The sequence below is a fragment of the Paenibacillus sp. OAS669 genome, from assembly GCF_014873645.1.
GTDB classification, from domain to species: Bacteria; Bacillota; Bacilli; order Paenibacillales; family NBRC-103111; genus Paenibacillus_S; species Paenibacillus_S vulneris.
Genome location: NZ_JADBDR010000022.1, coordinates 1 through 57671 on the forward strand (window position 1 = coordinate 1; position 57671 = coordinate 57671).

A 57671-nucleotide genomic window follows, 5' to 3' on the forward strand; every position below is an offset into this window, starting at 1 on the left:
GTAGCATAATTCGGCTCACATGAACATTTTTTTAAGCGGATATTCCATCCGCTTTGTTTGCTGTACGCTTTTTTCCTTGCTTGCACATAAAAAAACGGCACAGGGCTTTTCCCACGCCGTTTTAGATTCCATTTTTTATTCCCAGTCTTGTCTCTAAACGTAACTTAATGACATTGCCCACTAGCCCTCTCCATTCTTTGACTCTCCAATTGGGAGCGCTCATAACAAAAAATGCTAGAAGAAAAGTTGTTATTCATGAGGATGTGGCGATCGAACTAAAAAAAGCACCAAGTCCTGTCTGACGAGGGGAGACTACCAAAACTGACCTTCAGCAAAAAAAGCAAAAGAACCTTGATTCCTCAAGGTTCTTTCTGTATGACCTGTGCTGGGTTCGAACCAGCGACCCCTACCCTGTCAAGATAGTGCTCTCCCGCTGAGCTAACAAGTCTTATTAAGTTCGTCACCTCATCAGCGACAAGTATTAATATACCAAGATATTGGGTCCATGTCAACGGTTTGCATAAAAAAATATGAAAAGTTTACTTTACGGGTTTGTGAAGAAGATTGCAGCACGCAATTCGATACCTTATGCTATAATACTAGGATATCAACCTAGTGAAAGAAGGTACAGGATGAGGGAGTTTCAACGGTCATTTCAACCTATTCAATTGCAAATGCAGCAGGAGCCTCTCCAAGACGAATCCATCGATTGGGGAAGCAAGGAATGGGGTACTCACCGGTTTCATATTCGCCAGCTGGTGACTCATGCCGTCGATCAGCTGCAGGTGAAGGATAAGGCGGTTGTACTCGGGGCGGGGACTCACGGGGATGTTGATTTACCTGAGCTCGCCAATCAATTTATGCAGGTTTTGGTGCTTGACACGGAGTCCAATGCTCTGGAAGATATTATAGAGTCGAGCAACGGGTTATTATCTGGTAAAATGAAGTCTGTTACCCATGTAGACTATACTTGCTTGGATCAGGTGCAGTTCTACGAGACTTGGGAAGAAATGCTGTTGAACCAAGCTCCCGCCGCTGAGATGGCGGCTTATATAAAAGATTGTTCGTTTCGAGTCCGACATCGCGAGTCCTTCCCGCAATGGAAGAAGAGCTTCGCTCTTGTTGTGTCATCCTCAGTACATACGCAGCTGTTCTATATTCATGCGCTGACCCAGTTTGCGGGGTACGCCGATCAATATGAAGAAGCGGATGTTCGTCTGGTGATCGAGGCATTAGCGTATCTTCGCGACAGTCTCATTACGGATTATAACAAGCTGTTAAGCACGCTGCTGAAGCCGGGCGGCAGGCTGGTGATGTGGTCGGATATGATTCGGCTGGACGAGCATAATGAAGCATTGCTTGAGACCTTGTACCAATTGAAAACAGAGGAAGAGCGGCTTCGCTTTTTGTTCCAGGCCTTCGGTCAGTATGGTATGGAAGCGGCCGTCATCGGCTTGAAGGATCTTCATGATCAATTGCTGCCGGATCACCGTTTGTTTAAGTGTTGGGTTTGGATGTCAGATCAGGATAAGAAATATATTACGGCCGGCTTTTCCGGTACGTTTCGCGGATAATCTCATTACATCAGGGGAAGGCATAATAACAAGGAGCAGGTTCCATGAAAAATGATATAGAAGACATCGTTACGGAAGTTTTAGAAAACTATTTTGAAGACAGCCAGTGGAGGGTTGAGGCGAAGGAAAGCGGCGTCAACAACACGACCCGGTTCGTGTACACTCCAATGGGCGCATTTGTTTTACGAACTTATGAAAACCACGAAGATATGAATAAAATTATCTATGAGAGCACTGTATTGCAGCAGCTTCAAAGGGTAAAGCTATCCTATCGCGTACCGAAGCCAGTTGCTACTATCAAAGGAATGCCCTATGTAGTTACGGTGTCAGGCAAAATAGCCGTCTTATTCGAATATATCGAAGGCGAACGGGCCGATTTAACCGATCCCGGACATGTAGAGGCGATAGGCAGGGCTATGGGGGAATTGACGGATGCACTGTCTCGAATCCAGCTGGATGTTGACGCAGCCTATGAGCCTTATTACGAGCTCTATGAGGTCCACCCGCTGGTGAAGAAGGACAGGCTGGATGCCTGGATGAAAGAGATGAGTGAAGGACCGTATCACAATGAAATCCAGCTGTTAAGCGGAGGGATAGACCGTTTACTCAACAATATTCCGGGGTTATGCCGCTTGCCGGTCCAATTGACGCATTCCGATATCGTTGCGGGCAACGTGCTTATCGATGACGGCGAAATATCCGGCGTACTGGATTTTGAATTTGTCACCCCGGATCTTCGTGCCATGGACGCGGCTGTATTTCTGTGCGAGCTGATCCGCCAGCAGGAAGCGAATGGCTGGAGCTTGGTAGAGGCTTTCATCGCAGGCTACGGCCAAGCGGCCCGCTTGAATGAGGATGAGATTGAAGCTTTGCCGCAGTTGATTTTGCTGCGCAGTATGGTGCTCTGCATCCATTTCCTTGGAAGACATTGGGACGGTATCGATGAGGAGCAGGTTATCGGCCGGTATTTAACCGAGCTGAGTCAAGTATATGCATGGCTGGAGCAAAACAAGGAACAGCTGATGGACCTTTGCCGGGCACAATGGGGGTGATTGGATGAAAAAGCTGTACAGCCAGATGTCGCCGGGAGAGCTTGATGCGGAGCTGGCGGACATTCTGGAAGCACTGGCCAAGGCTGAGTTTCCAAGCCAGAAGGAGCTTATAGAACGCAAATATTACACAGCCAAATCATATTTGCTGGACCCGTCTGATTTTCAGCCTGGAACTTATCGTGTTGAGGGGTTTGAGGAGCCCTTCGAGCTGGAATATATCAACGGAATGATGGGCTGGGGCAAAATGGGAAATGACCCGGAGGCCAGCTTTCCTATCTCGATGCTGACCCGGGCCTAAATCCGGCACATATCTTTGGGACAATTCTCGCATTGACATACGTTTTTCAAATATTCGATATTTTCAATAACCATATAGCCGTTATCCACGGACAGGATGCCTAGCTTCTTAAGGTCGCTGAGCATGCGGTTGACACTTTCGCGGGTTGCGCCGATCATATCGGCCAGCTCGCTGTTTGTCAATTTCTTCGTGATCAAAATTTGGCTACCGCTGCTTTGTCCGTAAGAGTTGCTCAAGCGGATTAGCGTCGAGCATAGCGCCCCGGGCTTTCCGAACATCATCAGGTCACGAAACTTTGTTTGTGTCATCCGATGCATAAGTCCCATCCATTTCATAAATTCAATGGATAGATCTCCATGCTGCCACAGCAGTGTCTCCAGGTCCTTTTGCTGAATAATCCCGATCATGCTGTCTTCCATGACCTCCGCATTAAAGCTATGAACCGATTGATGGAAAGGGTCCAGCTGACCGAATAAATCTCCATCCCCGTACATGTATAGAATAAAGCTTTTCCCCTCATCGCTTGTTTTCGTAATTTTGACCCGTCCCTGAATCATGAAATATAGCTTATCCGCAGGATCGCCTTCCCAGAACAAATACGAACCCGAAGTCACCTTCTGTTCATACATGATGTCCTTCAGCTTCTGCAGGTTTTCCTTTGAAAAACAGTCGGTATTATGAACGCCGTCCACCATAAGAGAACAGTGCAGCATGTATTTTTCCTCCTTGCCCTATCGCACGTTACCCGCATGTTGTATAGGACTTAGTTTATTAAACCAATCCCTCTTGGAGCACGCGGGAGGTGTCTCGCCGATAAGGTTTTTCTTTTGCTTTAACCATATCGGATTCATCTCACAGGCGATGTGACAAAAATCACGCTTTTCCTGAAAAAGCGCCCAATTCTGTGATATTTGTAACATGCAGAGGCGTGCCTGGCTTGATATAGTTATAAATAGCAACAGGCAGGGGATTTCAGCTTTGCAGGAAAGGATGTGAAAGACACATGCTGAGCGGAGTCATACTGGCCGGAGGAGAGAAAGGAGTAGCGAGGTCGCTGCGTCTCGTCGGCGGTGAAGCTTTCATTGAATGCCAGATTCGCGAAATGCAAAAGGTGTGCCAGGAAATCATAGTTGTAACTAACGAACCGAGGAGGCTGCTCCCAGTGGTTCCGCGGTCCATCCGGATTTTGACGGACTATTATCCCGGGTTCGGTGTATTGAGCGGTATGCATGCCGCCTTTGCATTAAGCAAGTACGATGATTTATGGGTCATAGGAAGTCATGCTCCCTATGTGTATTCTTCAAGCTCCATTCTCCGGTTGTCGGAAACAAAGCAGCGGCAGTCCGTTCAAGCGGTCCTGCCGGTCATGGAGGAGAAGCCCGAAGCGCTCGGAGGCGTGTACAGCAGAAGCTGCCTGGACGTCATCACGGAGCTGATCAGGCAGGAGGAGAGCGGGGTTATAGAGCTGCTTCAGCGTATTTCTTGGATAGGGATAAAGCTTACCGATTGGCGTATATGGGATTCTTATGTACCAACCAACCCTAATCCCTGTACGAATTAAGGTTCGGCTGGTGAGTAGAAGTAATAGGGGTCACATTCTGCAAATATCCGGAGGGCAATCGGGGCACTGGACAATAGAACGCAAGTAAGCAAGATCGGTAATGACAAGGTGACCGTCCATATAGGTGATGGCGCCTTGCTCCTGATATGCGCTCAGCATACGGCTGACCCCTTCTCTAGTCGTTCCCATCAGGTTGGCCAGCTCGGTTTTGGTCATCTTTAATTGAATACGAATGCCTGCCTCGCACGGCTCGCCGTAAGAATTGCTCATACGTATCAGTGTGGAAGCCAGTGCGCCGTTCTTGCCATACAGCATCAGATCGCGGAACTTGGACTGCGAGGTTCGATGAAGCAATCCCATCCATTTCATGAATTCTACCGCGAAGCTCCCGCTGCCCGCAACCAGCTCTTCCAGAGCATCGCTCGATATCAACCCGATTTCGCTGTCCTGCATCATTTCTGCACTGCAGCTAAACTGCGCCTCTCCGTTGCCTATCTCCATATAAAAATCCCCGGGTTGAAGCAGCTGTAAAATAAGCTCTTGACCGTCCTTGGTAACCTTGTACACCTTCACCAACCCATGCTTGATGTAAAAGCAAGAGCGTGCCGACTCACCTTCCCAAAACAGGTGATTTCCGGATTTTTTATGTTCAAATGCCAGCCGCTGCTCCAGCTGCTTGAAATTAGCTGCGGATAAATAGTCGGCAATTTGTGTATGAGCATTCATTCTCATGGACATCGTCAGATCAAACCTTTCTGCGTAGGTCGTAGTTCTATTGTATCGGAATTAAATCCAATAACCTACAAAAACTTTATACAATATTCATATTATTTGTGCTAAGATGATGTTAAAGGAATATTGAAAGCGTTGTCATTTGATGTGGGACGGTGTTGCTTTTTATGGGCAAAAAGGTAGCTGCATTCTGGATTTGGCTTGGTTTATGTATGGCATATTCCTGCATCATTTTAGCTCAAGATAAAGAGCCGGCAGTTACCTATATAAGTCCGGAAGGGATTCGCTTTCAAAGCTACAGCACGAAGTGGGATTTGGATAAATTGAAGGGATTGTATGAAATCCTGCTTCATTGTGAGCATGGGGAGGAATTGGCAGAGCTGAAGCAGGTCGCCCTTTATCCGGATCGAAGTGTAGGCAAGAGCGGCTACAGAGTGGGCTATTACAATATAAAAAACAAAAGTATTGCTCTGTACGAAGTCGATGCGCTGCCTATTGAACGGACGCTGATTCATGAGTACGGACATCATTTTACTTATTATTGGCTGCAAAAGAAGGAAGGCATCTATCCTTCCCAGTTGACGGAAGCATCCCAATGGTCACAAATCCGCCGGTTGGATGGTTTTCCTATCCGGTGGGCGGGAACTACTTTACCCTACAGCCATAAATGGGACCCGGAAGAAATTATGGCGGAAGATTATGTATTGCTCTTCGGTATCGACTCCAGACCTCTTCCTGACAGACCTAGCGATGTTGTGAATTGGTTGCGGCACGAGAATGATTACATTCCATCCGTGCTGTCCATCCCGGCTGTGCGAAGTTATTGGCAGACCGCGGCGGGACTTCCGCCAAAGCCGGCATTGAAAATGCCTGTTCTTCAACAGTGGGAGCTGGTAAAGGATGAAACGCCGGACGAAGTCGGCCCCAAAATTCATGTTGCGTTCTCCTCGGCCGCGCCGTCTAATGAGCATAAGCTCATGTATGGCATTCGCATCATGGGCTTCGGTGAGCAGGGAGGGATTCCTGTCAGCATAACAACAGGGCTCGAAGCAGAAGGCAGGGGACAAGTGGAAGCCAGCCTGGATATGCGGCCTTTGACACAGGAGCTCCAAACATTTTATCTCCATATTCAAGTATGGGCCTTGGAGCCGGAGAGCAAACAGATCATGTATACCCCTTATTATATGAATTGGTTCTCATTTGATACGGAGACCGGGATGCTGAAGCCGATGACACTCCCGCTGGATAAACAAGGCCTTCGCACTATGCTGAAGAACGAAGGGATGGAGAGCTGGCCGCTTGTTCTTATGTATTTGAACGGGAAGCCTTATAATGCCGTACGGAAGTACCAAGATAGCGGCGTCGACTATATTCCTCTGAGATTATTTTCGGATGGGGATGACGCTAACCAGCCATTGAACGGCGACGGCAGGCCGCTGGACGTTCAGTTTCAACAGCGGTCGGTTAAGGTTCAAATGAATCAGGACGAAGCCTGGATTGACGGCAAGAGCGTTAAGCTTGGACATTTTATCAAAAAGCTGGGGGCGGAGCCCGTTGTAGCCGTCAGTGAGCTGCCGCAGCTCTTCGGCGTGGTCATTCAATGGGAGGGAGACGGCAGCGGAAGCATTGTTCAAATGGATACACCTTAGGATGTATAGAACGCCCCAAGATACAAAATGCTATGCTTGAGGTGATACGATGAACCGTGCTTTAACTACGGCTCTGCTCTCCGTCGGCGTGGCCCAGCTGGCGAAGGTTCCGCTCGCATACCAGCAGACAGGCAGGCTGGACTGGTCGAATTTGCTCAGAACCGGGGGAATGCCAAGCTCACACTCCGCTGGTGTAGCCGCATTAGCCTCCTATGTCGCCTTAAAACGAGGAGTAACCTCTATCCATTTCGCAACAGCCAGCATGCTCGGCCTTATTGTTATGTTTGATGCAATGGGAATTCGAAGACAAGCGGGAATTATTGCGACGGAAGTGAACGATTTGGGAGATACCGTTGCTCTAATGGCAGAGAAGGACCCGTCCTTAGGGCATGAGAAGCGGGAGAAACAGCTGGAGGAAAGGCTTGGTCATATCCCGCAAGAGGTGCTTGGAGGAGCGCTGATGGGCACCTTTATCGGGGCGGGCAGCTTTTTGCTGGAAAAGCCGACGCGGAAACGCAAATTTTTTATTCCATGGTTTGGTTAAATCAACGAACCCTGTATGGTCATCATGACCGGTACAGGGTTCATTCTTTGCTACATGGAGCTTCTATTCCCGCTAAGGCTCATCTGAGGAGAGGCGTCCGGATGACTCAGCGGCACCGTGATCGTAAATTTGGTCCCCTTGCCGATTTGGCTTTCCACTTCCATCGTGCCTTCGTGGTCCTGCACAATTTTATGGCAGATGGATAACCCCAGGCCCGTACCAGATTCTTTGGTTGTATAGAAGGGAAGGAATATTTGGTCCAGCTCATGCTCGGGAATGCCTTGGCCCGTATCGGATATTTCTATGACGGCATGGTCCTTGTCCTTAGTAAGGCGAATTCGCACAAGTCCTTCGTCAGGCATGGCTTCGAAAGCGTTTTTTATCAGATTCAGCAGCAGCTGCAGCATTTTATCCTGATCCATCAGCATCATAAGCGGCTCGGAGGAGGATTCAAAATCGATATGATGCCCCAGCCGGGATGTTTCCGAGTCCAGCAGGGAGATGACCCTTTGGATGCAATCCTTAATCGAATGGACTTTGAACTGCGTAGCATGCGGCTTGGAAAACTGAAGGAATTCGGCCGTCAGCATACTCATGCGTGTAATTTCATCCATAATTAAATCATACCACGGTTTAATATTATAATTATCCGATTTTGATATTTGCAGGAAACCCTTAATAGTCGTAAGAGGGTTTCGGATTTCATGGGCCATGCCTGAGGCTAGCTCTCCGACGACACGCAGCTTTTCGGAACGAAGCATATGCTCCTCGCGTTTTAACCAGGACTCTCTTTTCATAGTATACAGATTGCGCTCCGCTATAAAAAACAAGTCGTCCTTGGATGCACCGTCATCGGGGTAAAATGCCATACCGTAGTTAATCTCGATCCCCGTAAGCTTGGGGAATTCCGAGGCCATTAATTGCGAGATATTATTCTGCGTATGGCCGGTATCACTATAATCCAGAACGATGGCAAATTCGTCGCCTCCATAGCGGGAGATAACGAGAGCTTCGGGAAACATGATCCTCAACAGCTGAGCCACCTGCTTCAGTATCCGGTTCACTCCATGAAACCCGTTGATCGTATTGAGTGATTTCAAGTCCTTGCAGTCGATCAGCACAAGCGCTACGGACTTATGAATTTGCACCAGATGCTCCAGCTGGCGGTGGCATTCCTCATAGTTGTACAGCCCGGTTAAAGCGTCGTGGGTGCTTAGATGCTTTTTCTCATTGTCCAGCTGCAGCGTTTGGTTCTCAATGACATGCAAGTACCTTTTAAACAAATAGCCTACAATCAGGCAGCTGCACGCGCAAAATAACAAAATAAACAACCGGTAGCTTGTAAATGGCATATACATACAAGCGATAAGCACGTATCCGGCAGTATAGATGATAGTGACGGGAGTTGCGAACTGTGGGTTTTTGATGGAGTGCATCGATTTACAGATTTGAACGATATAGAGCGGCAAGATTAGATCCATTTGGCTTATCCAGTGAAAAAGCATAACCAGACCCATCTGGAGGATAGGAGATCCTTTAAGCTTGTTCTCGGCAAGATGGGCAGCCAGGTAAGCTATGGCAGCTATAATTAGCAGCCAAGGATGATCCGTTATGTCAAATCCAATGGAGGAAGCGCAAATAACGGCAGTGTAGGCAATCAGAATCCAATGATAGCTCATGCTTTCATACTCCTTATCATAATTTAGGAATGAAAGGGTATTAATGGAATTCTCTGTGAAGCGTTCAAATCCTTCCGTGTAAATCGGAATTATCCGGCTGATTAATAAAAACTTTTGATTGCTATCCTATTAACAAAGGGCAAGTGGTTGAGGAAGCCCCCAACGGTTTTAAGGGGTAAACGTTTTCATATGCATGGACAAAGAGCTGTACATTCGGCTAAATGGCGATGTCCTTCGTATAACCCGATATTGATCTGTACGGTGAAGTCGATCATGATAAAAACCTGACCTTCATAGGAGGTCAGGTTTTCTCATGATAGGCAGCAGCCATTAAGAAGCCGGTAAGACATCGCCGATCATAGATTGAACATCCTCTCGATCCGTCAACACTTAATCGAAATCGTATCGTTTATGTTGTTCGATGAAGGACATCTCACCTGTCTTGCCTCTATATTGCTCCATAGTATCGTCGTAATGCATCAAGTATACGCTGCGCTGAATGTGGGAAGGCAGAGTAAGCAGCTCTTCGAGGCACGCATGCACAAGACCGGGAGATGATAGCTGGCAGTCATGCAAAATATACTTGCATCTTTGATTCTCATATAAACTCATTAGAAGGGAAGGATTGAACGTCGTATCGGCGCTGAAAAAGACAGTATCGTTCAAAAGCACGGAATAGCTTGGTTTATCAGGTATATGTTCAGAACGAATGATCTCAATGACTAATCCCGGCGAGAGATGAATCGGAGAGGCTTCGTCCAGAGCGATAACGTCGAAATAATCCTGCAGGCTGGTTAAGCCTTCAGCTGCATTCTCAAGGCCTCCTCTCAGGGAGTGGTCCCATAAGGCTTCAAGAACTTTGACGGGCACGAACAGCTTGATTTTTCGCTTGAATTCATATTTAAACCGAAAAGCGAATTCTTCGAGACCCCCAACGTGATCCGCATGAATATGGGTGATAAGCAGGGCGTCAATCTGGTCTATATCGATATCCATAGCATGCAGCGCTCTAGGTGCTGTCGCTCCGCAATCGATTAATAAGACGAACCCGTTACAGGTTACCAGAGCATTATTATTAAAATATTTTTTTGAAAAAGCACTTCCCGTGCCGATCATCTGAATTTGCAGGCTCACAAACGATCCTCCACTCGTGGTTCCGTAGCACTTAAGTCATTTTTAAATCTACCATGTCTTTGAACCTATTTACAAGAGAAATTTGACAAGCTTATTTTGATTTCATTTGCTCTAGGATATAAGAGTCCAGCTTTTGACTGATGGCTAACACATCGGGATGACCGAAATTGTACTGGTGCTTCACTACAACTTGCGCCAAGTGCCTCTTGAGAGCCTCAATTTCCTCTTCCAGCCGACTTGGGTCTGATGACATGCTACCATCTCCATATGACAGATTAGGATTGCGATAATTGCAATATACCACGTTTAGTATGGAAAACAAAGCAGTGTTCAATTTCCCGGGGAAGCGCAAAAATCGTCAAAAGCTTGCATGGAGTGATTCGAACAGGCTGCAGATAACTGCAGAATTGGCGTATTTTGTATGAAGGCGGGAAGAAAATTGGTTATTATTACTATATCTAGTCTATCGGAAAAACATTTTTTTTGTTTAATAAGGAAATGAGCGCAACTCTTTCCACCGATCGGAGTATAAGCATATAGAACAAAGTACAAGACACGATGGAGGTTGCTGGAATGTTTAAAGTACCGCGGATGCTAACGCTGGTGCTCTCTTTATCACTCTTCGGAGCAACGGGGGCTATGGCCAGTTCAATATGGGGCGACTATGAGGGCTTCAGCAAGATCAAATTGGTAGTGAATGATGTGGAAAAGCAGTTCAAAGATAACGAGACTCCGGCCTTTTTGATTAAAGGCAATGCGGTTTTGCCGGTTCGCGCTTTATCCGACTCGCTGCAATCGCTAGTTCGTTGGGACGACACTACCAAGACCGTATCCGTCTTTAAGCCTAACGTTCATATGTTCGTAGCGGAAAAAGTGAACGACGATTACTCGGTGAAGTCTCCGTTTGGACGGGTGCCGAAGGGGAAAAAGATTGATTTTGCCGTCTTTGCTCAAGTGGACAGCTTGAAGACGCCATTTTACTCTTTCAAAATTTCCATAGAAACACCTAGCGGTAAAGAAGCGGTGCCGGCCCACGAGAAAATCGTCAACGGGCAAAAGGAAAACTTCTGGTACCCGTGGCCGTTCTCGGTTTCTTTCAACGAGGCGGGGGATTACAAGATCAAATTCTCCATCAAGCTGGATGAAGACGGAGAGTACACGGACGTTTCCGAGAAGGTCATCGTATCCGAGTAAAGGAAACCCGAAGGCCAAGCTGTCTTACATTGACCTCAACCTACGAAACGTGTTACCATACGAGGGATGACTAATTTAGATGAAATGAGGTTTTCCCATGAGCGATCACATACACGATGAGAACTGTGATCATGACCACGATCACGAAGACGATATTTTTATCGTAACAGATAAAGACGGCGTTGAGCATGAAATGGTTATGGTATATACGTTTGAGGCAAGCGACCAGCCTTATGCAGTTTTGCTGGACCGCAATGATCCGGAAGCGGACGGGGTTATTTTCCGAATCGAGGAAGAAGATGACGAGGCTTTTCTGGCCAGCATCGAGGACGAGGAAGAGTGGGACCGCGTGGTTCAGATTTACAATCAGATTATTGAAGAACAAGCAAACGAATAATGAGCAAAACCTTCTTGCCGAAGCAAGAAGGTTTTTTAACATTGTAGTGTTTATGAAATTGGGCAGGAAGCCTTGCCATTTTACATGAATCCACTTAAAGCACCGCTCCAGTTCATGAAGGGAGCTTACACGCAGACACGCTAGGACGGGAATTACTTGCGCGGATTGAAGTACATAATACGTCCATTGAACAAATGAAGCTCGGCTTTCCAAAGCTTGGCTAGATATTTACAGAACTCGTTGCCCTTGGATTTGTCCCCATGCGTACAATCGTCTGGAAGAACGACTTGAATATAGTGCCGTTCCTGATCCGTATGCTGGTCTTTGCCTGACCCCATGACGATATATTTGTACAAGGCGTTCTTGCCTTTGAGGTAAAACCATTTGCCCTCGGCTTCGGGCTTAGACTCTATGCTGTACGGGAAACCGGCATCTTCATAATCCCACCCCAGCTGCTTGCCGGTGAGATTCAGCTGCTCTTTGTAATGCAGCAATTGATCTTTCAATTCATCCAAAGTTACGGAAGAAACGGTGGAGCCTTCTACAAACTTTATATAAGCGCTTTGAGCCATAACCGATACACCTGCCTGTAAGATGGACTGGAAAGGGTTTCACAATCATAATAAGACCATCATAGCATTTCAAGGTTGGATTGACAATATGATCAAGCATTGTATCATTATGGAGAAACTATCAACATGTTAGGAGAGGGAGAGGAGTCCGCAGGAATGAAACGATTTGAAGGCTATTTGCTGGTAAGCGATATGGACGGTACTTTATTGGACAGCAGCAAATCAATAAGTGAAGAAAATAGGAGTGCGATCGAACGATTCGTTGCAGAAGGCGGAATTTTTACATTAGCAACAGGAAGAATTGCAGGCTCGGTAAAGCGCTTCGCCGATGTTCTGCCTATTGGTGCGCCGGCCATATTATATAACGGCTCCGTGATTTACGATTTCTCGATGGACAAGGTCGTCTGGCAGCGTACGCTGGACAGAACCGTGATGCCGGTGCTGGAGCAGGTTATGCGGCAGTATCCCGAGATTGGCGTAGAGGTGTACTGCGGCAGCGATCCGTTCTTTCTTCGCGAGAATCGCATGACAGAGCATCATCGGCGAATGGAGAATTTCAGGAGACCGTTGACCGAAGACATGCACCAGCTGACCGATCCTTGGTTGAAGGTACTTCTTGCTTGGGAGCCGGAGCGTCTGGATGAGGTGGAAATCTATGTTCAGCAATTCAGCGACCATTTTACCTGGGTGCGGTCTGACGACAAGTACCTGGAAATATTACCGGCAGAAACGACCAAGGGACATGCCTTGGAAGAGCTTATGAGCATGACGGGAATCGAACGTTCCCGCTGTATTGCGATGGGAGACCATTTAAATGATCTGGAGATGCTTCGCAGAGCAGGGGTCGGCGTTGCCGTAGCCAATGCGCATCCATCGCTTGTGGAAGTAAGCAATCGGTCCTGCAAGCATCATAATGAGCATGCCGTCGCTGATGTGATCGAATGGCTGGAATCTCAAGTGTAAGGATGGGATATAAAGGAAGGGAACACGACGTTCATGGCCGTGTTCCCTTCTGTCTTTATTAGCATTAGAAAATCGCTTGAGTTTCTACTATGACCTTTACATTCTGAATGCTTCTGTCTTCCGGGCCCTTGACCGGAAGGCCTACTTCCACATGCTCGGTAATGTAATCGATCAAATCCTGAGAGATAACCTCACCCGGCAGCAGGATCGGAATTCCCGGTGGGTATACGTAGATAAATTCCGCAATGATCCGGTCAGCGGACTCCTTGAATAGAACGACTTCCGTATCGCCGTAGAACGCATCCCGCGGCGTTAAGGTGAGCTGAGGAATTTTCGGGATTTTGATGACCAGCTCGTTGACTTCCCTTATATTATAATTTTGTTTGGAAAGCTCTCTTAGCGCGGTCAGCAATATATCGACGTTGTCCCGGGTATCTCCGGGAGTGATCAGACACAAGATGTTATATAAATCGCTAAGCTCGACTTCAATATTGTAATGCTCACGAAGCCAGTTCTCCGCATCATAACCGGTGATGCCCAAGTGCCTAACATGGATGTTCACTTTGGTCGGGTCATAGTCATAGGTTGCTTCCGTACCGAGAATTTCCTCCCCAAAGCAGCTAAGCCCCGGAATTTCATTAATCGATTTGCGGGCATATTGCGCCAATTCGATCGCATGGTCGGCAAGGGCCTTACCGTTCAAAGCCAAATGGCGGCGGGCCGCATCGAGCGAAGCCAGAAGGACGTACGAGGTCGAAGTCGTAGTCAGCATGCTGATGATGGTTTTGGCACGGCGCACATTGACCCGGCCTTCCTTGATATTAAGAACGGAGCTTTGCGTCATCGAGCCGCCCAGCTTATGAACGCTGGTTGCAGCCATATCAGCCCCTGCGCTCATAGCAGACATAGGCAGCTTGTCGTTAAAATGAATCAGTACTCCATGAGCCTCGTCTACCAATACGGGGATATTGTAGCTGTGAACGAGATCGACGATCTCCTTCAGGTTGGCACACACGCCATAATATGTTGGGTTGATGACGAGAACGGCTTTGGCATCAGGATGCTTCTCAAGAGCCCGTTTAACGGAGCGGGTAGTAATTCCATGATCGATTCCCAGGTTTTCATCACGGACGGGCGAAATAAAGACTGGCTTGGCTCCTGCGAAAATGATCGCGGACATAATGGACTTATGTACGTTCCGCGGTACAATGATTTTGTCTCCCTGGGAGCAGACGGTTAAGATCATTGTCATGATGGCGCCGCTCGTACCTTGAACGGAAAAGAACGTATAATCGGCACCAAAAGCGTCGGCGGCAAGCTTCTGGGCTTCCTCAATGACACCGGTCGGCTGATGCAGATCATCCAGTGGTGCTATATTGATAAGGTCGATGGACAGGGCGTTGTCTCCGATAAAATGCCGGAACTCCGGGTCCATCCCGACTCCTTTTTTATGGCCTGGAATATGGAATTGAACGGGGTTATGCTCTGCGTGCTGCTTTAACGCAGTAAAAAGAGGAGTACGTTGATGATCCACTGTCATGCCTACCTTTCATAGTAAAATAAATACGGGAAGAGGTCCGGTATGGGACCCCAACTAAGTTATACTAAACCATAATGGGATAGGGATGCAAGAGGATTTTTTGATGTCAGGAGGAGCATCCAAAGTTGGAAGGGATTTCAGGAAGCGGAAGGGCAAAGAACATGCATCCTCCGGCGGTTTTGTCCAAATTGTTAATCTTCGCTGAGAAGATTTCCCTATGGAAAAAAGTTATGATACCATAGCAGTATAACTATATATTGGGGGGCAATGGATAACACTATGAAAAAACAGCTGGCCATCATTATGGTACTGCTGATGACGATATTTATCGGCTTCGGCATCATCATTCCGGTGCTTCCCGATGCGGTGACAAGCTCTGGAGCTAGCAGCTTTCATTTAGGCATGCTGCTGTCAATCTACTCCTTGGCTTCCTTTCTCATGTCGCCCATTTGGGGCAGCATCTCGGACCGGATCGGCAGAAGGCCGCTAATTATGATCGGAACGCTGGGATTCAGCGCGAGCTTTCTTATATTCGGGCTGGCGGACGGCAATTTGCTGCTGATGTATGTGTCCCGCATTCTGGGCGGGCTGTTCTCCGGAGCGGCAACCGCATGCGCTGTAGCTTATGTGGCTGATATTACGACGGAAGAGAACCGTACCAAGGGCATGGGGCTTGTCGGCATGTCCATCGGGCTTGGCTTTATTTTCGGCCCTGCGGTGGGCGGGATCTTAAGCCACTGGGGCTATCAGGTTCCCTTCTTCTCTTCCTCCTTCCTGGCATTGCTGACCTTCCTGTTTGCTTTGGTCATGCTGCCGGAATCCTTAAGCGAAGAGAAGCGGCGCAAGCAGCAAGCAGGAGAGGCCAAGCCTTCGCGCTGGTCGGCCTTTGTCGGCTCGCTCAAATATTTATACGTGCTGTCCTTCTTCGTTTCATTCACTCTGGCCGGGCTTGAAGCGACGCTGCTCTTGTTCGAAAAGGACAAGATAGGAGCTTCTTCGCTTGACCTGGGCATCATGTTCGCGGTGAGCGGCGTTGTCGGTGCATTGATTCAGGGCGGGGTCGTGCGAAGATTCATTAAAAGAGGCGATGAGGCTCGCGTCGTTGGGCTCGGCTTGATCTTGTCCGCTATCGGCTTCGTGCTGATCTTATTCTCGAGCAGCCTGGTGACCGCTTCCATCTACCTGTCGGTATTCGGTGCAGGCAATGCATTGATTCGTCCTTGTGTGACTTCGCTGATCACCCAGAAAACGAAGGTCGGACAGGGGGTTGCTTCCGGACTCAGCTCCTCTATGGACAGCTTGGGCCGCATCACAGGACCTCTGCTAGGAGCTGGAATCTATCAGTACAGCATGAACCTTCCGTTCTACACGGGGGCAATCTTGTCTGTAGCAGCGCTGTATTTGCTTTACCGGTTCATGGTTATTGACAAGGAAACCGCGTCGCTCGGACAAAGAGCTTGAGCTTCATAACGCTAGGAAAGCCGCAGGCGCTTCAAGGGAGCGACTGCGGCTTTCTTTTGCATTATAGGCTTTCTCTAGCATAAAAGGATGGGCTCCATGCAATCCCCTTGAATCGAACCTATGTAGCATGGTTCATGTAAAACTAGGTTTTCAACAATCTGGCCCCACAATGTAGGGTTATTTTGTTAGGCAGCAGGATGGAGCAGCCGGTAAATGACGGCGACCGCTTCGGCGCGAGTCATTTTTTGGTCGGGACGGAACGTTCCGTCCTCGTATCCGTCAAATAGGTGCGCTTCCTGAACCGCACTAATAGCCTCTCCAGCCCAATAATCGGACGGTATATCGCTAAAAGATGGGGAAGAGGCAGCTGCCTTCAGCATTTCGCTCCGTGACAGTATAGCCGAAATTTCAGCGCGCGTTATCGTATTGTTCGGACGAAACGTGTGATCCGGGTAGCCGTTAATAAGCCCATATTCTACGGCCGTAATAATATAAGTCCGGTCTTCCTTACTAGAGCCTATATCCGTAAATTCAGTTTCGGTGCTGTTGGACAAAAACAATTCCTTCGCTTTCACAAAATACCGGATAAACTCGGCACGGCTAATGTACTGATCCGGCTTGAAGGCCAGCTTGTCCGTCTGTTTGTCCAAATAACCGTCGATATACTTTTTGTCGTATAAATCCGTTATCTCTTTTTGAGCCCAGTGGCCTTGTATATCGCTAAAATCCGTAGGAATACCATTTAAAGACAGCACGTACTTGCTTACGGCTTTGTATTCGTCTTCGGTCAAGGAGCCGGGTGCACTTTCTGGCATGTTACGGCTAATAAAATCGTAGGCTTTATCGTACGTGCCCAGCTTCTTCTTAACATGATCGTTCGCTATGGCGGGGAATTTGCCAGAACCTTTGCCATCCGCTGCATGACAAGACAGACAGTGCTGCTGGTAGACCGCCTCGCCGCTTACAGGAACGGCCGCTGAAGGTTCGGGAGCCGCTGCCGCTGCTGCCGTCCTATCTTTAGGTAACGAAGTCTGGAACAGCACACCTCCGGCTAGCAAGGCAGCGCCGAGCAGCAGCAATGTGCTTTTTCTAATGGGTCGATTGCGAAACATAGCAGGCACTCCTTGTGATTATCACTTTTCTCCATTATAAACGAAAAAGATGACGGAAGTGTGAAATTAATCACGTTTTTTGCTGAAATTGCGAAAAAAACGCAGTCCCCGTTATATCCAATGCAGGGGACTGCGTTTGTCGTAACGTTTTTGGTTTGAACGCACGGTTACTTAGCTTCCTTGCTTTTTTCGTGCAGAGAGCCGCGCTTATGCTCCACCATTTTCTCGATCCAAGGAGTCATTTCCTCCTTAATCTTGGAGACCAGCTGCTCCTTGTTCATGCCTTTGGCAGCGGCAATCTCGGCCAGGGACTTGCCTTCCTTCAGCTCAGCTCGCAGCTGATCCTCGGAGATTCCGATAATCGCGGCAAGCTTGTCCGGCGCAGGGAGCATCTTATGCTTCATGCCGTGCTTGCCATGCCAGAATCCTCCTTTATGGTTCACCATAAATTTCAGATGCTTGTCCATATTGGATTTCATCTTCTCGGCCTGCTCGGTTGTCAGCTTGCCGGCTTTAACCGCCTCATCGATTTTACCGCTGCGAACGGCTTTCAGCTTGCTGATCAGATCATTCTCGCTGATCCCTTTTTCCTTTGCGATATCCACAAGCGACTTTTCTTTGAGTGCATCAGAGAGATAGGCCTTATCCATATTTAGAATCGCAGCGGCCTCTTCGAGAATAGGGATGGCTTTGCGCTCGCCCTTCTCCAAATGTTTGCCTTCCTTACCTTTTTCGCCGCGGTCCTGCTTCTGATCCGTGGGCCCTTGCTGTTGAAGGGTGGTCCATTCCGACGGATCGGCAAACGCTTGCTGCTTAGACCCGGAGAGAGCGACTCCGCTCAGCAGTAAAGTGAAAGCCAGGCTTGTGACAATAACCCTGTTCGTATGAACGCTTTTCATCTTCTGTCCGCCTTTCGCAAAAATTTGGATCCCCCAATGGATGGGGTAACCAATTATAGCGTGTGCAAATGAACTTAATGTTACTTTAAGAGAACCTTAGTGCTACATAAATTTTCTAAGACGCTCGTATAACATTACGAAACTAAGAGTTTGCAGTTTCAGCGGCTTTTATACGAAAAGGAATTAGTTGGAAGCGTTTCTGGCTATCCGATACAGCGGCATTAACGTTTGAAAAGTGCTCCGCACGAGTTCAAGAAATTGCGGGCCGTTAGAAAGTACGGGATCGATGGATGACAGGTTTTGACCGATCAGCAGCTCGGCCTTCTTGACGTCACGGAATCTCTCCAGCGCCTTTTGCAGCTCGTTATCGCTCAGTTCGCTGATCGTTACGGCGTCTTTTTTCATGTGGTCGAACGATAGCTTATAGGAATCCGGAATCGCCGAACGAAATTCGTCGAATTCATTCAGGTACGCTTGGGCTATATTTTGTTTTGCAGGGAGCTCATAGATAAGGGCGAGCCATATAAATACGCGATCATCGAAAAGCCCTACCTGGAAATGGGGGTACATCTTATATCCCCGTTTGTTATGACAAATGGCCATCCAGGTGTCTACAGGGGCGTTAACCGTACGCCGGGCGTGCTTGGCGATGTGCAGGAACATTTCGTCCCCGGCGAGCATAGCCGTTTCATCACACAGCGCATCTCCTATTGCCTTGAATTTGGGCTGAATTCTTTGCTGGATCCCTTGCATTCGGCCCTCCAGGCCGGGGATCGCGAATACGTCAAAATCCTCTTGCTGAAAACCTTCGAAAGTCATGTCCATATCCTCCTGAGCGACAAAAAATCCTTATGTATAAAAATACTATATCATACCGTTCGCCTGCCAGGCGAATAAAACCATAATCATAGAAGGTAGCCGAAACAAGAAAAGCCAGCAGAGCGTGAACGGCACACTCCACTGGCTTTGGGGTTGTTATGTCAATTAATCCCGGTTCGGTTTGACGAGAATTTTGCATTGTTTTTTATCATGGCTCAACAGCTCAAAGCCTTTTTCAACAATGTCGTCCAGATCGATGACGCTGGTAATGACAGCCTTGCCATCAATGACTCCGTTAGCTAACAAACGAATGACCTCGGGGAACAGACGGATATAAGCATAAGAGCCGCTAATTTTTGCTTCGGTACGTACGATGGTATTCGGATCGAAGGTGACGGGTTTTTCCCATACACTCACAATTTTGAACTCTCCGTAAGGTCGCACGGCACGGACCCCGGAGTGGAAGGTGGCTTGAACGCCTGCGGCGTCAAAGGCTACATCTACACCGCCTTGAGTTTCATCAAGAATAAACTGGGTGGCGTCGACTTCCATAGGGTTGAGAGTTTCTGTAGCTCCGAGCTCTAACGCTTTTTGTCTGCGTTCCTCGGAAACCTCCACGACATAGATCCGGCTTGCTCCCGCCGCTTTTACGGCTTGCAGCAACAGCAGCCCGATTGGACCTGCTCCAAAGATGGCTGCGCTGTCTCCAAGACGAAGCTGGCTTTGCCGAACGGCGTGAACGGCTACGGCAGTAGGTTCTACAAGAGCACCCAGCTCCAGGCTCATATGCTCGGGAAGCAAGAATATATTTTCTTCCTTTGCTACAACGTATTGGGCAAAACCGCCGGATATAGTATAGCCGTATCCTTGACGGCTAATGCACAGATTCACAAGACCACTTTTACAATTGTCGCATTTGCCGCAAGGAATCAAAGGCTCGACGGCTACTTTGTCGCCAACCTTAATGGTAGTAACATCCGGTGCGACTTCAACCACAGTACCGGAAAATTCATGACCCAGCACGGGCTGCGTTCGCATTGGATAAATTCCGGCCATATATTCATGCATGTCGCTTCCGCATATTCCGGCAAATTCTACTTGGATTTTAGCCGTTCCGGCTTCCAGCACAGGAATTTCTGTATCCTCCACTCGAATATCTTTAGCTCCGTAAATTTTGGCTGCTTTCATTAGGGAACAGCTCCTTTATTAAGAGTAAGTACGAAAAAATGATGAAGAAACATCGTTCGCTTCTATTGTAAATCCGCTTATTGTTTAAGTAAATTTATATATATTTAAGTTTGGTTAAGTATAGCTTAAGTAAAAATCGCAAGAAGCATCACCCGAATGGAGGGGCGGCCTCATTTTCAAAGCAGCTATGGCTGCAGGAGGGTATGTTTCAAGTGATTGATAAATATTTTGGCGGGATTGGACAGTTTCTTTTCCTTGGACAAAACCAGGCTAAGATGTATCGTTCTTTGGAAAGGGTTGTCCAGTTCAACGACGACGAATTCACCCTTTAAGTATTCGGGCTGGTTCCTGAAGGAATAATCTAGCCCGATCGTAACCGCGGTACCGTCTTCTGTCGCCCTCCGAATCGCATCCTTATTATTGGTGGAGAAAAGAATGGTGACATCGCCGTACCGGTTCTGGAACTGGTCCATGTACCACTTCAAATAGTCGTCATTATACAAAACGACAGAATGCTTTCTTAATTGTTCCGGCGAAATGGACCTGTTCAAGGCAAGCGGCGATTTACGGCTTATGCACACGACGACTTTGCCTTCCAGCAGGGGCTCGAGCGTTAAACCGGCGCGGTTCTCCAAGTAAGGCTCGAACGCGATGATTAATCCCATATCGATCTTATTATGCCGAACCTCCTCAATGATCTCCTGTGTCCCTTTCTCGACTATTTCCATTTGTATCTTGGGGTACTGCTTCTTTAAGCTCAGGATCGTATCAAGGTATAGCGATAAAGGACCCGGAATGGTCGCTATGCGCAGCTCGCCGCTCTGAGTGTTGGCATACCCGCAGGCTTCGTCCCGAAGCTCCTGTAATTTGCCGAGCACTTCGGCCGCCTTATGGATGATGGCTTTTCCTTCGGCTGTCGGAGCGGCTCCCGAGCGGGAGCGGGTGAATAAGGTGATGTTAAGCTCGGCCTCCAGATTGGAGATCGACTGGCTGACGGCGGATAAAGTGACATGAAGATTTTGTGCGGCCGCAGTTAACGAGCCCGTCTTGGCTACCTCGACTATGAATTCAAGCTGTTCCAAATGCATAAGATCATCCTTTTGCGTTTTATAAAATGGAATAAATAGATTGTATCCGACTATTTGTAGAGTAGCAAAAATGAACTCCACCGACAAATCGGAGCTCTAGATTGAAACCAAGAACGATTTGTCATGCCTGAAGGAAAAAATAAGAACGTTCATATTCATAATTTGCCAGACATGGTACAATCATATAGAGCGGTTTCAAACAGTTAAGTAAGCGTTTTCTATAGGGAAGCTAAACAAACTTGCCGGAGGTGGATCTTTTGAACACGAGCTTAAAGGGGAAAATCGCACTGGTTACAGGCTCGAATACGGGCATTGGGCGTGCTGTCGCCATTCTGCTTGCGTCTCACGGTGCAAAAGTTGGGATTACTTATTTAAACCATAAGGATCAAGGAGAGGAAACGGTAGCGAGGATTCGCGAAGCGGGAGGGCAAGCCGAGCTGTTCCGTGCCGACGTGACCGATACCCGACAGATTGACGATTTGGTCGGCGCCGTCGAAGTGGCATTTGGAGACACTGTAGAGATTCTCGTCAATAATGCCGGACATCTGGTCGAACGTCGTTCGAATTATGACATGAGCGAAGAGCTGTATGATCAGATCATGGACGTCAATTTCAAGAGCACCGTCTTTATGTGCAAAAGAGTGCTGCCTGGAATGAAGGACAAGCGGGCAGGCCGCATCGTCAATATGTCATCGATAGCGGCGCATAATGGGGGCGGCGCAGGTGCCAGTATTTATGCAGCGAGCAAGGCTGCGGTATCAAGCTATTCCAAGGGGCTGGCCAAAGAGGTAGCCGGGGATGGGATCACAGTTAACGTAGTATCCCCGGGCTTTATCGGGCAAACCGCATTTCACGCTACGTTCACATCGGATGAAGCAAGAAAAGCGACCGTTAATGGAATTCCGTTAAAACGGGAAGGGACCCCGGAGGATGTGGCCGGGGCGGTACTGTATCTGGTCTCCGATCTGGCAGCTTATTTGACGGGAGAGACAATTGAAATCAATGGCGGCATGTTCATGCGCTAAACTGCATGCAATCTACAATCTAGTTGAACCAAGAAGGAGCCATATCTTATGAGCCACCTGTTATACCAACCTATTGCCGGGCCGCTTACGGTCCAATACCAACCGGACAGCGACACGCGGCTGACGGAGAACCCTCCCCGGTTTACCTGGATTCCTGCACAGCTGGAAGAGGACCGTTATACGCTGCAATATTCCCGTTCTCCTGAATTCGAGGAGGGTTGTACGGTAACGGTGAAGCGGATTCCGTATAATTTGTACACTCCGGATGAGCCCCTGGAGCCGGGAACCTATTATTGGCGCTATGCCTTGCTCCTTGACGCTTCATCTAATGAACAAGGAGACGAGCATTCCGAATGGAGCGTCATAAGAAGCTTTACGGTTCCCGAGGGGCTTCCGCTAACGCCTTTGGCCAGGAGAGATATACGCTATCGGCAAGCGGCTGCCGAGCATCCACGTCTATGGCTGCAGGCCTCGGAGCTCCCGGATTTCAGACGCAGGGTCAAGCAGGATGCCGCATTCTGCGGATGGGATGTGTTTATTGAGAAATCCGTTCAGCCCTGGATGGGGAAGGAGCTGATCGCCGAGCCGAAGCCTTATCCCGACAACAAGCGGACGGCAAAGCTTTGGCGTCAAATGTATATGGACTGCCAGGAAGCGCTGTATGCGGTTCGTCATCTGAGCGTTGCAGGACTTGTGCTGGAGGATGAGCTGATTTTGGAACAAGCCAAGCAATGGCTTCTTCATGTGGCCTCCTGGGACCCTCAAGGACCTACAAGCCGAGACTATAACGATGAAGCAGCCTTCCGGGTAGCAGGGGCTCTTGCATGGGGCTATGACTGGCTTTATGACCGTTTAACGGCTGCGGAACGGGAAGAGGTTAGGGGCAAGCTATGGAAAAGAGCGGAGCAGGTTGCATTCCATGTAATGGAGCGGTCCAAGATTCATCATGTTCCATTTGATAGCCACGCGGTACGCTCGCTTTCCTCCGTGCTAGTTCCGTGCAGTATCGTGATGCTCGAGGAGGAAAGCAAAGCCGCGGAATGGCTGGATTATACATTGGAATATTACGCATGCTTGTATACACCTTGGGGCGGTACGGACGGCGGATGGGCGGAAGGGCCGATGTACTGGACGACAGGCATGGCGTTCGTTACAGAAGCGATGAATCTATTGAAGAAATATACGGGCATTGATTTTTACCAAAGACCCTTCTTCCAAAAAACCGGCGATTTTCCGCTTTATTGCTTCAGTCCCGATACAATACGGGCGAGCTTCGGAGACCAATCGACCCTTGGAGATCCGGTCAGCTTGAAAACGGGCTTCAATATCCGGCAGTTCGCAGGAATTACGGGTAACGGATACTATCAATGGTACTATGAGCAGACGAAGGCGATCGATACCGATTCGGAGCTGAAGTTCTACAATTATGGCTGGTGGGACTTCCGCTTTGACGAGATGATGTACCGGTACGATTATCCGGAGATACCTACACAAGCTCCATCGGATATTGAGCCCGTAAAGTGGTTCCGGGATATCGGCTGGGTCGCCTTTCATGCCAGGATGGACAAGCCGGAGGAACATATTATGCTGCTGGCCAAGAGCAGCCCGTACGGTTCCATTAGCCACAGTCATGGAGATCAGAACGGATTTTTGCTCCATGCCTACGGGGAGCCATTAGCCATCGAGAGCGGGTATTATGTCGCATTCGGCAGTACGATGCATATGAATTGGAGGAAACAGACCCGCTCCACGAATAACGTGTTAATTGATGGACTGGGACAGTATGCCGGAACGAATAAGGCACTCAATATCGCTGCCTCCGGAACTGTTGAGGCCGTGGAGCAGCATCCCGGCTATACCTATACCCGGTGCAATGCAACGGCGGCTTACCAAGAAAATGTACCCTATCTGGAACGATATGTCCGCGAGCTGTATTTTGTTAACGAGTCCTATATCGTCGTCGTTGATAGCCTGGATTTATCTCGGCCAGGAAGAGTGGATTGGTTGTTCCATACCCTGTACGAAATGAAGCTTGGCCCTCAATCGTTCCGGGTCCAAGGCCGTAAGGCCAATATGGATGGCAGGTTCGTTTACTGCTCTTCAGGGGAGCTGAACTTATCCCAAACCAATGAATTCGCGGAGGTTGATCCTTCCGAGATCGAGGGACTAGATCTTCAATGGCACTTGACCGCATCGACGGAACCGTCGGCAAGTCATCGCATAGTAACCTTGCTGGTACCCATGCGGAAGGACGACCCGAAGTATGTATCCTATTTTATGGACGATCAGGGTCATGGCGTTGACTTGTATTTTACGGAAGACGGTCGAACGCATCGTATCGAGGTCGCCAAGGTATATTAATCGGTCTTATTTCATTAGAAACATACAAAATCCCCCTTCACGGCAGCAGAAGCATTACATTCCGCCGGGTGAAGGGGGATTTCTTAATATTGAATACAGGCTGGATTATTTACCTGCTTTGACTTCTTCGAGAAGGCTCAAATCTACGAACTTGCTAAGATCGAGTTCTTCCTTCTTCACATCTTTAATGTAGCCGGCATCGATAGAGACTTTTGCCATCTCCTCGATAGCTTCCTTGCTCACGTCGGTCGTCAAATTCAAACGGGAGAGGGCTGCTTTAATGAGTGCAATGTCCATCCCTTTGCCGCTGAGTGCTTTCAAACGGTTGTTGATCAGCTCATAGGATTGATCCGGATTTTTCTTGATAAAATCAATGGCCTCGGCATTGGCTTGAATCGCTTGCTTCGCCATATCGCGGTGCTCCTTCAGGAACTTGTCGCTTGCCACCAGAATCGTCAACGGATAGTTGCCATTGTTAGGCGGGATTTTATCCCAATCCACGATGATTTTCCCGATGCCTTCCTGTTCCATTTGGGTGCCCCAAGGCTCTGGAATCAAGGTAGCGTCAATTTCTTTTTGGCGCATGGCTACCATGGTATCGGCAGGAGCGCGCGCGATAATCTGAACTCCGCTTTTATCTGTTGTAATATTGAGGTTGTTTTGCTTCAACAGCAAGCGCAAAGAAATCTCATTCGTGCTGCCTTTGGTTGGAATTGCGACGGTTTTGCCTACCAAATCTTTGACATTCGTGATACCGGAATCTTTGCCGGCAACCAGTACGGCGCCGCCGTTATTGGAACCGGAAATGACTTTGAAGTTTTTACTTTTGATATATTGGTTCGTCGAAGGGCCAGGGCCTACGAAGCCAAGATCGATTTCGCCTGTAGCTAATGCGGTAGAGAAATCGGAGCCGTTATCGAATGGCGTGACTTCGATTTTTACGTTCTCACCCCAATATTTTTGGAATAGACCTTTTTCCAATGCGACATAGCCTGGGGCGTGGGTAACATTTTTGAAAATGCCGAGTTTGACCGTTGACGCAGGAGCCGATTTACCGCTGCCGTTCGCTGCATCCTTGGAAGTCTCCCCGCTCTTGCCGCAAGCCGACAATACCAGAACGACGACCAGCAAGAGGGCCAGTGATAAGGAAATACTTTTTTTCATGAAATAACTCCCCTTTGAAAGCTTATTTTTGTTTGCCTGATAATCCGTAGCGGACCAGTATCGTATCTTCCAGCTTTTTGAAGCAGAAGTGGTCGGATAACGTGCCAAGAATGGCGATGATAATGACAATACAGAGCATTAATGCCGTGTCCATCAGATTGCGGCCGTCCTGCAGCAGCTGTCCCAAGCCGACGCCTTTGGCGATTAATTCACCGGAGACAAGCGCGCGCCAGGCAAAAGCCCACGCAACGCGAACGCCAGTAATCATATGAGGGAAAGCGGCAGGGACCATCACTTGGTAAAACATTTTGAACCCGTTGCCGGTTCCCATCGTCTGGGCCGCCTTGAGATAAATCCGGGGGATGTTCATAATCCCTGTCCGGCTCGACATGGCCATCGTCCAGGTCGCTCCCAATGTCGTAATAAAAATAACGGAGAAATCGTTCATACCGAACCAGATGATGGCGAACGGGAGCCAGGCGATGCTCGGAACTGTCTGCAAAGCGACAACCAGGAAGCCGATCGTATCGTCCAAGAATCGGTATCTGGCGAACAGGAAGCCAAGCGTAGTACCAATGACAATCGATATAATAAATGCGGTAAGCAGCCGGCGGATACTTTCCAGTGTGGCCTCAAGCAGCTGGCCGTGAACGAAGCCGTCATAGAAAGCTTGGAACGTTTGTGAAACCGAAGGGAATTTCCAGCCCCAGTCAAAGATTCTAAATCCCGCTTCCCATGCTATCAGCAGCAGAACCAGAAAGAGGGTTCTTCTTAATGCTGTACTCATGTCCCATTTCCTCCTTTACCACTTTTTCCAGCTCATCGGCCAGAGCATCCATGATGCTGTTTTCCACGTGATGGAGGAGGGGATCCGACCAATCTCTCGGCCTTGCCGCTTGCACAGCGAATTCCTTTTTGATTGTACCGGGACGCGTTGACATAACCAGAACCCGATCGGAAAGAATGACTGCTTCGCGGATATTGTGCGTAATGAACAGTATCGTTTTGCGCGTCCGCATCCAAATATCTTCCAGCTCTTTATGCAGGATAAGGCGTGTCTGCTCGTCGAGCGCAGCGAATGGCTCATCCATCAATAAAATTTCCGGATCCATAGCCAGAGCTCGTGCTATCGCTGCTCTTTGCTTCATACCGCCGGACAATTCATGTGGATACCGATCGGCAAATCGGCTTAGATGAACGGATTTGATCTGCTCCATCGCGAGCTCTTCCCGTTCCTTCTTGCCAACGCCCTTCTGCTTCAAGCCGAAGGCCACGTTATCCAGTACGGTTAACCAAGGAAACAACGCATGCTCCTGAAAGACGACTACGCGATCCGGTCCAGGTTCCTTACAAGGCTTTCCGTTGACGGTTATCGAGCCCTGCTCGGCCTGCTCCAAGCCCGCTACCAGATTCAAAAGCGTAGATTTGCCGCAGCCCGACGGACCCAGCAGGGAAACAAATTCCCCTTTTTGAATCGTAAGAGATACATTATCAATGGCGGTAAAAGAACCACCCGTTCGCTGATGAAACGTCTTGCTGACACCTGTGATTTCGATCAATGACGCTCACTCCCCTGAAATCCGAAACATAGTTTTTCTTTTGTAAGATCAAACATGAACCGCATGAACAAATATCGAAAAACGGTACTGGTCCAAACGTCCTATAACATTTTCGGCCGCTGTGTACGATAAATAAGTAGGAGTATGCCGATTAACGATACTATTTCGCTTTCTGCGTGCGATTCCGCTTTCTTATACCAACCTATTCTATCGGAATTAATATGTTTGTCAATATAAAGTTTTCATTTGCAGGAAATGGTTGGACTTTCGGCATAGACGAGGCCGCTTGAGGCTGCCTTCTTGTCAAAATTTCAATGGGGAAAGGTTTGAGCTGTGATGAAGCAATGGAAGAGAGTTTTGATTATGGGTGCGGTGCTGGGAGGCACTTTTACCGCGGGTGTGTATGCGGAAGATATTTTACAAAGAGTCGAAGCCTATCTGCGTCCGGATTTCAATATCGTCGTAGACGGTAAACCGGTGAAGCTGGAAGGACCGACGCTGGTATACCAGGATAAAAGCTATTTGCCATTAAAAGAGCTGGGCAATATGCTGGGGGCCAATATTTTGTGGAAGAGCGACAACAAGACGATATACATTAACAGCCGCATTAATTCGGAGCAGCCGACTGAGGATAAAGACGCGACCTATGAGGAGTTTACGCTTCGCTCGCCTGCCTCCCAGTGGGTGACGTATTTAGGGGCGGATTATCCGCTGCTAACCGTGTACTCCGATAAAGGTTCCGGGGTTTATTACCGGCTGTCTGATTTAAAAAGGATGGGGATTGATACGGAAGGCTTGAAGAAGAACCGGGAGAAGCTGACCGGGGTTCTGTATGTAAGCGATGCGGAAGCGAGAAAGCGGTGGCGGCAAGCGCCGTCCGTGTCCCGCCAGAACAAGGAGAATTACATCATTGCTAACGAGGTGAATACGGAGAAGCTCGCCAAGCTCAAGGAATACGTCAAAAGCACGGCCAATTTTACAATCAAAGATTATTACTACTCGACCAAACCGATCATGATAGAGAAGATTGATGGCGAGGATCGTTACGAATATTTGGTGTACCAGACGATGAGCGGCAGAGGCAACGGCTTCAACATCAACCAAAGCCATTATTTCCGGGCTATACTCCGTTTGGACAAGCAAGGGTTTGGGGATAACTTGACGTATAGCGTCAATGTGGAAACCCGTACCGACTTGAATGACGAGCTCGACCGCAAGATCAACCAGGCAAGCCAGCAAAGCGATGAACAGAAATAATAGCCGAGTCCATTCAAGGATCGTCTCCAGGAGGCGGTCCTTTGTTTTTCTTATAGCTGCCGGGTCTTTCTGCAAAGTTGTGTAGCCGCTTCGAAGTTATGACCCCGCTTTGCAGAGGTATCTTATTAAAAAAATGGATTGAAATTCAAGGAAAAAAGTCAATAATCCAAGTTGCTAAATCATATGATTCATAATAAGATAGAATTAAGTAACTGAATTGTCTGAAAATTCTATCAAAATCCGGGCTATCCAGATCAGTCGATAATAAGGGATAGATGGCCATGGGTTATGTACCATTTGGGAGGGGATTGCCGTGAGTAAAAGTCATGAAGTGGAATATTGCAACCTTGAGTTACGATTTGACCGTCGGCTAATCCGTAACTTCATTAAAGCGCTGATACAAGAGGGGTATTCTCTATATTGGAACGAGAGCGATCAACAATTCATCGTCTCGATCCGAACCGGCCGCAAGCTGGTGAAATTGAAGTTTCAGCGCATAGGAGACCGATACAAAATTGTCGGGAATTATTCGTTCAAGGACGAAAAGCTGGCGGAGCTGATGGAGAAAATGATCGGCGATACGCGCGGGCATGCCGTAGTCAAACGATTCAAGGACAGACAAATATTAATCGAAAATATTATGTTTGGTGAAATCATCCGAATGGTCGAAATTTCCGGTGTCGAGCATAAAGTACTTTTTCAAAAGGAGCCGGTGGTTACGGTGGAAGAAATGATGCAAGCTTTCCGATCGAAAAGACCTGATGACCGTATTCCTGTCCTGAGGCTGGAGCTAGATTATGAGCTCGCAACTCTCCATGATGCATTGAAGTCGGGAGATGCCAAAACGGTGAAATTGTGCAAAGAAAGGTTGATGGAACTCAGGCATGAAATGCTGCAGCTTGAAATGTAAACGTTACGATTAGCAGGGTCTGTGTATAGTATGCACAGACCATTTTTGTTGGCTTTTTGGGTCATACGGGGCACGGGAAGGGGAAATGCCGTGTCGTTGCTGCAAAGGGAGCTAAAGAAGCAGCGGCACTACGGGGTGGAGACAGGCGATATTTGCGTAAAAAGAGCAAAACAGATCAATACTTCGCAAAAAATGTTCGTTGTTAACGTGTGCAGCTGTATGATATTATAAAACGGAGGTGGTAGGATTGAGTGTTACGATCAAAGACATTGCTAAGCTGGCGAATGTTTCGCATACTACGGTCTCCAGGGCTTTGAACGACAGTCCGCTGATCAATCAGGAGACAAAGGAGCGGATCCAGCAGCTCGCGGCAACCTTGAATTACACCCCGAACTACAGCGCCAAGAGTCTGGTCCTTGATCGATCATACAACTTGGGATTGTTTTTTTCAACTCTTCATACCGGTACATCTGCCGGCTTCTTGTACGAGGCGGTTAAGGGGGTCAATGATGTCATACAGGATCAATACAATTTGATCGTGCGAGGCATTGATGACTACAAAAGCTATCATAAAATTAACCGCAAAAGCTTTGACGGCATTATCGTCATGAGCCAAAGCTCCTCCGACCAGCCGTTTATCGAATATGTGACGGAACGGGAAATTCCGCTGGTCGTCTTGAATCGCCAGATCGATACTCTACCTGTCATGAATCTGATTCCGGATGACTTGCGCGGAGCGTATCGCGTGGTGGAATATTTGATTCAGAAGGGCCACAGGGATATAGCGATAATTGAAGGGAAAGAAAACTTCAAATCGACGCAGGCCCGCCGCGAAGGCTATCTTGAAGCGATGAATCAGTATAAGGTGACCGTAAGGGAAGAGTATAGGGTACAGGGAAATTACGACGTGGAGAGCGGATACGCCGCTATGTCGCGGCTGTTGACACTGGACCATAAGCCTACGGCCGTTTTTTGCTGCAACGACGAGATGGCGTTAGGAGCCATTAAAGCGATCACTGAGAAGCAATTGTCCGTACCTGGAGATATCTCGGTCGTCGGGTTCGACGATCAGCTGTTTTCCGCATTCGTGACTCCGGCATTGACTACCGTCAGGAGGCCGATTGAGGAGATCAGCCGGGAAGGCGCGGCGAAGCTGCTCACTTTTATAGAAAGCAAGCAGGTGGAGAAAGAAACCATCTTCATTCGAACGGAGCTCATTATTCGTGACTCCGTCAAAACAATCGCAGGAGGCGCTTAGAAGCTATGAGTATTTTGAGACAGGTTCTAGAAGACATTCCTATTCCGCAAATGGTACGTATCCGCCAAAAATTTGATGACACCAAGATTGATAACCTGAAGGAAGTGCTGGAGCAGGAGCTGAAAAAGCCGGGGACCATCGACCAAATCAAGCCGGGCCAGCAGGTAGCGGTAGCCGTGGGCAGCCGCGGTGTGGCGAATATCGCTTTGTTTACGAAAGTAACGATCGATGCGATCAAGCAAGCAGGCGGAGAGCCGTTTATCGTGCCTTGTATGGGCAGCCACGGCGGCGCAACGGCTGAAGGGCAAAAAGAGGTTCTGCATCATCTTGGAGTAACGGAAGAAGCGATGGGAGCACCGATCCGTTCCTCGATGGAAGTGGTTAAAATCGACGAGCTTCCTAACGGCCTGCCTGTTTATGTAGATAAAATTGCTTCAACTGCAGACGCTATCGTAGTCATCAACCGCGTGAAGCCCCACACGGCGTTCCGCGGCCGCATCGAAAGCGGTATTATGAAAATGATCTCCATCGGTCTTGGTAAGCAAAAAGGGGCCGAAGCCTGCCATCAATTAGGCTTTAAGTACATGGCGGAGAACGTTCCGGCTATGGCCAAAATTATGATTGAGAAGCTTCCGATTATTTTTGGCGTAGCATTGGTTGAGAATGCTTATGACCAAACCTGCCGCATCGAGGCGCTTCCGGCTGCACAAATCGAAGAGCGCGAAATGCAGCTGCTGGAAGAGGCGAAGGCGCGCCTGCCAAAAATTTTGTTCGACCAAATCGACGTGCTTGTTATCGATTATATCGGCAAGAACATCAGCGGCGACGGCATGGATCCGAACGTAACCGGCCGTTATCCGACTCCCTACGCGCATGGCGGACCTGACGTTTCCAAGATGATCGTTCTCGATCTGACACCGGAAACCAAAGGGAATGCCAACGGCGTAGGTACAGCCGACTTTACTACGCAGCGTCTGGTCGACAAAATGGATAGAGCGGCTACCTTCGTTAACGGATTGACTTCGACGGTATGTGCTCCAACCAAAATTTCGACCACGCTGGATAACGATTATTACGCAATTAAAGCAGGCGTTAAAACCTGCAACATCCTGGATTATACCAAATGCAGACTCGTACGCATTCAAGATACGCTGCATTTGGGCGAAATCGAAATTTCCGTCAATATGCTTGAAGAAGCCAAGCTGCATCCGGATATTGAAATTTTGACGGAGCCTTATGACTTGCAATTTGACAGCGAAGGGAACTTAGCGAAATGAGTTTGACAATAGCAAAGCCGTACATTATTGCAGCCGATCTCGGGACGACCAGCGCGAAAACGCTGGTGATCGACCGGGACGGCCGCGTTCTGGCATCGAATTCTATTGAATATCCTCTGAATACGCCTAGACCGGACATGGCGGAGCAGAACCCGGATGAAATCTTTCATGCAGTAGTGACAGGGATTCAGGCTGTCATCACCAAGGCTAAGATTTTGCCTAGCCAGGTGCTGTGCGTTTCGTTCAGCTCGGCGATGCACAGCTTAATTGCGGTCGATCGCGATTTGAATCTGCTGACACAATCCATTACTTTTGCGGATAACCGCAGCGTCGGCTACGTCAAGCCTTTGAAGGAAGAATTAAACGGGCACCAGATTTATTTGAATACCGGAACGCCTCTTCATCCGATGTCGCCTTTGCTGAAGCTGATGTGGCTTCGCGACAACCGCCCGGATGTGTTTGAGAATGCGTACAAGTTTATCGGGATTAAGGAGTATGTATTTGCCAAGCTGTTCGGCAAATTCATCGTGGACTATTCCATCGCGAGCGCCACGGGGCTGTTCAATCTTCGCAACCTTGCTTGGGACGAGCTGGCATTGAAAGCCTGCGGCGTACGTGAAGAGCAGCTTTCCGAGCCGGTTTCCACCGTATACCACATTTCCGGTATGAAGGAGCAGTATGCTCAGGCAATGGGCCTGCATGCGGATACGCCATTCGTTGTGGGCGCATCGGACGGAGTGCTGGCGAACCTTGGAGTCGGCGCGTTCGAAGAAGGCATTTATGCCGTGACCATCGGAACCTCCGGCGCGGTTCGCGGGGTTGTCCGCGAGCCTGTAACCGACCCTAAAGGAAGACTGTTCTGCTATGCTCTGAAAGAGGACTTCTGGGTGGTCGGCGGAGCCATCAATAACGGCGGCATCATGTTCCGTTGGGTCAGAGACCAGCTGGCGACGGCCGAAGCGGAAGAAGGCCGCCGCAGAGGCCTGGATCCGTATGACTATTTGACTTCGCTTGCCGAAGAGGTATCCGCGGGCTCCGACGGACTTATCTTCCTCCCGCTTCTAACCGGGGAGCGCGCACCTTATTGGAATGCTAATGCACGTGGCGTCTTCTTTGGCTTATCGCTTTACCATCAGAAGAAGCACATGATTCGTTCTGTTCTTGAAGGGGTTGTCTATCGGATCAACTCCGTATTAAGCGCATTGGAAGAGCTGTCCGGGCCGACCAAGGAAATCCGCGCATCCGGCGGCTTCGCACGATCCAGCTTCTGGCTGCAGTGCATGGCGGATGTTACTGGCAGCTCGGTAGCCGTACCGAACTCGATCGAGAGCTCCGGATTGGGCGCTGCACAGCTCGGTATGCTGGCGATGGGAGAGATTAAAGACTTCTCCTCCGTACACAATTGGATGCAGGTTCACCATCGCCACCAGCCGGATTCCGGTAACCATCAGCTGTACCAACAGTTGACAAATATTTATAATCGTGTGTACCATCAGTTGAAGGATGAATTCGATGCGATTGCTGCGTACCAGCAGCAGCATGCAAAGTAGTTCCGCCCCGACAGACGGTTCATGCAATACCTATACATGAGGAGGATCATCATGAATTTGTTCGATTTGACTGGTAAAACAGCGGTAATTATTGGAGGTAACAGCACTTTGGGTGGCGCAATGGCCGTAGCATTGGGCGGTCACGGCGCGAATGTGGCTGTCGTAGGACGCAACGCGGAGAAATCCGAAGCTGTTGTCAAAAAAATTGAAGAAGTAGGCGGCAAAGCCAAAAGCTTCTCGGCAGACGCTACCAAAGTCGAAGATCTTCAAAAGGTTCTTGAGGACGTTCTGGCTTGGACAGGCCGCTGCGACATCTTGATGAACTGTCCTGGCATGAACAGCGCGACTCCGTTCTTCGAATTGAAAATGGAAGAATGGGACGCTATTATGGAAGTAAACCTCAAAAGCGTTGTGTTAGCTTGCCAGGTGTTTGGGAAACATATGGTGGACAAAGGCGAAGGCGGCAGCATTATCAACATTTCGTCCGTATCCTCCGAGCCACCGTTGTCCCGCGTATTTACTTACTCGGCGTCCAAAGCGGCTGTGAACAACGTTACGAAGTTTTTGGCGCGTGAATTTGCACCGGCTCGCGTTCGTGTGAATGCAATTATTCCCGGCTTCTTCCCGGCTGAACAAAATCGTAAAATCCTTTCTCCTGAGCGTACGGAATCGATTTTGCGCCATACTCCAATGAACCGTTTCGGTGAAGCGGAAGAGCTTCAAGGCGCAGCTGTATACCTTGCTTCCGACAAGGCTTCCAGCTTTGTGACCGGCTCGCTGCTTCGTGTAGACGGCGGCTATGGAGCAATGACGATTTAATAGATAAAAAAATTGAAAAAGGTTAGTTCCACGAGAACTGGTCTCCAAGCGGCATCCATTGTCAGCCTTGCTTCCATCGGGCGGCAATGATGCTGCTCACTGCTGGGCGGAATGAGCTTTTTTCAAACAAGAGAACATCACAACTAATAATTCAAAGGAAGGAAGAGTAACCATATGTCCAAACAACAAGTTGGCGTTATCGGATTGGCTGTCATGGGTAAAAACCTGGCATTAAATATTGAAAGCAGAGGTTTCACCGTATCGGTATACAACCGTTCCCGTGAAAAAACAGATGCTTTGATCGAAGAAGCTAAAGGCAAAAACCTGGTAGGTACATACAGCATTGAGGAATTCGTAGCATCTCTCGAAAAGCCTCGTAAAATTTTGATCATGGTTCAAGCAGGCGCAGGTACTGACGCTACCATCAATTCCTTGATTCCTCATTTGGAAGAAGGGGACATCATCATCGACGGAGGGAATGCTTACTTCCCGGATACCCAACGCAGAAACAAGGAATTGTCCGCTCACGGCTTGCGTTTTATCGGAACGGGCGTATCCGGCGGCGAAGAGGGCGCTCTGAAAGGTCCTTCGATTATGCCTGGCGGTCAAAAAGACGCTTACGAATTGGTAGAACCGATTCTGACAGCTATTTCGGCCAAAGTAAATGGCGATCCTTGCTGCACGTACATCGGACCGGACGGTGCGGGACATTACGTGAAAATGGTGCATAACGGCATCGAGTACGGCGACATGCAGCTGATTTGCGAAGCTTACCAATTGCTGAAAGACGTATTGAACGTTAGCACAGAAGAGCTTCATGAGATTTTTGCCGAGTGGAATAAAGGCGAGCTTGACAGCTATCTGATCGAGATCACTACCGATATCTTCACGAAAAAAGATCCGGAGACCGGCAAGCCTATGGTTGACGTTATCCTGGATTCCGCCGGCCAAAAGGGTACTGGTAAATGGACCAGCCAAAGCTCTCTTGACCTTGGGGTACCATTGTCGATCATTACCGAGTCCGTATTCTCCCGCTTCTTGTCGGCTATGAAGCAAGAGCGCGTAGCTGCAAGCAAAGTGCTGAGCGGCCCGCAAGCACCTGCTTTCGAAGGAGACCGCAAGGAGTTCATCGAGGCTGTACGCAAAGCGCTGTACGCGAGCAAAATTTGCTCCTACGCTCAAGGCTTCGCGCAAATGAGAGCCGCTTCCGAAGAATATAACTGGGGATTGGATTACGGCAGCATCGCAATGATTTTCCGCGGCGGCTGCATCATCCGTGCTCGTTTCCTGCAAAACATCAAAGATGCGTACGATCGCAACCCAGAATTGAAAAACCTGCTTCTTGACGAATATTTCCAAGGCGTTGTGAGCAACTACCAAGACGCTTGGAGAACTGTAGTGTCCGCAGCTGTAACACGCGGAATTCCAGTGCCTGCGTTTGCATCCGCATTGGCTTACTATGACAGCTACCGTTCCGAGCGTCTGCCTGCGAACCTGCTGCAAGCGCAAAGAGATTATTTCGGTGCACATACATTCCAACGCTTGGACAAAGAAGGAACCTTCCATTTCAACTGGATGGAGAACTAATCCTTGAATGCCCGGCCGTTCGGTTTCAAGGGATGCAGCCCGTAGGAAGCCTCGGAAATCCAGTGCTTCAGGCGGTCTGCCTCCTGATCGAAGCCGTTGCGACGCTGGATAAGCATTAAAGCAATTTCGGCAAAATAGCGAAAGTTTTGTAATAAGCGTGGTTGGGAAAGATCTGCTATCTGCGGATCTTCTTCAGCCACCTTTTTTTTAATAAATTCCAAAATCCAGACAACGTCATCTTTGCATAACGGATGGGAAGGATTTAGAATTTGCTCCAGCTTCCGCTGTGCGGCATTAGGAACGGGGTTCTGGGATTGAGACATGGCTGAATGCATTAACAATTCATCTCTCCTCGAAATGGTTTCATAGTATCATCATAGCAGAAAAGACTGGAATCTATTCACATTCCATCATATGAATTTCTCGTAATTTCTATTCATCAACATCAACCTATGATATGATTGTAGGGTTAGACAGAAGCTGTCAAGAGGTGTAGGAATTTGGAAAAAAAGAATATCGTATTAATAGGATTCATGGGTACCGGCAAATCGACGGTAGGACACGCATTGGCTTCCCGGTTGGGATGGCGGTTCATCAATACCGATGACGTCATTGAAGAGCAGCAGGGAATGTCAATCAGCGACATGTTTGCAAAACTGGGAGAGCCTGTATTCAGGCAAGTGGAGTGCGATGTCATTCGGAAATCCCTCGAAGGAATGAACTGCATCATTGCCACCGGAGGTGGCGCAGTTTTAGCAGAGCAAAACCGCGCTGTCATGAAGGAGAAGGGATATGTCGTGGCCTTGACGGCTGATGCGGACACAATCATTGAACGTGTGAGTCAGGACCAAAACCGGCCCTTGGTTCAAGGCGACGTAGCCGAGAGGGTGCATACGCTGCTGGAAGCCCGCAAGCATGCCTATGATTTCGCGGACCGCAAGATCGATACGAGCAAGCTGTCCGTTCAAGAAATTGCAGAGATGATCACAGCGGACCTGCAGCTTTAAAGCTGCTCCCATTCGAGCATGCCGCCACTCATGTTTTTCAAATTGGTAAACCCTTGAGCGCTGAGAAAATCATAGGCTCTGCCGCTGCGGTTGCCGCTTCGGCAAACTAGGATGGTTTCTCTATCGCGGGGGATGTCATCTAGACGATCCGGGATTTGCATCAAAGGTATGTGAACAGCACCGGGAATCATGCCGAGAGCAACCTCTTCGGCCTCGCGGACGTCAATGATGTCCAGCTTATCACCTTTATCCAGGCGTGACTTTAGTTCTTGCGGGGTAATGGTTTGCATAATTAAGAAGCCTCCAAATAGGTTTTTTGTAATAGGCACATCTTCCTCAATCCCATGATATAGAGAAACCCGTATGGGTGTCAAACTTGCGGTTTCCAAGCCCCGGAGGGTATGGTACACTGGCAATAATCTGAAATAAGTCTAATGATTTCGTAACTTTTATGCGGAACAGGAGAGATACATATTCATGAAAGCGATCGTAAAGCCGACAAATAACTTAGAAGGTACGATTAATGCGCTATCTTCCAAAAACTACACGACCCGCTATTTGCTCATCGGAGCATTGGCTGACGGGACAAGCACTGTATATTATCCTGCCCACAGTGAGGACAGCGATGCGATGCGCCGTTGCATCCGTGATTTGGGAGCTGCCGTTGAAGAAGATGAAGAGAAAATGACGATTCGCGGCTTCGGCAAGCATCCTAAGCATGTAAGCGAGCTGAATGTCGGTAATGCCGGCGCAGTACTTCGCTTTCTGATGTCTGTCGCCGCATTTTGCCCGGAGGTTACATTCGTTAACCAATATCCGGACTCTTTGGGAAAAAGGCCGCACGACGATCTGATTGACGCTCTGAAGCAAATGGGAGTAGAGGTCGACCATCGGGAGGGCAAGCTGCCTATCACAATTCGCGGAGGCAAGCCGCGCGGCGGCAAAATTAAAGTATCGGGCAACGTGAGCTCCCAATTTCTAAGCTCCTTGCTGTTTATGACTCCGCTTCTGGACGAAGACAGCGAGATTGAAGTGCTCCATGACCTGAAATCCAAGGTAATTGTCGGGCAAACTCTCGAGGTTATTGCTCAGGCGGGCATTCGGATTGAAGCCTCCGAGGATCTCATGCATTATAAAATTCCTGGACGTCAGCAGTACCAGCCTCAAAAGTATGTCGTTCAAGGCGATTATCCGGGCTCGGCCGCTATTTTGGCTGCGGCGGCTGTCACTAATTCCGATGTTAAAGTGCTGCGGCTGGAAGAAGAGAGCAGACAGGGTGAGAAGGCCGTTGTCGATGTTCTTCGCGCTATGGGGGTTAACTTAACGCACGAGAACGGTGTGGTTCATGTCAAAGGAAACCAGCGGTTGCAAGCAGGGGAATTTGACGGGGATCATTTTACGGACGCCGTTCTGGCGATGGTGGCGGCAGCCGTATTTGCCGAAGGCACCTCCCGTTTCTATAACGTCGAGAATTTGCGGTATAAGGAATGTGACCGGATTACCGATTTCCTTGCCGAGCTTCGTAAGGCCGGTGCCGACGTGGAGGAAAAACAAAGCGAAATTATTATCCATGGCCGTCCTCAAGGAGTAACCGGCGGAGTCGAGATCAATGCTCATTTTGATCATCGTGTCATCATGGCATTAACTGTAGTCGGTTTGCGTTCGGAGAAAGGGCTCATCATTAACGATGCTCACCATGTCGCCAAATCGTATCCTCATTACTTTGAGCATCTGCTCTCATTGGGCGCTCACATCGAGCTGGTTGAGGAATAGGATGTTGAATTTCAGTGCTACCCGTTTCCGAGCGGCGATCCAGTAGCCTACTATCTAATAAAATCAAGCGGGTTGAGTCATAATGAAGGTGCTTTGGAAAGGAATCCAGGTAACACTCGGCTTTTTTACGATCATAGGGCTCATGTTTATCAGTGGAGTATTATGTATTCTCTTATACGCCAAACTAACGGGACAGGCTTGGTATGCAGAAGAGTCGTCCGTGGCTTATGCCGAAACACCGGCTCCAAATAAGGCTCAAGAAGCCCTCCCGGATCCTCCGGCTCCGCGTGCTGCTTCCGTATTGCTGGATGCGCCTGCTATAAGGCAATACCCTGAGCTGCCTTCCGGCTGCGAGCTGACAAGCCTTACGATGCTGCTTCAATTCGTCGGCATTGAGAAAAGTAAAATGGAGCTGGTACCGGAGCTCAAAAAAGATCCGACCCCTCTCAAGCGGAATCCGGATGGTTCCGTCGCTTATTGGGGCAATCCTAATACGGGCTTTGTCGGAGACATTACAGGAGGCTCCAAGGGCTTCGGCATTTATCATACCGCATTGATGGAGCTTCTGAATAAATATGTACCGACCGCCAAGGATTTCACACGGCAGCCTTTTGAGAAGCTGGAGGACCAGCTCCGTGAAGGAATTCCGTCCGTTGTATGGACGACGATTAATTATCAAGTCCCTGACCGTTGGGTCATCTGGGATACACCTATTGGTCCCATTCAAACGACTTTTATGGAGCATGCGGTATTATTGGTCGGTTTCGATGAAGAGAATGTGTATGTCAATGACCCGTATAACGGAAAAAGCAAAGTGAAAATCAATAAAGCCCAGTTTCTCGAAACATGGGAAGCCATGGGAAGCCAGGCTATCTCATATACGAAATCATAAGGGGATGAACGTAATGGCATTTGAAAATCCGTCTCGTGACCGCATTAAAGAAATCTTGTCCGCTGCAGGAAATGTAGCCGTAGTAGGATTGTCTGACAAGCCGGACCGCGTTTCGTACATGGTTGCAGAAGCGATGCAAAAGAAAGGCTACCGCATTATCCCTGTAAACCCGAATGCGACTGAAATTTTGGGAGAAACCTGCTATCCTTCCCTATCGGATATTCCGGAGCAAGTGGATATTGTGAACGTATTTCGTCGGAGTGAAACCGTAGTTCCCGTCGCGGAGGAAGCTGTCAAAATCGGTGCCAAAGTATTCTGGCTTCAGCTGGGCATCTTCAACGAGGAAGCGGCCGATATAGCCCGCGCAGGCGGACTGGAAGTAATTATGGACCGCTGCATCAAAGTAGAGGATTCCATTCTGATGCCAGGAGGGAAATAAATTGTACCGTGAACGGATTGCAGATTATCTCCCGGTCTACCTGGTGATGGGCCTGGAGCATCATGGAGATCGTACTGCCCTGGAGATCGCTAAGGAAGCGCTTGAAGGGGGAGTAACCCTTTTTCAATTAAGAGAGAAGAAGGCGCCTTTGAGACAGGTTCTTGAGCAAGGTGCCGAGCTGCGCGATTTATGCCGGCAGTATGGCGTCCCTTTCCTTGTTAACGACAGGATTGATGTCGCTCTGCTGCTAGACGCTGATGGTGTACATGTCGGGCAAGACGACGTACCCGGACTGGAAGCCAGAAAGCTTCTTGGCGACAGCAAAATCATCGGGATTTCTGCGGGTAATAGGGAAGAAGCGGAGTGGGCAATAGCCCAAGGTGCGGATTACCTTGGCGTTGGTGCCGTGTATGCAACCTCGACCAAAGAGGATGCCGGCGCCGCCATAGGAACGGGATTGATTCGGGAGATCGCAGGCCGATGGGATGTTCCGATGGTCGGCATCGGTGGTATTCACAAGGAAAATGCGGCTGCCGTTATTCAAGCGGGAGCACGCGGCATTGCCGTAGTATCGGCAATTACGAAGCAGTCGGATCCAAGGAGCGCTGCAGCTTTACTCAAGCAAACGGTGCTTCAAACCAAGGAATAAAATAGCATCTGCAACCCAAGAGCTACCATAAATAAAATAAAACCTCCTTAGAGACAATAAGAAAGGCTTCTGGTAAAGCAACGGTTGAGGTAACCGACCCCGGAAGACTTTTAACACTTCCTAAGGAGGATTTTTGTTATGTATCAGAACTTTCAACAAAATAGCTTTCAACCCCAAGTAGGTTCCGGGAACGTGGTATCCCAGTATCGCGGATTGGAAAACAGATACCAACCGGTGGGTACAGTTCAATCCCAATATCAATCCGGTAATCAACAATTCCAAGGCTCTAACCAATTCTCCAGCTTCCAAAGCCCGCAAAATTATCACACAGCAAACTACCGTGGAAATCAACAAGGCCATGATGCCTACCTGCGTTCGGACTCCAATCAGCCTGCACAGCAATTTGGCGGCAGCTTCTTGAATCAAGCTCCATCTTTCAACAGTAACTTCAACTCCTCTTTCTCTGGCCAGCAATTTGTACAGCAAAACCCTGAAGCTTATCATACCGCTAACTACCGTGGTAACCAACAAGGTCATGATGCCTACCTGCGTTCGGATTCCAGCCAACCAGCTCAGCAACAATTCGGCATCGGTCAATCCTTTAATGCCGGCTTGAACTTTGGTGGTTCCCAGCAGTATGGTCAAGTACAATCCTCTCAAGCTTACCATACCGCTAACTACCGCGGTAACCAACAAGGTCATGACGCTTACCTGCGTTCAGATTCCAGCCAACCGGCTCAACAACAATTCGGAATCTCCTCTTTCGGATTTAACAGACAATTTTAATTGGCAAAATAGAATGGGCGGGCTTATTAGAGCCCGCTCTATTTATCCTAGTATGAACAAGTCAGGAGGAATTTCGCATGAACAATCAGCAAAACATGACGGCGGACAGATCCTTATTATCCGAAAAAGAGTTCAGCTATATTAAGGATTTTTTATCCTGGGAGCTGCTGGCCATGAAAAAATGCAAGGAAACGGCAAGTCTATGCCAAGACCCGCAAATCAAACAGCTGATCGAAAAGACGGGCCAAGCTCATCTTGACCAATACAACTCCATTTTAAACCATTTGCAATAAACAAGGAGGATAAGAAGCTATGCCAACGATGGACATCGCTAAGCCCCAGACCGGACAGCTGCCGCAAGTCAAAGGCCCTGAAATGAATGATAGAGATCGTATCAATGACATACTGATGCTCGAAAAATATATGACGACCGGCTTCAATACCGGACTCAACGAGGTGCAAAATCCGGAGCTTCGCAAAACGATCTCCTCCATTTTAAACACGCAGCATGAATCGCAATGGCAATTGTTTAATCTTATGTTCGAAAAAGGCTGGTACAAGATGAAAGCGGCCGATAAACAAGAAATTTCTCAAGCGAAGCAGCAATTTAGCGGATACTCCTCCCAATTTCCGACCTTTTCATAATTGTGCCGACCAACCCCGAACGAAAACATGTTTGGGGTTGTTTGACAAAATGGAGCATTGGCCTTACCATCGAGTAAGAAAGGAGGGAGCGGTTGTTTGAACTGGATGGGTAACTTGCAGCAGTTGGGTCGGTCCTTAATGCTTTCGACTATTACGATCCCTGTTGCGGCTATTTTACTGCGTCTCGGGACGCTGCCTTGGCAAGACGTACATATGTCCCGTGTCGGGGAAATTATGCTGTTTTTTGGCAATACCATATTTACGTACTTGCCGGTGATTTTTGCGGTCGGCGTTGCCCTCGGTTTAACGGAAGGCGCAGGTATTGCCGGAATGTCGGCATTGATCGGTCAAATTATGTTTAACCAGGCGATCCGGCATTACTTAGGGGATGAGTTTCATCTTGGCGTACCTGGCGGTATATTAATTGGACTTATCGCGGCTATCCTGTTTCATAAGGTGAAGCATATTCAATTGCCGGAATACATCCAGTTTTTTGGCGGGCCTCGAATGGTTCCGTTATTAATGGGCTTATGCATCCTGGTGCTGACTCTGATTGTTATTGAAATCGGACCATATTTGGAATATTTTATGCAAACCCTTTCTTCAGCGGTATTGGGCCTAGGCGGCTTTGGCACCTTCGTTTATGGAGTGATCCATCGTCTTTTAGTACCTTCAGGGCTGCATCATGTATTCAACAATTTGTTTTGGTTTCAACTTGGAGCCTATGAAAAGCCGAGCGGTGAGATGATCTTCGGCGATTTGCCGCGTTTCTTTGCGGGTGATCCGAATGCAGGCATCTACATGGCCGGATTATATCCGATCATGATGTTTGCGCTGCCTGCTATTGCCATGGCGATTATTCATGAGGCAAGGGAAGATTTGAAGCCGAAAATCCGAATCACCTTTCTAACGGCGGCGCTGGCCTCCTTCTTGACCGGGGTTACGGAGCCGGTCGAATTTGCTTTCCTGTTCGTTGCGCCTTATTTATTTATCGTTCATGCGATCCTGTCGGGACTTTCCATGTGGATTGCCTATTATTTCGATATCCATCACGGATTCTCTTACTCGGCCGGGGCCATTGATTTTATCATCAACTATCATTTGTCCCATAACGGGTGGATGCTGATTCCTATCGGACTTGCGTATTTTTTTGTCTATTATTTCTTGTTCCGCTGGGCCATACGAAAATTCCGTATCCCGACTCCAGGCAGGGAGGAAGGCTCTCAGCTGGAAGAATGGGCTGGAGATATCCCATACCGCTCTCCGTTAATTCTGCAGGCACTCGGGGGCAAGAACAACATTAAGAAAATTGAAGCCTGTATCACCAGGCTAAGGCTCACTTTGGACAACGATAAGCTGCTGGATACGGCTGCGCTTAAGCACTTGGGAGCGGCTGGCGTCATTAGACTTGGCGGCGGTAATGTTCAGGTTGTCTTCGGCACCTATTCCGAGTTAATCCGGGAAGAAATCAAGAAAGTTCTGATGAAGGATATTCAGAGGGTCTTATTCAGCGCACCAATGCAGGGACGGATGATGCCTTTGGAAGAGGTCCCCGATCAAATATTCGCCGGCAAGCTGGTCGGCAACGGGGTCGCTTTCATGCCGGATAAAGGGGAGCTGGTTGCGCCGGTTGCAGGGAAAATCATCATTTTGTACCCATCCCTTCATGCAGTAGGCATCCAAACGGAAGAGGGACTTGAGGTACTGCTGCATATAGGCATAGATACTTCACAGCTGCAGGGCAAATGGTTCACGGCTTATATTAAAGAAGGCGACATGGTTGAGGCGGGACAGCTATTAATCCGCTTTAATCTGCATAAAGTAAAGCAAAACAGCAAGTCGCTGGCGACGCCGATGATCATTACGAATGTAGATAAAGTGAAATCATGGAGCTTTGCGCCGTTTAAAGCGGTCAAGAAAGGTCAAGCATCCGTCATGTCGGTTGTATTGAAGGATGCTTCAGGGGGAGGGAACACTTTTGGCTAAGGGGATCGGAGCTTCATCTGGAATAGCGATGGGGAAAGCTTTCGTCATTCCGACCTGGGAATGGGATTTCCCGGATAAGCTGATCGATGTCACCGATTTGGCATTTGAATTCGAAAGGCTGTACGACGGAATTCGTTCTTCCAAAGATGAGATAGAAACCATCAAACAGGAATTCGTCTCGGTACTAGGAGAGGAGCAAACGTCCATCTTCGATGCTCACCTGGCGATTCTGGAGGATCCTATTTTTATGAACGAGGTTCAGGGGATCATGCAGAAGCAGTACAAGGCAGCCGAGGTTGCCGTCAAAGAGGCGATTGAGAAGTTTGTCAATATGTTCGATTTACTGGACGATCAATATATGAAAGAGAGAGCTCTTGACATTAAGGATGTCGGCAACCGGCTCCTCAAGCATTTGCTGGGGGCACTGGAGGAGACGCTTCCTCCGAAGGATCAGCCGTATCTGGTCGTAGCCAAGGAGCTCTCCCCGTCGCAAATGGTCCATCTGGACACCAATTTGGCGCTGGGGCTCGTTACTATGCTCGGGGGGAAAACATCGCATGTAGCCATAATGGCACGCGCTATGGGCGTTCCCTACGTGCTGGGCTTAGAAGGCAAGCTCAGCACACCGATTCAAACCGGAGACTACCTCATCATCGATGGAGATGAGGGATGCGTCTATATCAACCCCTCGGACGAGCTGGTGGAAGAGTATAAGAAACGCAAGGCGATCTTGCAGGTCAGGAAGGATAAGCTGCAGACGCTGGCGAATGTTCCGACACAAACCGCAGACGGCCTCTCTTTTCAGCTGGCAGCGAATATCAGCTCGGTGAAGGAGCTCGATCAGGTTCTCAAGAACGGGGCTTCAGGTGTAGGGCTCTTCCGAACGGAGTTTCTGTATATGGACAGGGACAGCCTGCCGCAGGAGGAAGAACAGTTTGTGGTCTACAAGCAGGTAGCTGAGAAGCTGGAAGGAAGGCGCGTTGTTATTCGGACGTTGGATATTGGCGGCGACAAGAGCCTCGATTATATCGAGCTGCCGGAAGAGGATAACCCGTCGCTGGGATATCGAGCGATCCGCATTTCACTGGATCGGACCGACCTGTTCAAAACCCAGCTACGTGCCATTCTAAGGGCAAGCCATTACGGTAATATCAAGATATTGTATCCGATGATTTCTTCCCTGGAAGAGCTGAACAAAGCTAACGAGGTGCTTGAGGAAGCGAAGCGGGAGCTTCAGCAAGAAGGAGTTCCATTCAAGCAGAACATCGAAATCGGCATTATGATTGAAGTCCCTGCAGCCGTCATTATTGCAGATATTTTGGCACCACATGTTGATTTTTTCAGTATAGGGACCAATGATCTGGTACAGTACATCCTTGCGGTGGACCGTATGAACGAAACCGTCGCCCATTTATATGATCCGTTTCATCCTGCCGTGCTTCGCATGCTGAAGACTACGGTGGAAGCCGCGCAGGCATCGGGCGTTCATGTGAGCGTCTGCGGGGAGATGGCCGGCGATATCCGTGCTCTGCCTATATGGCTGGGACTTGGCATTCAGGAGCTCAGCATGTCGGTGCAATCCATATTGCCGGTCAAAAACAGCCTGCTGCAAACAAGCCACAGCGAAGGCAAAGTTATCTGGAAGCAGCTTCTAAGCTGCAAAAACAGCAAATCCATTCTGGAGGTGCTGAATTCTAATCTGCGGCAGGATGTCGTTGCAAACTAGAGAAGCTATTAATCAGGAAGGTGGAGAGGTCAATGGAATTAACAGGCCATAAAGTGCTTGCATTCGTTGATGAAGAGTTTGAGGATTTGGAGATGTGGTACCCTGTCCTTCGCTTGAAGGAAGCGGGAGCAGAGGTGCATCTGGTGGGGCCGAAGGCCAACACTGTGTACCATGGAAAGTACGGGGTGCCGTTGACAACTGAATATGCGTTCGGTGATGTAGCAAGCAAAGACTATATCGGACTTTATGTTCCGGGCGGCTGGGCTCCCGATAAGCTTCGCCGCTATGCCGATGTGCTTCGTTTGACCAGGGAATTTCATGAGGCTGAGAAGCCTATTGCCCATATATGTCATGCCGGGTGGGTCCTTGTGTCTGCAAAAATATGCGAGGGCTATACGATGACTTCCACGCCGGGCATAAAAGATGATTTGGAGAATGCCGGCGCCATTTGGGTTGACCAAGAGGTGGTTGTCGACCGGAATATCGTATCAGGCAGAAGACCGCCGGATCTTCCGGCGTTTACGAAAGAATTCGTGCGGGTACTGGCGGATTATACACGCAAATAACCTTCAAAAGATCGTTGTCCCTTCCGGGGATCACGGTCTTTTTGCTTTCATTGTGGTTAATATTACTAACGCTCTTTCAGAAGGAGTTTACAGGCGAAAGTAGAATATTTGTATCATAGAGGAGCAGGCTTAATGATCCCGATACCTTATATCAACCTCGATACATACCCCCTGCATGCTGAGATGTAAGGGGTGAATGACCTGTTTATGAGAAACTGGGAACGTTGTATTTAGAAGTCGGTTTGAATGTGGGAGGTCATTAGATTGCCGCTCAATGATGGGTTTGTTGGAACGAAGGAGTGGTACTAGTTGCAGAAGCAGTGCAAGTGTGGCAGCGCGATGGGCATCAAGCTGCGGACTGTCATTTATCAGAACAAAGTCGAAATTGAAAACGTCCCGGTCTATTCTTGCGAAACCTGCCAAAGAAGTGAAGTGGTAGCCCAGGTTAAGCCGGAATTGACAGGAATCATCGGAAGCCTTGGGAGCGTACCGGAAAAGCAGCTGCTGCATTTTAACGACATCAGCGAGATCGCGCATCTCCTGAAAATGGTGACAGACAAATATTATGCGGCGGCTCCTGTCGAAAAAATCGTAGAAGACCGGATCAATGAGCTGCTGGATCTTATGCTGCTGGCTCAATCGTTAAAGGATGATGACTGGATGGAGGATATTCGTAAGCGTCTCGGTCAGATTGCCATGCATTCCATGACCGTTAACGATATTGCTTAAGGGACCGGGATGGCCGGTCCTACAATGATGCTATGAAAGCTTGAAGCATGTATTTTCACAGACAAAAAATGGGTTCTTTCATTGCCAGCTGCGCTGCAGTTGGCTTTTTTTGCATTTTTTTGATACTATACATGTAAGAAGGTCCCGAATTTATTGCTTTCAACATAAATTTGTCGTATGATAGGGCTTAATAGTATACGATCGCAGCATTATACATTTTACTATAATGGAGAGAATGACCGTGACTGTAACCATTTATGATGTAGCCAGAGAAGCAGGCGTTTCCATGGCAACCGTATCGAGAGTTGTCAATAATAATCCCAACGTAAAGCCCCAAACCCGCAAAAAAGTATTTGAGGCCATTGAACGTTTGGGTTATCGGCCTAATGCCGTTGCCAGGGGCTTGGCAAGTAAAAAAACGACTACAGTCGGTGTCGTTATTCCTGATATATCGAACTCGATCTTTTCTGAAGTTGCCAGAGGGATTGAGGATATCGCGAATATGTATCACTACAACATCATTTTGTGTAACGCGGACAAGAAGAAGGAGAAAGAAATCCGCGTTATCAACACGCTGTTGGAGAAGCAAGTGGACGGGCTGTTATTTATGGGCGGCGTTGTAACCGAAGAGCATATTCAAGCCTTCAAAACATCAGCCGTACCTATCGTTCTGTGCGCTACGACCGACGAGAACAATACCATCGCCTCCGTCGACATTGACCACGAGAAGGCCGCGTATGACGCAGTGAAGGTATTGATTGATAACGGTCATCGCGATATTGCGATGATCTCAGGTACGCTTCAGGATCCGGCTAACGGATTTGCGCGTTACCAAGGATATAAGAAAGCGCTGGAGGAAGCGGGAATTCCTGTACGTGACGATTACGTGCGGATCGGCAATTACCGTTATGAATCCGGTCTGGAAGTAACGAAGCATTTCCTGGAGCTGAGCGAGCGTCCGACCGCCATATTTGCGGCGACAGACGAAATGGCGATAGGAGCCATTCATACACTGCAGGATAACGGGTATAAGGTACCGGATGATATGTCCGTCATCAGCGTTGACAACATTCGCATGGCTTCGATGGTACGTCCTCAATTAACGACAGTGGCAATGCCGATGTATGATATTGGTGCCGTATCCATGAGGCTGTTGACTAAGCTTATGAACAAGGAAACGAAAGATGCATCGGAGCAAATGCAGGTAATTCTACCGCATGACGTCATTCATAGAAACTCGGTGGCTCATCGTTAATATGAGCCTCTTTCTTTTGTGAGGGTATAAATTACTTGTGATGTTAGTTTGCTTCGCATGCTTGTTGCGTTGCCTTAGCGAGTAAACCTTTGGGGGGAAAAGACAGTTGTCTTACGGGAAAATCGGCGTTATCGGCGCCATGAAAGAAGAAATTGAACAATTTTTGCAGCACATGGAGCAAGTGAATGTATCGGAGAAAGCAAAGGTACAGTTCAGAGAAGGGCTTTTTTACAATAAGCCTATCGTGCTTTGCAAGTCCGGGGTAGGCAAGGTAAATGCGGCGGTAACGACTCAGGTGCTGATCGATACATATGGTGTCGATGCCATTATCTTCACCGGCGTAGCCGGAGCGGTTGATCCCGAGCTGAACGTAGGCGATATTGTCATTTCATCGGAATCGATGCAGCATGACATGGACGTCACGGCTCTCGGATTCCCTGTGGGAACGATTCCCTATGAAGAAACCTCCGTATTTGCGGCGGATGAGTCCTTGCGTCAGCTGGCTGTTAACGCGAGCTCGGAATTATTTCCGGGGCGCGTCAAAGTGGGACGGATTTTATCGGGGGATCAATTTATTGCAAGCCGGGAAACCGTATCCAGATTGTACAGCGAGCTTCAAGGTACATGTACGGAAATGGAAGGGGCTTCAGTTGCACAAGTATGCGCGATGAATGGCATCCCTCACGTCATCATACGTTCCATGTCCGACAAAGCGGATGGCTCCGCTCATGTTAATTTTGCCGAATTTACGGTACAGGCATCCGAGAATTCTTATCGTATCGTAGAGCATATGCTGAAGCAACTGTAGAAAGCAGAAGGAGAGAACAATCATGACAGTAACGATGGATCAAATTGTAGCCTTAGCCAAGCACCGCGGATTTATTTTTCCCGGATCTGAAATATACGGCGGATTGGCCAATACCTGGGATTACGGTCCGCTTGGTGTTGAACTGAAAAATAACATTAAACGCGCTTGGTGGAAAAAATTCATTCAACAATCCCCGTATAACGTAGGTCTCGACGCAGCGATTCTGATGAACCCTCAAGCATGGGTAGCATCCGGTCACGTCGGCAACTTTAACGATCCGATGATCGATTGTAAAAAATGTAAGTCCCGCCATCGTGCAGACAAAATTATTGAGAATGCACTTGCGGAAAAGGGTATGGAAGTGGTCGTTGACGGTATGACCTTCGATCAAATGATGGGGCTGATTCAAGAGCATCACATCGTTTGTCCGGATTGCGGAGCTTTCGATTACACGGACATCCGTCAATTCAACCTGATGTTCAAAACATTCCAAGGCGTAACCGAATCGAGCGCTAACGTGGTTTACATGCGCCCCGAAACTGCACAGGGCATTTTCGTGAACTTCAAAAATGTGCAGCGTACCATGAGGAAAAAACTGCCATTCGGTATCGGCCAAATTGGTAAAAGCTTCCGTAATGAAATTACCCCGGGCAACTTTACGTTCCGTACCCGCGAATTTGAGCAAATGGAACTCGAGTTTTTCTGCAAGCCGGGCGAAGATTTGCAATGGTTCGAATACTGGAGAAATTTCTGCTATCAATGGCTGTTAAGCTTGAATTTGAAAGATGAGAATATTCGTCTGCGCGACCACTCCGAAGACGAACTGTCCCATTACAGTAACGCTACAACTGACATCGAATTCAAGTTCCCATTCGGCTGGGGCGAGCTGTGGGGTATCGCAGACCGTACCGATTACGATTTGAAGCAGCATATGGAGCATTCCGGCGAAGATTTCAATTATATCGACCAAGAAGCGAACGAACGCTATGTGCCTTATTGCATCGAGCCGTCTCTTGGCGCCGACCGTGTGACTTTGGCGTTCCTGATCGACGCTTATGAGGAGCAGCAGCTTGAAGGTGATGACAGCCGTACGGTGCTGCGTTTCCACCCGGCACTGGCGCCTATCAAAGCAGCGATCTTCCCGCTGTCCAAAAAACTGGCCGACGGCGCACACAAAATTTTTGCAGATTTGTCCCAGCACTTCATGGTGGATTATGATGATGCAGGCTCCATCGGGAAAAGATACCGCCGTCACGATGAGATCGGCACTCCTTTCTGTATCACATATGATTTTGAATCGGAGCAGGACGGCCAGGTGACGGTTCGCCACCGGGATACCATGGAACAAACCCGTATGCCGATCAGTGAACTGAAGGCGTTCATCGAAGCCAATATTCAATTTTAATAGCAAAGCCCGCAGTAGAAGGAAAAGAGATCAATCATCTTTTCCTCCCTGCGGGCTTTTTTGCTGCTGCAAAAGAATGGTAAGATTCCGAGGCAATCGGATGCGAAATTCGAAGGGTGATAACCAATCATGCTAATAAAGTGATTGGTACGGATGCAAAGCTGTAATCACAATGGCCTAAGAAGCTAATGAATTAGCTTAAGTAAAGCATAGCAAGCTCTTTCGTCTGACGGTTCTTGGTTGTGATTTCCTGTCGCCGCGGCATGGGAGTCCAATCCGCCTCATCCAGCCAGGTGGTCGGCAGCTCGAAGGGACTCACCGGCTGCCACTGCTTGAGCCAAGCCGAAGGCAGTTTTAAAGCCCGGTTCTGCTCCAGAAGGGGGATGAGCGGGTTGTTGCTCATTTCGAGCCACAGAAGGCTCCAGGCGCGCGGTACGACGCGCCAGAAGTCATAGCCTCCTCCTCCCAAAGCAACCCATCGCCCGCCGCTGTACTCATGCGCGATGCGATGAATAAGCTTTGGCATCGCCAGGTAGATGTCCATGCTGCAATGGACATGTGACAAAGGATCATAAGCATGGGCGTCGCACCCATGCTGGGAGACGATCAGGTCCGGCTGGAATTGCGCGGCGACCTTGCTTAGCACCTCTTCGAGACATTCCAGCCAGGAGGCGTCCTCGGTGTACGGCTCGACCGGAATGTTAATACAGGTGCCGAAAGCGGTTCCTTCTCCGCGCTCATTAACGGCCCCTGTACCTGGAAATAAATATTTCCCTGTTTCATGTATGGAAAGCGTGCAGACGTCAGGCTCGCTGTAGAAGCTCCATTGGACGCCGTCCCCATGGTGAACGTCCGTATCAATATAAAGAACTCTGGCTCTATAGCGGGTCTTGGCATGCTCAATCGCCACCGAGGCATCATTGTAGATACAGAAGCCCGCCGCCCGGTTTCTTAATGCATGGTGAAGCCCGCCGCCCAAATGCAATGCGTGCTCTGCATGTCCGCTCATCACCTCGTCCACCGCTCGGACAGATCCGCCGACCAAGAGCGAAGTCACTTCGTGCATGCCCTTGAAGTAAGGAGTGTCCTCCAAATCAAAGCCGAATTTGTCGGCTTGCTTCTGCCACGCTTCATCTGGACAATCTGCGCTAAGCGCTTTCACGGCTTCTATGTAGTCCATACTATGAATGGACTGTAATAGCTCCTCGGAAGCCGGGGACGGAGCGCGTACGATCGACTCCGGTATGGCTTCCAGCTTTTGCAGCAGATCGATGGTCGGAAGAAGTCTTTCCTGGTTGAAAGGATGTCCCTGCTGCAGCCGATAACCGGTTTCCTGTTCACTGTAAATAAATAACGATGACTTCGTCATTCTGTTGCGCCCCCATGACTCGTTCCTCTCGGAGAAATGTTGAAATGCAAGTGACCCGGTCAATACATAAACCTCTGTCTAAACCGAACGCGGTCAAATTGCTCGACAGAGGAGAGCGGGACATGCTTACCGATCCGTACCATAAGGCAGTTGGCGGGATGGGAGCAGATCTCCTGGTCGTCCGTAGCAAACCATACCATGTCAACGGACTTCATCAGCTTTTCCATCATATTTCTGTAATCCCATACGTTCAATCCGCTTTTTTCCAAATCCCAATGCCAATAATATTCGGTTGTAAATGTAATCATATTTTCCAATTGATCGCCTTCAAAGGCGAGAACAATCATTTGTTTGCCGAGACCAAGTCCCCTATAATCATCGGCAACCTCAATCGCGCCCAGCTCGATAAGATCCTCCATATTCCCTTCGGACCAACGCTCCATCTCGTCCGGATAATGGAAGGTGACATAACCGATAATCTCATCGTCAAGCCTGGAAATGATAATACGCCCTTCGGGCAATTCGGCTATCTCGATTAATGCCTCGAACTGTTCCTTAGGACGGCGAAAAGCGTCCAGGTCCGGATGCATCCGATACGATTTCAACCGTTCAGAAGGGACAGGGCCTTCCACTATAATCTGCGAATCACGATAGGGCACGTGACGGGAATGATATATTTTGTAATGCTCCATTGCCTGTAGTCTCCCTTCCTGCGGATCAAGCGGACTTCCTGGGTATGCTTATGTACCCACACTTGCTTGTTACTATATCAAAAAAAAGGAACTAAGAAAAGAAATAGTGGAAACAGTAAGGTTGTGATATAATATCAGTTGTAAAAAAACTACATTCGAAATTCAGATGTAAGCGTTTCAATGAAAAATGGAAATTGTTGATATCGGGAGGTAGTGGCATGGATCACACAAATATTGAAAGCATTGAACCCGTTTCCAAAACGTCCAACATGAAAAATTACGAGGAAGAGCGGGCCCAGTTCAGCTGGGAGACTGTTGAGAAGCAGTTCTCATGGTCTACTACCGGCAAAGTGAACATGGCCTATGAAGCTATCGATCGCCATGCGGATTCCGACAAAAGCGATAAAATCGCCTTGTATTATAGTGACGACAAACGGGATGAAAAATACACGTTCCTGGACATGAAGCTGCAGTCGAACCGGTTCGGCAATGTGCTCCGCAAGCTGGGAATCGCCAAAGGCGACCGCGTTTTTATCTTTATGCCAAGAACGCCGGAGCTTTATTTTTCGTTAATCGGCTCCCTTAAAATCGGTGCTATTGTAGGTCCATTATTCGAAGCTTTCATGGAAACGGCTGTCAGAGACCGTTTGCAGGACAGCGGTGCAGCTGCCATTATTACTACGCCTTCATTAGTATCAAGAATACCCGTAAGTGAACTACCTGAATTGAAGCATGTGATTATCGTCGGTGAGAACCTCGAGCTGACCGACGGTCAAGTTGATTATCATAAAGAAATGGCGCAAGCATCCGATCAGTTGGATATTGAATGGGTGGACCGCGAGGACGGCTTGCTGATTCATTATACCTCCGGTTCTACCGGGAAACCAAAGGGCGTGCTTCACGTTCATAATGCCATGCTGCAGCATTATTATACCGGCCGCGTCGTGCTTGATTTGCAGGACCAGGACGTGTACTGGTGTACTGCGGATCCGGGCTGGGTTACCGGTACGTCCTACGGCATTTTCGCTCCTTGGTTGAATGGGGCGACGAACGTCATTCGCGGCGGCCGTTTCAGCCCGCAGGATTGGTACCGTACTTTGGAGAAATACGGAGTAACCGTTTGGTACAGCGCTCCAACCGCATTCCGTATGCTGATGGGTGCAGGAGACGACGTATCCAAGCAATTTGATTTGTCTGCGCTGCGCCATGTGCTGAGCGTCGGCGAGCCGCTTAACCCTGAAGTTGTGCGTTGGGGCTTGAAGGTATATAATCAGCGCATCCATGATACCTGGTGGATGACCGAAACAGGCGGCCAGCTGATTTGTAACTACCCTTGCATGGCTATCCGTCCCGGCTCTATGGGAAAACCGCTTCCGGGAATTGAAGCGGCGATCGTCGATGACGCGGGCAATATTTTACCTCCTTACCGAATGGGGAACCTGGCCATCAAAACGCCTTGGCCGTCCATGATGAGACAAATATGGAATAACCCTGCCAAGTATGAGGAATATTTCCGCATTAAAGGCTGGTATATCTCCGGGGACTCGGCATACTGTGATGAAGACGGATATTTCTGGTTCCAAGGCCGCATCGATGATGTAATTAATACGGCCGGTGAACGTGTAGGTCCGTTCGAAGTAGAAAGCAAGCTCGTTGAGCATCCTGCCGTTGCAGAGGCTGGTGTTATCGGGAAGCCGGATCCGATGCGCGGAGAGATTATCAAGGCGTTCATCGCGTTGCGTGAAGGGTTCGAGCCTTCAGAGGAATTAAAGGCGGATATATCCAAATTCGTCAAAGTAGGCTTGTCAGCCCATGCTGCGCCTCGCGAGATCGAATTTAAAGATAAGCTGCCTAAAACCCGCAGCGGTAAAATCATGCGCCGCGTCTTGAAGGCGTGGGAACTGAACCTTCCGACTGGCGACTTGTCCACAATCGAGGACTAATGCCCTAGGCTGTAATATAGGTTTAAAAAAAATGGAGCTCACCTAAGGTGGCTCCATTTTTATTTGAGTGCTTTTTAGTAGGCCTCGGCGCTCCACCACAAAGTAGCCGGATCAGCCCCGAGGCCAGGGCCCACCCACTTTGCGTGGGATCTCAGCCAACTCACTTTTTGAAATGTACCGGGGCTGTGGGCTTGGATTCACCGAGCTCGTTAACCGCCGACACTTTGTAGTAGCCTTCATAGCCTGAAGCGTAATAGCGGAATTCGGTACCATTGCTTACATTGCCCAGTTTCGTATAGCTTCCGTTTTCCTTTTCGCTGAAATACACGATATATTGCTGTACCTTATCTTTTGCTGCATTGGCCTTCCAATTGACAACGATGCCGGCTCCGCTGGCTTTGACCGATACTCCGGTTGGAGTTGCCGGCTTCTCCTTGGCAGGACCTGGACTTGGCGTCGGAGTAGGGGAAGCATTGTTGTCGCCTGCTCCAGTTCCCTGAGGGGTTTCGCCGGCTCCCGGTATCAAGCCGCCACCGTTATCGGGCGTCATGAGAAGGAGATCCTTGCTCGAGCCATCGGTATAAGCTCCCTTGCTCGGAAGGGATTCATTACCCGCTACATCTACCGCTGTTACATAGTAACCAATAACACCATTGGCGTGGGTCTGTTCTGTAAACTTCGTTTCCTCGCCAGCCATGACGATTTTATTGCTTACACGCTGGAACGTACCGTGGTTAACGGATTTGTACAACCGGTAGCCGACCACGTCGGCACTGGCGCTTGCCTGGAAGGTAATGACACTCGTGTCTCCCGAATGGGTGGCCACTACCATAGTCGGCGCTTCCGGGGCTTTCCCGTCGTCGGTACGAGGGTCCGTCTCGGATGGGGCATCCTCGTTGTAATCAATCGGCCGATACATGTCGAGGGATTGCTGTCTGCCTGCCGGAAGCCTCGGAATAATGGATTGCAGTTCCTTCATCAGAGCGCCCAACGATTTTTCTCTCTTGATGACGGTTTTTTCTTGCACGAATTCTTGAGGTGTCGAGGATTGGGCAATGTAGTTGATGCCGTTATAAGAAATAATCGACAGCTTCACCATCACATTATCCTCTTCCGTAGGAATATCCTTTTTATTAAAAATATCGGTCACGAGCTTGCCCGCTTTGGTGGTCGCTTCACTTGGAAGCTTACCCGATAAGCTGGATACCGTCATTTCGACGATATTATCCGGACGTACAAACGATTTTGTTGGGAAATATTCCGGCTTTTTATCGATGGCGGCATCCATGGCTTTCGCCCAAATATCTTTGGCGCGGTTCGTTCCACCTGTCTTTTTGCTCAACTTGAAGGCTGGAGAGTCATAGCCTATCCATACACCTAATGTAATATCAGGCGTATAGCCCATGAACCAGGCATCCGCATCATCCTGAGTGGAGCCCGTTTTCCCTACGATCGGCACCTTGCCGTAATGCTTGAATTTGCTCATCAAATCGGTGGCTGTACCGGAAGTGATAACAGTCCTCATCATGTCGGACATCAAGTAGGCTGTTTGCTCCGAGAACAGAGAAGTCGGTTGAAGCTCGTGCTCATAGACCGTTTTTCCGTTGGAATCCGTGATTTTACGGATCATGAACGCGTCGTTATGTACGCCTTTATTGCCAATAGTGGAGTATGCGTTGGTGAGCTCCTTTACGGAAACACCGTATCTCAAACCGCCTATAACCCCCGTCTGAGCTACATAATCCTCTTTGGTAATGGTGGTGATCCCCATTTTTTTGGCGAAATCCCATGCTTCCTTAATGCCGACCACGTCCAGGAACAGCTTGATAGCTGGAATGTTATAAGATTGATCCAGAGCTCTTCGGGCTGTAATTAGGCCGTGATACCGGTCATCCCAGTTCTCCGGAATATGATAGCCGACCTTGGTACCGTCTTTTAATATGATCGGTACATCGTCAATGATTGAAGCAGGTTGAATTGCGCCTTTCTCGATGGCAGGGACATAGGCTGCGATGGGCTTCATCGTAGAGCCGGGCTGCCGGAAGGCCTGCGTGGCATGGTTAAGCTGCTCCTTGAAGAAGTCCCTTCCTTCAATCATGCCGAGTATGGCGCCGGTTTTGCTATCCATCATCACCGCACCGACCTGTTCAATCCCCTTGGTCGGATCATCCGGAGTGAAGTTTTTAGGGTTATCGGCGATGGCATGCATAGCATCGTAAATGTCTTTATCGATCGTCGTATAGATTTGATAACCGCCGCGGTTCATTTGGGCCTGAACGTTTTTGAGGGCCTCGTTGTAGGCGTCGGTATTCGGCTGCTCAGCCAGCTTGGGATCCTGAACCTTCAGCAGCGCCTTGGCAGCCTCCTTCTCAATCTCCAGCATGAGATAAGGGTAGGTCGAGTACGCTTTCTTGGAAGGCTCTGCCAGCGATTTGCGCAGGTCAAAATTAAGGGCCTCCTGGTATTGGTCGGAATTGATCTTTCCTTCCTCCAGCATTCTCCGCAGGACAAGCTGCTGTCGGGCAACGGCTCTTTTGAAGGCGGCTCCGTCAAATTGTCCCTTGCTAGTAAACGTAGAATAATTGCTCGGTTGCTGGGGCAATCCCGCCAAATAGGCAGCCTGCGCGATATTAAGCTCCTTCAGGTCATCGATATTAAAGATTCCTTTGGCGGCTGCTTTGATCCCGTACAGATTATAGCCTGAAGAGCCATTGCCGTACGGAATTTTGTTCATATAGGCCAGCAGGATCTCGTCCTTGGACATGAGGCGTTCCATCC

At 48.8% G+C, this 57671-nt stretch carries 55 protein-coding genes and 1 tRNA gene (1 of these 56 running past the window's edge); 35 read left to right on the plus strand and 21 right to left on the minus strand.

Annotated elements, in window-relative coordinates; genetic code table 11:
* Positions 1 to 376: 376 nt before the first annotated feature.
* Positions 377 to 448: transfer RNA gene (locus tag GGC63_RS31470), tRNA-Val, on the minus strand.
* 184 nt (positions 449 to 632) lie between these two features.
* Here GGC63_RS31470 and GGC63_RS31475 point away from each other — a divergent pair.
* From GGC63_RS31475 to GGC63_RS31485, 3 genes are read left to right on the plus strand one after another with little or no spacing between them, the layout of a single operon-like run.
* Positions 633 to 1574: a hypothetical protein gene (locus GGC63_RS31475; protein WP_192705663.1), complete on the plus strand. Its 942-nt coding sequence runs from the start codon at positions 633 to 635 to the stop codon at positions 1572 to 1574.
* 44 nt (positions 1575 to 1618) lie between these two features.
* Positions 1619 to 2626: a phosphotransferase gene (locus GGC63_RS31480; RefSeq protein WP_192705664.1), complete on the plus strand. Its 1008-nt coding sequence runs from the start codon at positions 1619 to 1621 to the stop codon at positions 2624 to 2626.
* Positions 2627 to 2630: 4 nt separating this feature from the next.
* Complete coding sequence (locus GGC63_RS31485) at positions 2631 to 2924, plus strand: DUF1811 family protein (RefSeq protein WP_192705665.1); 294 nt, start codon at positions 2631 to 2633, stop codon at positions 2922 to 2924.
* Here GGC63_RS31485 and GGC63_RS31490 read toward each other — a convergent pair.
* Positions 2921 to 3637, minus strand: coding sequence for a Crp/Fnr family transcriptional regulator (locus GGC63_RS31490; RefSeq protein WP_079910412.1), 717 nt, complete (start codon positions 3635 to 3637; stop codon positions 2921 to 2923). The two genes, GGC63_RS31485 and GGC63_RS31490, sit on opposite strands and share 4 nt — an antisense overlap.
* Positions 3638 to 3927: 290 nt before the next feature.
* Between GGC63_RS31490 and GGC63_RS31495 the strand changes: the two genes are divergently transcribed.
* Entirely contained in the window at positions 3928 to 4485 is a 558-nt protein-coding gene (locus GGC63_RS31495; RefSeq protein ID WP_079910411.1) for a molybdenum cofactor guanylyltransferase, read from the plus strand.
* 30 nt (positions 4486 to 4515) lie between these two features.
* On the opposite strand, the gene GGC63_RS31500 is transcribed toward GGC63_RS31495, so the two are convergent.
* Positions 4516 to 5211, minus strand: coding sequence for a Crp/Fnr family transcriptional regulator (locus tag GGC63_RS31500; protein ID WP_179135983.1), 696 nt, complete (start codon positions 5209 to 5211; stop codon positions 4516 to 4518).
* A gap of 173 nt (positions 5212 to 5384) precedes the next feature.
* Here GGC63_RS31500 and GGC63_RS31505 point away from each other — a divergent pair, with 173 nt between their 5' ends.
* Positions 5385 to 6866 carry a stalk domain-containing protein gene (locus GGC63_RS31505; RefSeq protein ID WP_192705666.1) on the plus strand — a complete coding sequence of 494 codons (1482 nt, stop codon included), beginning with the start codon at positions 5385 to 5387 and terminating at the stop codon, positions 6864 to 6866.
* A 49-nt stretch (positions 6867 to 6915) separates the two neighbouring features.
* A complete protein-coding gene (locus tag GGC63_RS31510; RefSeq protein WP_192705667.1) occupies positions 6916 to 7410 on the plus strand; it encodes a divergent PAP2 family protein in 495 nt (164 codons plus the stop codon).
* A gap of 50 nt (positions 7411 to 7460) precedes the next feature.
* Here GGC63_RS31510 and GGC63_RS31515 read toward each other — a convergent pair whose 3' ends face one another.
* The 3 genes from GGC63_RS31515 to GGC63_RS31525 form a co-directional block, all read right to left on the minus strand.
* On the minus strand, positions 7461 to 9089 hold the full coding sequence (locus tag GGC63_RS31515) for an ATP-binding protein (RefSeq protein WP_192705668.1): 1629 nt from the start codon (positions 9087 to 9089) through the stop codon (positions 7461 to 7463).
* A gap of 390 nt (positions 9090 to 9479) precedes the next feature.
* Positions 9480 to 10223 (minus strand): MBL fold metallo-hydrolase, encoded by a 744-nt coding sequence (locus tag GGC63_RS31520; RefSeq protein WP_192705669.1) that lies wholly within the window; start codon positions 10221 to 10223, stop codon positions 9480 to 9482.
* A 91-nt stretch (positions 10224 to 10314) separates the two neighbouring features.
* A complete protein-coding gene (locus GGC63_RS31525) occupies positions 10315 to 10476 on the minus strand; it encodes an aspartyl-phosphate phosphatase Spo0E family protein (protein WP_079910406.1) in 162 nt (53 codons plus the stop codon).
* 320 nt (positions 10477 to 10796) lie between these two features.
* On the opposite strand from GGC63_RS31525, the gene GGC63_RS31530 reads away from it, so the two are divergent.
* Positions 10797 to 11417 carry a stalk domain-containing protein gene (locus tag GGC63_RS31530; RefSeq protein WP_192705670.1) on the plus strand — a complete coding sequence of 207 codons (621 nt, stop codon included), beginning with the start codon at positions 10797 to 10799 and terminating at the stop codon, positions 11415 to 11417.
* Between the two features lie 97 nt (positions 11418 to 11514).
* On the plus strand, positions 11515 to 11814 hold the full coding sequence (locus GGC63_RS31535) for a DUF1292 domain-containing protein (RefSeq protein ID WP_192705671.1): 300 nt from the start codon (positions 11515 to 11517) through the stop codon (positions 11812 to 11814).
* Positions 11815 to 11966: 152 nt separating this feature from the next.
* Here the strand turns inward: GGC63_RS31535 and GGC63_RS31540 are convergent, their stop codons facing one another.
* Positions 11967 to 12386, minus strand: a complete 420-nt coding sequence (locus GGC63_RS31540; RefSeq protein ID WP_192705672.1) for a DUF1885 family protein — start codon at positions 12384 to 12386, stop codon at positions 11967 to 11969.
* A gap of 156 nt (positions 12387 to 12542) precedes the next feature.
* Here GGC63_RS31540 and GGC63_RS31545 point away from each other — a divergent pair, with 156 nt between their 5' ends.
* Positions 12543 to 13349 carry a Cof-type HAD-IIB family hydrolase gene (locus GGC63_RS31545; RefSeq protein WP_192705673.1) on the plus strand — a complete coding sequence of 269 codons (807 nt, stop codon included), beginning with the start codon at positions 12543 to 12545 and terminating at the stop codon, positions 13347 to 13349.
* Between the two features lie 64 nt (positions 13350 to 13413).
* Here GGC63_RS31545 and GGC63_RS31550 read toward each other — a convergent pair whose 3' ends face one another.
* Entirely contained in the window at positions 13414 to 14889 is a 1476-nt protein-coding gene (locus tag GGC63_RS31550; RefSeq protein ID WP_192705674.1) for an aminotransferase class I/II-fold pyridoxal phosphate-dependent enzyme, read from the minus strand.
* A gap of 279 nt (positions 14890 to 15168) precedes the next feature.
* Between GGC63_RS31550 and GGC63_RS31555 the strand changes: the two genes are divergently transcribed.
* Positions 15169 to 16350: an MFS transporter gene (locus tag GGC63_RS31555; protein WP_192705675.1), complete on the plus strand. Its 1182-nt coding sequence runs from the start codon at positions 15169 to 15171 to the stop codon at positions 16348 to 16350.
* Positions 16351 to 16535: 185 nt separating this feature from the next.
* Here GGC63_RS31555 and GGC63_RS31560 read toward each other — a convergent pair whose 3' ends face one another.
* From GGC63_RS31560 to GGC63_RS31580, 5 genes are all read right to left on the minus strand, one after another.
* Complete coding sequence (locus GGC63_RS31560) at positions 16536 to 17462, minus strand: S-layer homology domain-containing protein (protein WP_192705676.1); 927 nt, start codon at positions 17460 to 17462, stop codon at positions 16536 to 16538.
* A 167-nt stretch (positions 17463 to 17629) separates the two neighbouring features.
* On the minus strand, positions 17630 to 18361 hold the full coding sequence (locus tag GGC63_RS31565; RefSeq protein WP_192705677.1) for a DUF2680 domain-containing protein: 732 nt from the start codon (positions 18359 to 18361) through the stop codon (positions 17630 to 17632).
* A gap of 183 nt (positions 18362 to 18544) precedes the next feature.
* The gene (locus tag GGC63_RS31570; RefSeq protein ID WP_192705678.1) at positions 18545 to 19180 is read right to left on the minus strand and encodes a DUF1054 domain-containing protein; all 636 of its coding nucleotides are present in this window, start codon (positions 19178 to 19180) and stop codon (positions 18545 to 18547) included.
* Between the two features lie 165 nt (positions 19181 to 19345).
* Positions 19346 to 20368 carry a 2,3-butanediol dehydrogenase gene (locus tag GGC63_RS31575; RefSeq protein WP_192705679.1) on the minus strand — a complete coding sequence of 341 codons (1023 nt, stop codon included), beginning with the start codon at positions 20366 to 20368 and terminating at the stop codon, positions 19346 to 19348.
* A gap of 185 nt (positions 20369 to 20553) precedes the next feature.
* Positions 20554 to 21456, minus strand: coding sequence for a LysR family transcriptional regulator (locus GGC63_RS31580; RefSeq protein ID WP_192705680.1), 903 nt, complete (start codon positions 21454 to 21456; stop codon positions 20554 to 20556).
* Positions 21457 to 21713: 257 nt separating this feature from the next.
* Here GGC63_RS31580 and GGC63_RS31585 point away from each other — a divergent pair, with 257 nt between their 5' ends.
* Both GGC63_RS31585 and GGC63_RS31590 read left to right on the plus strand, forming a co-directional pair.
* Positions 21714 to 22481, plus strand: a complete 768-nt coding sequence (locus GGC63_RS31585; RefSeq protein WP_192705681.1) for an SDR family NAD(P)-dependent oxidoreductase — start codon at positions 21714 to 21716, stop codon at positions 22479 to 22481.
* A gap of 48 nt (positions 22482 to 22529) precedes the next feature.
* A complete protein-coding gene (locus GGC63_RS31590; protein ID WP_192705682.1) occupies positions 22530 to 24842 on the plus strand; it encodes a DUF4962 domain-containing protein in 2313 nt (770 codons plus the stop codon).
* Positions 24843 to 24947: 105 nt separating this feature from the next.
* Here GGC63_RS31590 and GGC63_RS31595 read toward each other — a convergent pair whose 3' ends face one another.
* Genes GGC63_RS31595 through GGC63_RS31605 form a run of 3 tightly spaced genes read right to left on the minus strand, consistent with a single transcriptional unit; the run spans position 24948 to position 27565 of the window.
* A complete protein-coding gene (locus GGC63_RS31595; RefSeq protein WP_079910394.1) occupies positions 24948 to 26006 on the minus strand; it encodes an ABC transporter substrate-binding protein in 1059 nt (352 codons plus the stop codon).
* A gap of 22 nt (positions 26007 to 26028) precedes the next feature.
* Positions 26029 to 26793, minus strand: coding sequence for an ABC transporter permease (locus GGC63_RS31600; protein WP_079910393.1), 765 nt, complete (start codon positions 26791 to 26793; stop codon positions 26029 to 26031).
* A complete protein-coding gene (locus tag GGC63_RS31605) occupies positions 26726 to 27565 on the minus strand; it encodes an ABC transporter ATP-binding protein (protein WP_192705683.1) in 840 nt (279 codons plus the stop codon). The genes GGC63_RS31600 and GGC63_RS31605 overlap by 68 nt, the downstream gene beginning before the upstream one ends.
* Before the next feature lie 336 nt (positions 27566 to 27901).
* Here GGC63_RS31605 and GGC63_RS31610 point away from each other — a divergent pair, with 336 nt between their 5' ends.
* The 7 genes from GGC63_RS31610 (at position 27902) to gndA (ending at position 36223) form a co-directional block, all read left to right on the plus strand.
* On the plus strand, positions 27902 to 28822 hold the full coding sequence (locus GGC63_RS31610; RefSeq protein WP_192705684.1) for a stalk domain-containing protein: 921 nt from the start codon (positions 27902 to 27904) through the stop codon (positions 28820 to 28822).
* A gap of 313 nt (positions 28823 to 29135) precedes the next feature.
* Complete coding sequence (locus tag GGC63_RS31615; RefSeq protein ID WP_079910390.1) at positions 29136 to 29732, plus strand: hypothetical protein; 597 nt, start codon at positions 29136 to 29138, stop codon at positions 29730 to 29732.
* Positions 29733 to 29979: 247 nt separating this feature from the next.
* The gene (locus GGC63_RS31620) at positions 29980 to 30990 is read left to right on the plus strand and encodes a LacI family DNA-binding transcriptional regulator (protein WP_079910389.1); all 1011 of its coding nucleotides are present in this window, start codon (positions 29980 to 29982) and stop codon (positions 30988 to 30990) included.
* A 5-nt stretch (positions 30991 to 30995) separates the two neighbouring features.
* Positions 30996 to 32267, plus strand: a complete 1272-nt coding sequence (locus GGC63_RS31625; RefSeq protein WP_192705685.1) for a lactate racemase domain-containing protein — start codon at positions 30996 to 30998, stop codon at positions 32265 to 32267.
* A complete protein-coding gene (locus GGC63_RS31630) occupies positions 32264 to 33817 on the plus strand; it encodes a gluconokinase (protein WP_192705686.1) in 1554 nt (517 codons plus the stop codon). Before GGC63_RS31625 ends, GGC63_RS31630 begins: the two co-directional genes overlap by 4 nt.
* Positions 33818 to 33868: 51 nt before the next feature.
* Positions 33869 to 34636 carry an SDR family oxidoreductase gene (locus tag GGC63_RS31635; RefSeq protein ID WP_179135982.1) on the plus strand — a complete coding sequence of 256 codons (768 nt, stop codon included), beginning with the start codon at positions 33869 to 33871 and terminating at the stop codon, positions 34634 to 34636.
* A 174-nt stretch (positions 34637 to 34810) separates the two neighbouring features.
* Positions 34811 to 36223: an NADP-dependent phosphogluconate dehydrogenase gene (gene gndA / locus GGC63_RS31640; RefSeq protein WP_079910386.1), complete on the plus strand. Its 1413-nt coding sequence runs from the start codon at positions 34811 to 34813 to the stop codon at positions 36221 to 36223.
* Here gndA and GGC63_RS31645 read toward each other — a convergent pair.
* Positions 36220 to 36558, minus strand: coding sequence for a hypothetical protein (locus GGC63_RS31645; protein WP_079910385.1), 339 nt, complete (start codon positions 36556 to 36558; stop codon positions 36220 to 36222). The two genes, gndA and GGC63_RS31645, sit on opposite strands and share 4 nt — an antisense overlap.
* 165 nt (positions 36559 to 36723) lie before the next feature.
* Between GGC63_RS31645 and GGC63_RS31650 the strand changes: the two genes are divergently transcribed.
* A complete protein-coding gene (locus tag GGC63_RS31650) occupies positions 36724 to 37230 on the plus strand; it encodes a shikimate kinase (protein WP_192705687.1) in 507 nt (168 codons plus the stop codon).
* Here the strand turns inward: GGC63_RS31650 and GGC63_RS31655 are convergent.
* Positions 37227 to 37520 carry a rhodanese-like domain-containing protein gene (locus tag GGC63_RS31655; protein WP_192705688.1) on the minus strand — a complete coding sequence of 98 codons (294 nt, stop codon included), beginning with the start codon at positions 37518 to 37520 and terminating at the stop codon, positions 37227 to 37229. The genes GGC63_RS31650 and GGC63_RS31655 overlap by 4 nt on opposite strands.
* Positions 37521 to 37707: 187 nt before the next feature.
* Between GGC63_RS31655 and aroA the strand changes: the two genes are divergently transcribed.
* The 14 genes from aroA to GGC63_RS31725 all read left to right on the plus strand — a co-directional run bounded on the left by aroA (position 37708) and on the right by GGC63_RS31725 (position 50889).
* The gene (gene aroA, locus GGC63_RS31660; protein ID WP_192705689.1) at positions 37708 to 39003 is read left to right on the plus strand and encodes a 3-phosphoshikimate 1-carboxyvinyltransferase; all 1296 of its coding nucleotides are present in this window, start codon (positions 37708 to 37710) and stop codon (positions 39001 to 39003) included.
* An 82-nt stretch (positions 39004 to 39085) separates the two neighbouring features.
* Positions 39086 to 39895 carry a C39 family peptidase gene (locus tag GGC63_RS31665; protein WP_192705690.1) on the plus strand — a complete coding sequence of 270 codons (810 nt, stop codon included), beginning with the start codon at positions 39086 to 39088 and terminating at the stop codon, positions 39893 to 39895.
* A gap of 13 nt (positions 39896 to 39908) precedes the next feature.
* The gene (locus tag GGC63_RS31670; protein WP_192705691.1) at positions 39909 to 40334 is read left to right on the plus strand and encodes a CoA-binding protein; all 426 of its coding nucleotides are present in this window, start codon (positions 39909 to 39911) and stop codon (positions 40332 to 40334) included.
* Between the two features lies 1 nt (position 40335).
* Complete coding sequence (gene thiE, locus GGC63_RS31675) at positions 40336 to 40983, plus strand: thiamine phosphate synthase (protein ID WP_192705692.1); 648 nt, start codon at positions 40336 to 40338, stop codon at positions 40981 to 40983.
* Positions 40984 to 41121: 138 nt separating this feature from the next.
* Positions 41122 to 41769 (plus strand): hypothetical protein, encoded by a 648-nt coding sequence (locus tag GGC63_RS31680; protein ID WP_192705693.1) that lies wholly within the window; start codon positions 41122 to 41124, stop codon positions 41767 to 41769.
* A 77-nt stretch (positions 41770 to 41846) separates the two neighbouring features.
* Positions 41847 to 42062, plus strand: a complete 216-nt coding sequence (locus GGC63_RS31685) for a hypothetical protein (protein WP_192705694.1) — start codon at positions 41847 to 41849, stop codon at positions 42060 to 42062.
* 19 nt (positions 42063 to 42081) lie between these two features.
* Positions 42082 to 42414, plus strand: a complete 333-nt coding sequence (locus tag GGC63_RS31690) for a spore coat protein (protein ID WP_192705695.1) — start codon at positions 42082 to 42084, stop codon at positions 42412 to 42414.
* A gap of 96 nt (positions 42415 to 42510) precedes the next feature.
* Complete coding sequence (locus GGC63_RS31695; protein WP_079910377.1) at positions 42511 to 44400, plus strand: glucose PTS transporter subunit IIA; 1890 nt, start codon at positions 42511 to 42513, stop codon at positions 44398 to 44400.
* The gene (ptsP, locus tag GGC63_RS31700) at positions 44393 to 46126 is read left to right on the plus strand and encodes a phosphoenolpyruvate--protein phosphotransferase (protein ID WP_192705696.1); all 1734 of its coding nucleotides are present in this window, start codon (positions 44393 to 44395) and stop codon (positions 46124 to 46126) included. Before GGC63_RS31695 ends, ptsP begins: the two co-directional genes overlap by 8 nt.
* 32 nt (positions 46127 to 46158) lie before the next feature.
* The gene (locus GGC63_RS31705; protein WP_079910375.1) at positions 46159 to 46692 is read left to right on the plus strand and encodes a type 1 glutamine amidotransferase domain-containing protein; all 534 of its coding nucleotides are present in this window, start codon (positions 46159 to 46161) and stop codon (positions 46690 to 46692) included.
* Positions 46693 to 47001: 309 nt separating this feature from the next.
* Positions 47002 to 47421, plus strand: a complete 420-nt coding sequence (locus GGC63_RS31710; RefSeq protein ID WP_192705697.1) for a hypothetical protein — start codon at positions 47002 to 47004, stop codon at positions 47419 to 47421.
* Between the two features lie 241 nt (positions 47422 to 47662).
* Entirely contained in the window at positions 47663 to 48676 is a 1014-nt protein-coding gene (ccpA, locus tag GGC63_RS31715) for a catabolite control protein A (RefSeq protein WP_079910373.1), read from the plus strand.
* A gap of 106 nt (positions 48677 to 48782) precedes the next feature.
* Complete coding sequence (locus GGC63_RS31720) at positions 48783 to 49484, plus strand: 5'-methylthioadenosine/adenosylhomocysteine nucleosidase (RefSeq protein WP_192705698.1); 702 nt, start codon at positions 48783 to 48785, stop codon at positions 49482 to 49484.
* A gap of 22 nt (positions 49485 to 49506) precedes the next feature.
* Positions 49507 to 50889, plus strand: coding sequence for a glycine--tRNA ligase (locus tag GGC63_RS31725; RefSeq protein WP_079910371.1), 1383 nt, complete (start codon positions 49507 to 49509; stop codon positions 50887 to 50889).
* Positions 50890 to 51082: 193 nt separating this feature from the next.
* Here the strand turns inward: GGC63_RS31725 and GGC63_RS31730 are convergent, their stop codons facing one another.
* Positions 51083 to 52258 (minus strand): acetoin utilization protein AcuC, encoded by a 1176-nt coding sequence (locus GGC63_RS31730; protein WP_192705699.1) that lies wholly within the window; start codon positions 52256 to 52258, stop codon positions 51083 to 51085.
* 59 nt (positions 52259 to 52317) lie between these two features.
* The gene (locus GGC63_RS31735; RefSeq protein ID WP_192705700.1) at positions 52318 to 52950 is read right to left on the minus strand and encodes a GNAT family N-acetyltransferase; all 633 of its coding nucleotides are present in this window, start codon (positions 52948 to 52950) and stop codon (positions 52318 to 52320) included.
* A 218-nt stretch (positions 52951 to 53168) separates the two neighbouring features.
* On the opposite strand from GGC63_RS31735, the gene acsA reads away from it, so the two are divergent.
* Positions 53169 to 54893, plus strand: coding sequence for an acetate--CoA ligase (gene acsA / locus GGC63_RS31740; RefSeq protein ID WP_079910368.1), 1725 nt, complete (start codon positions 53169 to 53171; stop codon positions 54891 to 54893).
* A 160-nt stretch (positions 54894 to 55053) separates the two neighbouring features.
* Here the strand turns inward: acsA and GGC63_RS31745 are convergent, their stop codons facing one another.
* Positions 55054 to 57671, minus strand: partial view of a transglycosylase domain-containing protein gene (locus GGC63_RS31745; RefSeq protein WP_225948638.1) — the 3' portion only. Its footprint extends 523 nt past the window's final position; only the last 2618 of its 3141 coding nucleotides appear in the window; the start codon falls outside the window, past its right edge — the gene reads right to left on this strand; it ends in the stop codon at positions 55054 to 55056.

Excerpts from the sequence above, each read along its gene's own strand:
- GGC63_RS31645 (WP_079910385.1), bottom strand. The coding sequence starts at position 36,558 with ATGCATTCAGCCATGTCTCAATCCCAGAACCCCGTTCCTAATGCCGCA.
- GGC63_RS31725 (WP_079910371.1), top strand. The coding sequence starts at position 49,507 with ATGACAGTAACGATGGATCAAATTGTAGCCTTAGCCAAGCACCGCGGA.
- GGC63_RS31580 (WP_192705680.1), bottom strand. The coding sequence starts at position 21,456 with ATGCATTTGGAACAGCTTGAATTCATAGTCGAGGTAGCCAAGACGGGC.
- GGC63_RS31510 (WP_192705667.1), top strand. The coding sequence starts at position 6,916 with ATGAACCGTGCTTTAACTACGGCTCTGCTCTCCGTCGGCGTGGCCCAG.
- GGC63_RS31500 (WP_179135983.1), bottom strand. The coding sequence starts at position 5,211 with ATGAATGCTCATACACAAATTGCCGACTATTTATCCGCAGCTAATTTC.
- GGC63_RS31680 (WP_192705693.1), top strand. The coding sequence starts at position 41,122 with ATGTATCAGAACTTTCAACAAAATAGCTTTCAACCCCAAGTAGGTTCC.
- GGC63_RS31525 (WP_079910406.1), bottom strand. The coding sequence starts at position 10,476 with ATGTCATCAGACCCAAGTCGGCTGGAAGAGGAAATTGAGGCTCTCAAG.
- GGC63_RS31560 (WP_192705676.1), bottom strand. The coding sequence starts at position 17,462 with ATGTTTCGCAATCGACCCATTAGAAAAAGCACATTGCTGCTGCTCGGC.
- GGC63_RS31705 (WP_079910375.1), top strand. The coding sequence starts at position 46,159 with ATGGAATTAACAGGCCATAAAGTGCTTGCATTCGTTGATGAAGAGTTT.
- gndA (WP_079910386.1), top strand. The coding sequence starts at position 34,811 with ATGTCCAAACAACAAGTTGGCGTTATCGGATTGGCTGTCATGGGTAAA.
- acsA (WP_079910368.1), top strand. The coding sequence starts at position 53,169 with ATGGATCACACAAATATTGAAAGCATTGAACCCGTTTCCAAAACGTCC.
- GGC63_RS31690 (WP_192705695.1), top strand. The coding sequence starts at position 42,082 with ATGCCAACGATGGACATCGCTAAGCCCCAGACCGGACAGCTGCCGCAA.
- GGC63_RS31550 (WP_192705674.1), bottom strand. The coding sequence starts at position 14,889 with ATGACAGTGGATCATCAACGTACTCCTCTTTTTACTGCGTTAAAGCAG.
- GGC63_RS31555 (WP_192705675.1), top strand. The coding sequence starts at position 15,169 with ATGAAAAAACAGCTGGCCATCATTATGGTACTGCTGATGACGATATTT.
- GGC63_RS31565 (WP_192705677.1), bottom strand. The coding sequence starts at position 18,361 with ATGAAAAGCGTTCATACGAACAGGGTTATTGTCACAAGCCTGGCTTTC.
- GGC63_RS31535 (WP_192705671.1), top strand. The coding sequence starts at position 11,515 with ATGAGCGATCACATACACGATGAGAACTGTGATCATGACCACGATCAC.
- GGC63_RS31515 (WP_192705668.1), bottom strand. The coding sequence starts at position 9,089 with ATGAGCTATCATTGGATTCTGATTGCCTACACTGCCGTTATTTGCGCT.
- GGC63_RS31530 (WP_192705670.1), top strand. The coding sequence starts at position 10,797 with ATGTTTAAAGTACCGCGGATGCTAACGCTGGTGCTCTCTTTATCACTC.
- GGC63_RS31600 (WP_079910393.1), bottom strand. The coding sequence starts at position 26,793 with ATGAGTACAGCATTAAGAAGAACCCTCTTTCTGGTTCTGCTGCTGATA.
- GGC63_RS31735 (WP_192705700.1), bottom strand. The coding sequence starts at position 52,950 with ATGGAGCATTACAAAATATATCATTCCCGTCACGTGCCCTATCGTGAT.
- GGC63_RS31630 (WP_192705686.1), top strand. The coding sequence starts at position 32,264 with ATGAGTTTGACAATAGCAAAGCCGTACATTATTGCAGCCGATCTCGGG.
- GGC63_RS31730 (WP_192705699.1), bottom strand. The coding sequence starts at position 52,258 with ATGACGAAGTCATCGTTATTTATTTACAGTGAACAGGAAACCGGTTAT.
- GGC63_RS31635 (WP_179135982.1), top strand. The coding sequence starts at position 33,869 with ATGAATTTGTTCGATTTGACTGGTAAAACAGCGGTAATTATTGGAGGT.
- GGC63_RS31480 (WP_192705664.1), top strand. The coding sequence starts at position 1,619 with ATGAAAAATGATATAGAAGACATCGTTACGGAAGTTTTAGAAAACTAT.
- GGC63_RS31485 (WP_192705665.1), top strand. The coding sequence starts at position 2,631 with ATGAAAAAGCTGTACAGCCAGATGTCGCCGGGAGAGCTTGATGCGGAG.
- GGC63_RS31545 (WP_192705673.1), top strand. The coding sequence starts at position 12,543 with ATGAAACGATTTGAAGGCTATTTGCTGGTAAGCGATATGGACGGTACT.
- GGC63_RS31670 (WP_192705691.1), top strand. The coding sequence starts at position 39,909 with ATGGCATTTGAAAATCCGTCTCGTGACCGCATTAAAGAAATCTTGTCC.
- GGC63_RS31570 (WP_192705678.1), bottom strand. The coding sequence starts at position 19,180 with ATGACTTTCGAAGGTTTTCAGCAAGAGGATTTTGACGTATTCGCGATC.
- GGC63_RS31490 (WP_079910412.1), bottom strand. The coding sequence starts at position 3,637 with ATGCTGCACTGTTCTCTTATGGTGGACGGCGTTCATAATACCGACTGT.
- GGC63_RS31475 (WP_192705663.1), top strand. The coding sequence starts at position 633 with ATGAGGGAGTTTCAACGGTCATTTCAACCTATTCAATTGCAAATGCAG.
- GGC63_RS31625 (WP_192705685.1), top strand. The coding sequence starts at position 30,996 with ATGAGTATTTTGAGACAGGTTCTAGAAGACATTCCTATTCCGCAAATG.
- GGC63_RS31685 (WP_192705694.1), top strand. The coding sequence starts at position 41,847 with ATGAACAATCAGCAAAACATGACGGCGGACAGATCCTTATTATCCGAA.
- GGC63_RS31655 (WP_192705688.1), bottom strand. The coding sequence starts at position 37,520 with ATGCAAACCATTACCCCGCAAGAACTAAAGTCACGCCTGGATAAAGGT.
- GGC63_RS31540 (WP_192705672.1), bottom strand. The coding sequence starts at position 12,386 with ATGGCTCAAAGCGCTTATATAAAGTTTGTAGAAGGCTCCACCGTTTCT.
- GGC63_RS31610 (WP_192705684.1), top strand. The coding sequence starts at position 27,902 with ATGAAGCAATGGAAGAGAGTTTTGATTATGGGTGCGGTGCTGGGAGGC.
- GGC63_RS31575 (WP_192705679.1), bottom strand. The coding sequence starts at position 20,368 with ATGAAAGCAGCCAAAATTTACGGAGCTAAAGATATTCGAGTGGAGGAT.
- aroA (WP_192705689.1), top strand. The coding sequence starts at position 37,708 with ATGAAAGCGATCGTAAAGCCGACAAATAACTTAGAAGGTACGATTAAT.
- GGC63_RS31505 (WP_192705666.1), top strand. The coding sequence starts at position 5,385 with ATGGGCAAAAAGGTAGCTGCATTCTGGATTTGGCTTGGTTTATGTATG.
- GGC63_RS31590 (WP_192705682.1), top strand. The coding sequence starts at position 22,530 with ATGAGCCACCTGTTATACCAACCTATTGCCGGGCCGCTTACGGTCCAA.
- GGC63_RS31495 (WP_079910411.1), top strand. The coding sequence starts at position 3,928 with ATGCTGAGCGGAGTCATACTGGCCGGAGGAGAGAAAGGAGTAGCGAGG.
- GGC63_RS31595 (WP_079910394.1), bottom strand. The coding sequence starts at position 26,006 with ATGAAAAAAAGTATTTCCTTATCACTGGCCCTCTTGCTGGTCGTCGTT.
- GGC63_RS31665 (WP_192705690.1), top strand. The coding sequence starts at position 39,086 with ATGAAGGTGCTTTGGAAAGGAATCCAGGTAACACTCGGCTTTTTTACG.